The 42214-nt window shown below is 66.7% G+C and carries 40 protein-coding genes and 3 pseudogenes; 21 read left to right on the top strand and 22 right to left on the bottom strand.

Annotated elements, in window-relative coordinates:
* Positions 1-5 precede the first annotated feature (5 nt).
* Complete coding sequence (locus tag BST28_RS24215) at positions 6-389, bottom strand: hypothetical protein (RefSeq protein WP_083082482.1); 384 nt, start codon at positions 387-389, stop codon at positions 6-8.
* Positions 390-591: 202 nt separating this feature from the next.
* Here BST28_RS24215 and arsB point away from each other — a divergent pair.
* A pseudogene (arsB, locus tag BST28_RS19600) lies at positions 592-2099 on the top strand (ACR3 family arsenite efflux transporter).
* Between the two features lie 248 nt (positions 2100-2347).
* Here arsB and BST28_RS19590 read toward each other — a convergent pair.
* The 3 genes from BST28_RS19590 to BST28_RS19580 form a co-directional block, all read right to left on the bottom strand.
* Positions 2348-2593, bottom strand: coding sequence for a YnfA family protein (locus BST28_RS19590; RefSeq protein ID WP_420093449.1), 246 nt, complete (start codon positions 2591-2593; stop codon positions 2348-2350).
* A 436-nt stretch (positions 2594-3029) separates the two neighbouring features.
* Complete coding sequence (locus BST28_RS19585) at positions 3030-3800, bottom strand: DUF2182 domain-containing protein (protein ID WP_083082474.1); 771 nt, start codon at positions 3798-3800, stop codon at positions 3030-3032.
* A gap of 3 nt (positions 3801-3803) precedes the next feature.
* On the bottom strand, positions 3804-4235 hold the full coding sequence (locus BST28_RS19580) for a heavy metal-responsive transcriptional regulator (RefSeq protein WP_007170246.1): 432 nt from the start codon (positions 4233-4235) through the stop codon (positions 3804-3806).
* A gap of 121 nt (positions 4236-4356) precedes the next feature.
* Here BST28_RS19580 and BST28_RS19575 point away from each other — a divergent pair, with 121 nt between their 5' ends.
* From BST28_RS19575 to BST28_RS19560, 4 genes are all read left to right on the top strand, one after another.
* Positions 4357-4653 (top strand): DUF1490 family protein, encoded by a 297-nt coding sequence (locus BST28_RS19575; RefSeq protein ID WP_033718771.1) that lies wholly within the window; start codon positions 4357-4359, stop codon positions 4651-4653.
* A gap of 55 nt (positions 4654-4708) precedes the next feature.
* Positions 4709-7078: a copper-translocating P-type ATPase gene (locus BST28_RS19570; protein WP_089150873.1), complete on the top strand. Its 2370-nt coding sequence runs from the start codon at positions 4709-4711 to the stop codon at positions 7076-7078.
* 11 nt (positions 7079-7089) lie between these two features.
* Entirely contained in the window at positions 7090-7428 is a 339-nt protein-coding gene (locus BST28_RS25305; protein ID WP_033718757.1) for a transposase, read from the top strand.
* 143 nt (positions 7429-7571) lie between these two features.
* Positions 7572-7835, top strand: coding sequence for a hypothetical protein (locus tag BST28_RS19560; protein WP_007172605.1), 264 nt, complete (start codon positions 7572-7574; stop codon positions 7833-7835).
* On the opposite strand, the pseudogene BST28_RS23465 reads toward BST28_RS19560, so the two are convergent.
* Positions 7832-7993 (bottom strand): annotated as a pseudogene (locus tag BST28_RS23465) (YnfA family protein); the annotation flags it as partial. The gene BST28_RS19560 and the pseudogene BST28_RS23465 sit on opposite strands and share 4 nt — an antisense overlap.
* Before the next feature lie 86 nt (positions 7994-8079).
* Positions 8080-10362: a winged helix-turn-helix domain-containing protein gene (locus BST28_RS19555; RefSeq protein WP_083082472.1), complete on the bottom strand. Its 2283-nt coding sequence runs from the start codon at positions 10360-10362 to the stop codon at positions 8080-8082.
* Positions 10363-10742: 380 nt separating this feature from the next.
* Between BST28_RS19555 and BST28_RS19550 the strand changes: the two genes are divergently transcribed.
* The 7 genes from BST28_RS19550 (at position 10743) to BST28_RS19520 (ending at position 17041) form a co-directional block, all read left to right on the top strand.
* Positions 10743-12191, top strand: a complete 1449-nt coding sequence (locus tag BST28_RS19550) for an MFS transporter (RefSeq protein WP_083082469.1) — start codon at positions 10743-10745, stop codon at positions 12189-12191.
* Positions 12192-12417: 226 nt separating this feature from the next.
* Complete coding sequence (locus BST28_RS19545; RefSeq protein ID WP_019735377.1) at positions 12418-13344, top strand: NADP-dependent oxidoreductase; 927 nt, start codon at positions 12418-12420, stop codon at positions 13342-13344.
* 68 nt (positions 13345-13412) lie between these two features.
* Positions 13413-13808 carry a cupin domain-containing protein gene (locus tag BST28_RS19540; RefSeq protein WP_083082466.1) on the top strand — a complete coding sequence of 132 codons (396 nt, stop codon included), beginning with the start codon at positions 13413-13415 and terminating at the stop codon, positions 13806-13808.
* Positions 13809-13891: 83 nt separating this feature from the next.
* Complete coding sequence (locus BST28_RS19535; protein ID WP_019738471.1) at positions 13892-14278, top strand: hypothetical protein; 387 nt, start codon at positions 13892-13894, stop codon at positions 14276-14278.
* A 70-nt stretch (positions 14279-14348) separates the two neighbouring features.
* On the top strand, positions 14349-14591 hold the full coding sequence (locus BST28_RS25385) for a DUF8691 family protein (RefSeq protein ID WP_080575743.1): 243 nt from the start codon (positions 14349-14351) through the stop codon (positions 14589-14591).
* A 50-nt stretch (positions 14592-14641) separates the two neighbouring features.
* The gene (locus BST28_RS19525) at positions 14642-15211 is read left to right on the top strand and encodes a sigma-70 family RNA polymerase sigma factor (RefSeq protein ID WP_272937542.1); all 570 of its coding nucleotides are present in this window, start codon (positions 14642-14644) and stop codon (positions 15209-15211) included.
* Positions 15212-15541: 330 nt separating this feature from the next.
* The gene (locus BST28_RS19520) at positions 15542-17041 is read left to right on the top strand and encodes a bifunctional phosphatase PAP2/diacylglycerol kinase family protein (protein ID WP_083082504.1); all 1500 of its coding nucleotides are present in this window, start codon (positions 15542-15544) and stop codon (positions 17039-17041) included.
* Between the two features lie 12 nt (positions 17042-17053).
* Here BST28_RS19520 and BST28_RS19515 read toward each other — a convergent pair.
* A pseudogene (locus tag BST28_RS19515) lies at positions 17054-18419 on the bottom strand (acyl-CoA dehydrogenase family protein).
* A 105-nt stretch (positions 18420-18524) separates the two neighbouring features.
* The gene (locus tag BST28_RS19510; RefSeq protein WP_083082463.1) at positions 18525-19505 is read right to left on the bottom strand and encodes a PE-PPE domain-containing protein; all 981 of its coding nucleotides are present in this window, start codon (positions 19503-19505) and stop codon (positions 18525-18527) included.
* 223 nt (positions 19506-19728) lie between these two features.
* On the opposite strand from BST28_RS19510, the gene BST28_RS19505 reads away from it, so the two are divergent.
* From BST28_RS19505 to BST28_RS19495, 3 genes are all read left to right on the top strand, one after another.
* Complete coding sequence (locus tag BST28_RS19505) at positions 19729-20709, top strand: PE-PPE domain-containing protein (RefSeq protein WP_165758117.1); 981 nt, start codon at positions 19729-19731, stop codon at positions 20707-20709.
* A 50-nt stretch (positions 20710-20759) separates the two neighbouring features.
* Positions 20760-22271 carry a serine hydrolase domain-containing protein gene (locus tag BST28_RS19500; protein WP_207570147.1) on the top strand — a complete coding sequence of 504 codons (1512 nt, stop codon included), beginning with the start codon at positions 20760-20762 and terminating at the stop codon, positions 22269-22271.
* A gap of 62 nt (positions 22272-22333) precedes the next feature.
* The gene (locus BST28_RS19495) at positions 22334-23362 is read left to right on the top strand and encodes a CobW family GTP-binding protein (protein ID WP_083082461.1); all 1029 of its coding nucleotides are present in this window, start codon (positions 22334-22336) and stop codon (positions 23360-23362) included.
* Between the two features lie 34 nt (positions 23363-23396).
* Here the strand turns inward: BST28_RS19495 and BST28_RS19490 are convergent, their stop codons facing one another.
* Positions 23397-24341 carry an alpha/beta fold hydrolase gene (locus tag BST28_RS19490; protein ID WP_083082496.1) on the bottom strand — a complete coding sequence of 315 codons (945 nt, stop codon included), beginning with the start codon at positions 24339-24341 and terminating at the stop codon, positions 23397-23399.
* Between the two features lie 112 nt (positions 24342-24453).
* Positions 24454-24684 carry a hypothetical protein gene (locus tag BST28_RS19485; protein WP_083082458.1) on the bottom strand — a complete coding sequence of 77 codons (231 nt, stop codon included), beginning with the start codon at positions 24682-24684 and terminating at the stop codon, positions 24454-24456.
* A gap of 146 nt (positions 24685-24830) precedes the next feature.
* On the opposite strand from BST28_RS19485, the gene BST28_RS19480 reads away from it, so the two are divergent.
* The gene (locus tag BST28_RS19480; RefSeq protein WP_234808340.1) at positions 24831-25808 is read left to right on the top strand and encodes a PE-PPE domain-containing protein; all 978 of its coding nucleotides are present in this window, start codon (positions 24831-24833) and stop codon (positions 25806-25808) included.
* 88 nt (positions 25809-25896) lie between these two features.
* Here BST28_RS19480 and BST28_RS19475 read toward each other — a convergent pair whose 3' ends face one another.
* Entirely contained in the window at positions 25897-27285 is a 1389-nt protein-coding gene (locus tag BST28_RS19475) for an oxygenase MpaB family protein (protein WP_083082455.1), read from the bottom strand.
* Between the two features lie 392 nt (positions 27286-27677).
* Between BST28_RS19475 and BST28_RS19470 the strand changes: the two genes are divergently transcribed.
* Complete coding sequence (locus tag BST28_RS19470; RefSeq protein ID WP_065287040.1) at positions 27678-28106, top strand: Rid family hydrolase; 429 nt, start codon at positions 27678-27680, stop codon at positions 28104-28106.
* A gap of 13 nt (positions 28107-28119) precedes the next feature.
* On the opposite strand, the gene BST28_RS25160 is transcribed toward BST28_RS19470, so the two are convergent.
* Positions 28120-29358, bottom strand: coding sequence for a PPE family protein (locus tag BST28_RS25160; RefSeq protein WP_083082452.1), 1239 nt, complete (start codon positions 29356-29358; stop codon positions 28120-28122).
* Positions 29359-29788: 430 nt separating this feature from the next.
* Between BST28_RS25160 and BST28_RS19460 the strand changes: the two genes are divergently transcribed.
* The 3 genes from BST28_RS19460 to BST28_RS19450 all read left to right on the top strand — a co-directional run bounded on the left by BST28_RS19460 (position 29789) and on the right by BST28_RS19450 (position 32439).
* Positions 29789-30628, top strand: coding sequence for a Cof-type HAD-IIB family hydrolase (locus BST28_RS19460; protein ID WP_083082449.1), 840 nt, complete (start codon positions 29789-29791; stop codon positions 30626-30628).
* Positions 30625-31125 (top strand): DUF421 domain-containing protein, encoded by a 501-nt coding sequence (locus BST28_RS19455; RefSeq protein ID WP_083082446.1) that lies wholly within the window; start codon positions 30625-30627, stop codon positions 31123-31125. The genes BST28_RS19460 and BST28_RS19455 overlap by 4 nt, the downstream gene beginning before the upstream one ends.
* Positions 31126-31497: 372 nt before the next feature.
* The gene (locus BST28_RS19450; protein ID WP_234808339.1) at positions 31498-32439 is read left to right on the top strand and encodes a LysR family transcriptional regulator; all 942 of its coding nucleotides are present in this window, start codon (positions 31498-31500) and stop codon (positions 32437-32439) included.
* Between the two features lie 61 nt (positions 32440-32500).
* Here the strand turns inward: BST28_RS19450 and BST28_RS19445 are convergent, their stop codons facing one another.
* From BST28_RS19445 to rpsF, 7 genes are all read right to left on the bottom strand, one after another.
* Positions 32501-32908, bottom strand: coding sequence for a GNAT family N-acetyltransferase (locus BST28_RS19445; protein WP_234808338.1), 408 nt, complete (start codon positions 32906-32908; stop codon positions 32501-32503).
* A gap of 60 nt (positions 32909-32968) precedes the next feature.
* A complete protein-coding gene (locus BST28_RS19440) occupies positions 32969-34207 on the bottom strand; it encodes a thiolase family protein (protein ID WP_083082444.1) in 1239 nt (412 codons plus the stop codon).
* 352 nt (positions 34208-34559) lie between these two features.
* Positions 34560-35936, bottom strand: coding sequence for a replicative DNA helicase (dnaB, locus tag BST28_RS19435; RefSeq protein WP_019736052.1), 1377 nt, complete (start codon positions 35934-35936; stop codon positions 34560-34562).
* A 494-nt stretch (positions 35937-36430) separates the two neighbouring features.
* Positions 36431-36889 (bottom strand): 50S ribosomal protein L9, encoded by a 459-nt coding sequence (gene rplI / locus BST28_RS19430; protein WP_019736051.1) that lies wholly within the window; start codon positions 36887-36889, stop codon positions 36431-36433.
* A gap of 32 nt (positions 36890-36921) precedes the next feature.
* Positions 36922-37176 carry a 30S ribosomal protein S18 gene (gene rpsR, locus BST28_RS19425; protein ID WP_019736050.1) on the bottom strand — a complete coding sequence of 85 codons (255 nt, stop codon included), beginning with the start codon at positions 37174-37176 and terminating at the stop codon, positions 36922-36924.
* Positions 37177-37209: 33 nt separating this feature from the next.
* Positions 37210-37728 carry a single-stranded DNA-binding protein gene (gene ssb / locus BST28_RS19420; protein ID WP_019736049.1) on the bottom strand — a complete coding sequence of 173 codons (519 nt, stop codon included), beginning with the start codon at positions 37726-37728 and terminating at the stop codon, positions 37210-37212.
* A gap of 77 nt (positions 37729-37805) precedes the next feature.
* The gene (gene rpsF / locus BST28_RS19415; RefSeq protein ID WP_083082442.1) at positions 37806-38096 is read right to left on the bottom strand and encodes a 30S ribosomal protein S6; all 291 of its coding nucleotides are present in this window, start codon (positions 38094-38096) and stop codon (positions 37806-37808) included.
* A 148-nt stretch (positions 38097-38244) separates the two neighbouring features.
* Between rpsF and BST28_RS19410 the strand changes: the two genes are divergently transcribed.
* Positions 38245-38946, top strand: a complete 702-nt coding sequence (locus BST28_RS19410) for a sensor domain-containing protein (RefSeq protein WP_083082440.1) — start codon at positions 38245-38247, stop codon at positions 38944-38946.
* 14 nt (positions 38947-38960) lie between these two features.
* Here the strand turns inward: BST28_RS19410 and BST28_RS19405 are convergent, their stop codons facing one another.
* The 3 genes from BST28_RS19405 to BST28_RS19395 all read right to left on the bottom strand — a co-directional run bounded on the left by BST28_RS19405 (position 38961) and on the right by BST28_RS19395 (position 42176).
* Positions 38961-39758, bottom strand: a complete 798-nt coding sequence (locus BST28_RS19405) for a sensor domain-containing protein (RefSeq protein WP_133054337.1) — start codon at positions 39756-39758, stop codon at positions 38961-38963.
* A gap of 33 nt (positions 39759-39791) precedes the next feature.
* On the bottom strand, positions 39792-40418 hold the full coding sequence (locus BST28_RS19400; RefSeq protein ID WP_272937543.1) for a sensor domain-containing protein: 627 nt from the start codon (positions 40416-40418) through the stop codon (positions 39792-39794).
* 141 nt (positions 40419-40559) lie between these two features.
* Positions 40560-42176 (bottom strand): glycosyltransferase family 87 protein, encoded by a 1617-nt coding sequence (locus tag BST28_RS19395; protein WP_083082484.1) that lies wholly within the window; start codon positions 42174-42176, stop codon positions 40560-40562.
* Positions 42177-42214: the final 38 nt, after the last annotated feature.

Raw genomic sequence — 42214 nt, 5'->3', positions numbered from 1 at the left:
AGCGTTCAACACGACTCGTTGATCGCGACGCGTGAACCACGCCAGATCCGAAGTCCACCACTCCCTGGGACGCTATCGTCCCAGTTGCGTGGATGTTTGCGCACCCCGATACGAGACCCCTTCCCGTCGACCAGAACAATCCCAAACCCGTTGCCCTTGATCGCCTTCAAAGTCGAGTCCTCGGTCTGGCGACGCCACCTCGAGAACAGCAACGTCTCCAGCAGCGTGCATGACACGGTGATTCCTCGGGGATCGTTCCCCTGATCGACGTACCGGTCCGGAACCTCCGCCAACCTCGCACACAGATCGCCATGCGTTTCGCCCAACACGAGAGCATGCTGCTCGACGAACTTCTCCACCAGCAGTTGTGGATTGTCGTGTAGGTCCATGGGGTGAATTTTTACCCCGGTATCCCACATCGGCCGGCGCGCCACGCCGTGCAAACTTGGAAAATGTTTGGCCAACCATACCTAAGAGGATACATGTATACGATGATTAATGTGCAGGTAAACACGCTGATTGACCAATAGAACGTGTTAAACCTCTGATAAGCCGTGCGGTACGCCGCTCGCGACACGGGAGAGAAACCTCATGAGTGACACCGCCATATCGACTGCTGCACCCGCAGTGGCCGCCAAGCTGTCCACACTGGACCGGTTCTTGCCGGTGTGGATCGGGGTCGCGATGGCCGCCGGCCTGCTACTCGGGCGGCTGGTGCCCGGCCTGGGCGAGGGGCTGAGCGCCGTTGAGGTCGACGGGGTCTCGCTGCCGATCGCGGCCGGGTTGCTGGTGATGATGTATCCGGTGCTGGCCAAGGTCCGCTACGACCAGCTCGGCGAGGTGACCGCCGACCGTAAACTGCTGGTGTCCTCGCTGGTGTTGAACTGGTTGATCGGGCCGGCATTGATGTTCGCCCTGGCCTGGCTGCTGCTGCCCGATCTGCCCGAATACCGCACCGGGTTGATCATCGTCGGGCTGGCCCGCTGCATCGCCATGGTCATCATTTGGAACGACCTGGCCTGCGGGGACCGCGAAGCCGCCGCAGTGCTCGTTGCGTTGAACTCGATCTTTCAGGTCTTCATGTTCGCTGCGCTGGGCTGGTTCTATCTGTCGGTACTGCCGGGCTGGCTGGGCCTGGCCCAAGCCGGGATCGAGGTGTCCCCGTGGCAGATCGCCAGATCCGTGCTGATCTTCCTCGGCATCCCGCTGCTGGCCGGATACCTGTCCCGCCGCCTGGGCGAGCGGGCCAAGGGCCACCCCTGGTATGAGTCGCAGTTCCTGCCGCGTATCGGCCCCTGGGCGCTCTATGGGCTGCTGTTCACCATCGTCATCCTGTTTGCCCTTCAAGGCGATCAGATCACCTCCCGGCCTTTCGATGTCGCCCGCATCGCGGTGCCGCTACTGGCCTACTTCGCGATCATGTGGGCCAGCGGCTACCTACTCGGCGCCGTGCTGAAAGTGGGCTACGAACGCACCACCACGTTGGCGTTCACCGCCGCCGGCAACAACTTCGAACTGGCGATCGCCGTGGCGATCGCCACCTACGGCGCCACCTCCGGGCAAGCCCTGGCCGGGGTTGTCGGCCCACTCATCGAAGTACCCGTGCTGGTCGGATTGGTCTACGTGTCCTTGGCACTGCGCACCCGCCTCTTCGGATCCCAGCCAGCCCCAAGCGGGGACCGCTGATGGCCGATAAACCCAGCGTCCTGTTCGTCTGCGTGCATAACGCCGGACGCTCCCAGATGGCCGCCGGGCTGCTCACCCACCTGGCCGGTGACCGCATCGAGGTCCGCTCCGCGGGCACCGAACCCGCCGACCAGATCAACCCCGTCGCCGTGGCCGCGATGGCCGAACTGGGCATCGACATCACGGCCAACACCCCCACGGTGCTCACCGCCGACACGGTGCAGACCAGCGACGTCGTGATCACCATGGGCTGCGGAGACACCTGCCCATATTTCCCGGGCGTCACCTACCGGGACTGGAAACTGCCCGACCCTGCCGCCCAACCCGTTGAGGTCGTCCGCTCCATCCGCGACGACATCGCCAACCGCGTCCAGGCCCTGATCGCCGAACTGCTACCCGGCACCACCACATAACCCAAACCCACAGTCACCCAAACCTGTTACGCCACTGAGATCCCCGGGTTATCCAACGCGGCAACGGCCCATGAAATGCTGGTCGACTGTCTGGCCGTACTCGGGATCGATACGGCGATCACTGAGCGTGTCGGCCCGTTTCCGTCACCGTCGATACTAATCGGCGGGACCGAGGTGATGCGTCCCGCTCCGCCCCCGATGGGTGATATCTGTCGGTTGAGCATGCCCGGCCGCCACGTGATGCTCAGCTAGCGAGGGGCATACATGATCACGGCGACGCCGGCGACGAATACGCCGCCGTAGGCGGCCAGGATCCGGCCGAAATGGGCCTCGGACTGCAGGGTGGCGACGAACCCGTAAATTCCTAGCGCGATGACGCCGAGTCCCGCCCAGAGCCAACCACGTTGCTCGCGGACGCCTTGCCAGACAAGCCAGGCGCCGCCGATTTCGGCGACCGCAGCCAGGACGAATAGCAGGATTGAACGCGCCACCATGATTGCTGATCTTAGGAGAGCTGGCCGGGGCATCGGGTCGTCCCCGGCTTCCGGACGCGGCAGCCCCACAACCCGATCGTCGACCGGTGCGCGTACCCGTCACAGACACCTGCCCCGCACACCATACTCAGAGAGCCAACCGACGGGAACCGACGCGAACACGGCAATGCGTTGGCGTTCAAATCGAATGCCGCACTGCCGGTTCGGTCAGTTCTTCGAGAACTGGGCACTCGGCACTGGACCCGCTCACGCAGGCAGCACTGGCATCCTCGATCCACCCCGCAATACTGTGCTCAAGCGCACGGATCTGCGGCACCGCAGGTCAACGGCCCCGAGCGCCTCAGATCAAACGACAACGGACAGCCAGATCAAATGCCGTCGCTAAAGTGCAGGGGCGGGTTGCGTTGTTGTGTCGTCGTCATGACGTAACTCCTCGCTAAACAAGGTTGATGACCAACGCGGGGTGCGCCAGCAGCACAACGCCAAGGATGACGAGCACCGCCCCCGTGACGCGCGTGAGCCAATCGCCGAAGGAGGCGACTCGCTCCAGCCAGATCACCACCGAGAGCGCCAGCATCCACGCCAATTGCATGGTGCCGAAGGCGATCATGACTACGAACAGCATCCAGCAGCTGCCCAGACAAAAGACGCCGTAGCGCCCACCGGCACGAAGCGCCCGGGCCGGGCTGTCGTGGTACTTGCCGCACGGCGGGGAAACCGACAATGGCCAGTAGCAGTGCCGCAGGCACGCTGCTTTCAGCGGCGTGAGCTGATAGATCCCGGCGGCCAGCGCTATGGCGCCGGCCAGGCGGCCGACCCACGGTGATCCGTGTGCCAGTGGCCCGTTGAGGTGGCTCCACGCCCAGAAGGCGGGGATCCCGGTGGCGCTCCACAGGGCCAGGTATCCGGCGACGAAGACGATCGCTGGAGCGGCGCTGCCGGTGGCGGCGCGGGCGTAGGCGCGAACGACGGGCAGGACCGCAGGAAGCATCATCGCGGCCATCATGGCCACCCACGCGATGAGGAAACCGGCGAACGACATCATTGGCGCGGTCTCCATGGGCATTCCTGGCTCGGTGTCCATAGACATGGCGTCGCCGGTCATGCTGACCACTGACCACCACCAGCCCACCCCCGCCACACCCAGCAGGGCGGCCGGCAACCACGCATCAGTCCATGACCACTCACGCATTTCGGTGCTGTTCATGGTCTAGTGGCCGGGACCGACGGTGGCGTCGGCATCCAGGTCGCTTTCCAGAATCCAGCACACCGTGGACTGGTCATGTTCGGTGGGCGCGGCGTGCGCCGCGTGGTCGAGAAGGGTCTGCAGGTGGCCTTCGAGGGCGACCAGTTCGGCGATCTGCGCGCGGACTTGGTCCAGACGGGTGTGCAGGACCTGTTGCACGTGCCCGCACGGCACCTCACCGCGGTCGTGGATCGCCAGGATTTGGCGCACCTTCTGCAAGGTCAGCCCGGCGGCTTGGCCCCGATGGATGAACCGCAGCCGATCCACGACCTCGGGCCCGTAGTCGCGGTACCCCGACGCCGTGCGTGCCGGTGGCGGGAGCAGCCCCGCGTTCTCGTAGAAGCGAATGGTTTTCGCGCTGGTATTGCTGAGTTTCGCTAGTTCGCCGATCTGCATGGAACCCATCCTTGACCTTCCACTGTACTGGAAGGTCAAGGATGGGTTCGTGTCGCTCCGCAGCGACCGTGGCCGACTGGTCACCGTTTGGCGGTGCAACGACGGGAAGGGAGTGCTTGGTATGGCGTGGCATGGGTTCTTGATGAAGGCGGCGCCCACGGTGGTAACCGGGGTGGTGGGGGTTGCGGCGTATGAGGCAGTGCGCACGGCCGTGGCGAAGGTTCCGTTGCGCACGGCAACCGTTGCTGTGACCGCGTGGGGCATCCGGGCCGCCCGCGAAGCGCAGCGCACGGCCGAAACGAACACGGAACAGATCCGATTGACGGTCGCCGACGTGGTTGCCGAGGCACGAGAGCGCGCCGGAGAGGACACCGAACCGGCGATCGTGACGAGCCCGGGCGACGGCCATGACGACTGAGGTCCTGCCGGCCGCCGACGCCACGGCGACGGTCGTATCGGACGCGTCCGGGCGGATGCGGCTGCGCATCACCGGATTTCATGTCGATGCGGTCCGGGCCGTCGCGATCGAGGAGACTCTGGCCACGGTGCCCGGTGTGCAGGCGGTGACGGCCTATCCGCGCACGGCATCGGTGGTGATCCAGTATTCGCCGCAGCGCTGCGACACCGCGGCGGTGCTGTCGGCGATCGGCGTAGCCGAGCACATCCCTGCAGAGTTGGTGCCCACCCGTGCCCCGCATTCCGGCGATGCGCGCACCCCCGGGGTGGTGCGCAAGGCCATCGGTGGACTCCGCCGATTACTGGGCGCCCGGCCCGATAGCGACGCGCCGCGCGACACCGAGGGTAGTGGCGGCTGCGGGCAGGGACAGGGCGGTGCGTGCGGCACGGCGTCCTCGGGTGAACTGAACAGGCGTGAGCAGCGGAACTGGTTGCGGCGGTTGTGGCTGGCCATGCCGTTGGCGCTGCTGGCGTCGGTGTCGACGATGGTGTTCGGCGCCTATCCGTGGGCGGGGTGGTTGGCGTTCGCGGCGACGGTACCGGTGCAATTCGTCGCCGGGTGGCCGTTCCTGCGCGGCGCGGTGCAGCAGGCGCGGGCGGGAAGCGCCAACATGGACACGCTGATCACACTGGGCACATTGACCGCATTCGGCTACTCCACGTATGAGTTGTTCGCCGGTGGCGCACTGTTCTTCGAGACGGCGGCGCTGATCATTGCGTTCGTGGTGCTGGGTCGCTATTTCGAGGCCAGATCCACGAGCAAGGCGTCGGAGGCGATCGGCAAGCTTTTGGAGATGGGCGCCAAGGAAGCCTGCCTGCTCGTCGGCGGGCAAGAAATTCTCGTGCCGGTTGATCAGGTACAAGTCGGAGACCTGGTACGGGTACGGCCTGGGGAGAAGATCCCGGTCGACGGCGAGATCACCGACGGGCGCGCCGTCGTCGATGAGTCAATGCTGACCGGCGAGTCCGTCCCGGTCGAAAAATCGGTGGGCGACCGTGTTGCCGGTGCGACGGTCAACATCGACGGGCTGCTGACCGTGCGCGCCACCGCCGTCGGCGCCGATACCGCACTGGCGCAGATTGTGCGCCTGGTCGAGCAGGCACAGGGCGGCAAGGCGCCGGTACAGCGACTGGCTGACCGCGTCTCGGCGGTGTTCGTCCCGGCCGTCGTCGGGGTTGCCGCGGTGACATTTGCCGGGTGGACGCTGATCGCCGCCAACCCAGTCGCCGGTATGACCGCCGCGGTGGCGGTGCTGATCATCGCGTGCCCCTGTGCGCTGGGCCTGGCCACTCCCACGGCGATCACGGTCGGCACCGGCCGCGGCGCGGAACTGGGGATCCTGGTCAAAGGCGGCGAGGTGATGGAAGCGTCGAAGAAGATCGACACCGTGGTCTTCGACAAAACCGGCACGCTGACCCGCGCCCAGATGCGGGTCACCGATGTGATTGCCGGCAAGCGGCGCCAGCCCAATCTGGTGCTGCAGATCGCCGCCGCGGTCGAGTCGGGCTCCGAGCACCCCATCGGCGCGGCGATCGTCGCGGCCGCGCGCGAGCTGGGGTTGCAGATTCCGGCCGCCACGGCGTTCGCCAGCCTCGCCGGCCACGGGGTGCAGGCCCAGATCGACGGCCGCACCGTGCTGGTCGGACGTCGCACACTTGTCGACGACCACGAGCTGCTGCTGCCTGAGCACCTTGCGGCGGCGGCCGCCGAACTCGAAGAGCAAGGCCGCACCGCGGTGTTCGTCGGCCGCGACGACCACGTTGTGGGCGTGCTCGCCGTCGCTGACACGGTCAAGGACGACGCCGCCGACGTGGTCGCTCAACTGCACGCCATGGGCTTGCAGGTCGCCATGATCACCGGCGACAACGCGCGCACCGCCGCCGCGATCGCCACACAGGTCGGCATCGATCACGTCCTGGCTGAGGTGCTGCCGCAGGACAAGGTCACCGAAATCGAGCGGCTACAAGACCAGGGGCGGGTGGTCGCGATGGTGGGCGACGGCGTCAACGACGCCCCCGCGCTGGTGCAGGCCGATCTGGGCATTGCGATCGGCACCGGCACCGACGTGGCCATCGAGGCCTCCGACATCACGCTGATGTCCGGCCGGCTCGACGGTGTTGTGGAGGCGATCGCGCTCTCGCGGCAGACGCTGCGCACCATCCACCAGAACCTTGGCTGGGCCTTCGGCTACAACACCGCCGCGATCCCCCTAGCCGCACTCGGTCTGCTCAACCCGATCATCGCGGGAGCGGCGATGGGGCTCTCCTCGGTCAGCGTGGTCACCAACTCGCTGCGGCTACGCCGCTTCGGCCGCCACACCCGACAAGGATCGCCCCAGACCGCCCACATGGTGGACATCCCAGATAGCGCGACGTGGGATTCGTGAAGCCAGTAGGTATGCCACAACATCGGCGCTCATTCACCCCGCAGTATCGAGTCACGGCCGCGCACATGGTGATCGACGGGCAGCGGCGAGTCGCTGAGGTAGCCCGCCAGCTAAACGTGGACACGAGCCTGCTGCATACATGGGTGCGCGATGAGCGGTGGCTGATGTCCCAGGCCCGCAGCGGTGACGGCCAGCGGCCAGATGTCGCTGGCGAACAGCCGCTTTCGGTCCAGGAGCGAGCGGATTTGGTCCGGCTAGGGCAGACCGCAGCCGAGCAGGCGCAAGAAATGGCCGGCATAGACGCGTCTCGGCACACTTTGCGACCGCAGCAGCGGCGAGCCGCGGCTTGAACTCGCCGCAAGGGAGTGCGCCTGCCACGGCGTACCCGAAATCGCCGAGCTACCGGGCGCGTCGAACTCCGGCTGCAACTGTCACCGGGTCGCGAAAATTGACCCACCTGAGATGCTAATGACGGGTGTTGGGAGACCGTGGGATGCGGATTGAGATTCTGAGCAGCCCGGGCTGTCCGAACGCGGCAACGGCCCATGAAATGCTGGTCGACTGTTTGGCCGTGGTCGGGATCAACACGGCGATCGTTGAGCGGGTCGGACCCTTTCCGTCACCGTCGATACTGATTGACGGCACCGATGTGATGCGTCCCGATCGGCCGCCGACGGGTGACGTCTGTCGGTTGGATCTGCCCAGCCGTGACGTCATACTGACCGCGCTGCGACGGGCGATTGCGGCCGAAAGCTAGTGGCCGCGAGGAGCGTACATGTTCACGGCAACGCCGGCCAGGAAAACCAGGGGCGCCAAGCACGTCCCAGCGGCCGGGTCGGAACCCCTCGAGGGCCATACCCCACGCCAGCGAGCCGCCGACGAACACGCCTCCCCGTAGGCGGCCAGGATCCGGCCTATTTACCTCAGATCAGATGACAAACCACCCGCAACAGGATCGCCATTTGATCTGAGGCACCGCAGGTCAGACGCCCGCACCTGCCTCAGATAGAACGACAACGGACAAGCAGGCCGAGCTCGCGCGCTCGACTGACCGCGGCGCCGCGGCGCTCGACGCCGAGCTTGCGATACACAGCGCGCTGGTGAGTCTTGACCGTGTTGAGCGAGATGTAGAGCCGCGCACCGATCTCACGCCGCGACAGCCGGGTGGCGAGCAGTCGAAGGACCTCGAGTTCTTTGGGGGTCAGCTCCTCACCGGCCGCGCAGGCCGCGTTACGGGAGCTCACCGCGAGTCCCGCCCTCCGCTCGGCCGACGTGAGCGAGGATGGCACTGTGCCGGCATCGGGGTAACCGCGCACCAGCGTACGGACGTCTTGGAGGATGGCCTTCGCGGACTGGTGGTCGCCGAGATCCTCGAAGACCTCCGCTTTGACCAGCAGCGCCTTCACCACCTCGAGGGCCGCTCCGCCCTGGCGGGCCGATCGGAGGGCCATATCGGCGGCGGTCATCGCGGCCGTCCCGTCACCGCGCATGGCCAGCAGCCGGGCCACGGCAAGTGAGACCATCGCGTCGACCAGGTGCTCCCCGTCCGCCAGGTCCCGAGTGCTGCCGGAAGCGCGGCGGATCTGTCGTTCGGCATCAGCGGGCTGACCATCTTCGGCCCAGATCAGCGCCGAATAGCCCAATGAGTAGCTGCGGGCACGGCGATCGCCCGCCTTCTCGGCTACCTGCGCTGCCAGCCGGAAAGCCTCCTGCGCTTCGTGTGTGCTTCCCGAAAAGTACAGCGCTGCCCCATAGATACTGTGAGCGCCGGATCGGGCCAGCGGGGCGTCGCCGAGATCGAGGTCGATCGCCCGGCGAGCCCCTTCGAGCGCGGCCGTGACGTCAGCCGCCTTGAACGCGTGGACCGCCCGTAGCACCGCGACTTGAGCGCTGAGGGCTCCGTCGTCGGCCGAGGCGGCGGATGCCACCGCGTCGATCCATGCGGCGCCCTCGTCGAGGTGACCCGCGCTCAACGCGAGCCAGGCCCGGGCCACGCTCAGCCGCGGATCCTGTAGGACCGTCCCGTCGGGAAGCAGATCGAGCCAGCCGGCCACGGTCGAGAGCCCGCCCCCGTTGAACTCATTGACCCAGTCGGCGGCGATCAAATCCGCGCCGCGCGCGATCTCGCCGGCAGCGACCAGGTGCCGCACCGCTTCATCGACCAGCCCCTCGGCCTCGAACCAGTTCGCGGCGCGTCGGTGCAAGTCGGCGACGAGATCGGGTTCGAGGCGATGCAACTCCGCCCGCAGCAAATCCCCGAACAGCTGGTGATAGCGATACCAGCAACGCGACATGTCCAACGGCACCACAAACAGGTTCTCGCGCTCGATCTTCTCCAGGACCGCGGCCGAACCCGACGTCTGCAAAATCGCATCGCACAGTGCACCGCTGAGGCGTCCCAAGACCGAGGTACGGAGCAGAAAGCTGCGCAGCTGCGCAGGCTGACCCTCGAGCACCTCGGCCATCAGATAGTCGACGATATGCCGGTTATCGCCGGCGAAGTTCTTGATGAACGCGGCGGAATCAGCGCGCCCGACAAGGGAGAGTGCGGCAAGGTAGAGTCCGGCAACCCAGCCTTCCGTGCGCTGGTACAGCAGGTGGATATCGGCGTCGGGCAGGTCCAGCCCGAGCATCGCGTTGAGCAGATGGTCCGCCTCGACAGACCCGAACCGCAGATCGTCGGCCCGCACCTCGGCCAGATCCCCGCCGGCCCTCAGTCGAGCCAACGGCAGCATCGGGTCGGATCGGGAGGCCACCACCAGTTGAAGGTTCGCCGGCATCCGGCTGATGACGAAGGACAACTGCTCGTGAACCGCCCGGTTCGACACCAGGTGGTAATCGTCGAGGATGAGCACGATCGGGTCAGGGACCGACTCCACATCGTTCAGCAGGGTGGGCAGAACGACCTGAACGGGGTCGGCGCCCATCGCCAGGAGTTCGACCGCGCGTGTCCCGACGTCGGAGCTGATCTTCTGCAACGCGGCAACGACATACATCCAGAACCAGACCGGGTCGTTGTCGGAGGGGTCAAGCGACAGCCAGCCGAACCGCTGGTTCCTGCCCGCCTCCGCGGCCCACTGGGCGAGCAATGTCGTTTTGCCCCAGCCTGCCGGGGCACTCAACAAGGTGAGCTTGCGGCGGTGTCCCGCCGACAGTGCGCCCAGCAGCGCGGCCCGGCGGACCAGCCGCGACCCGGCGGTCGGGACACGCACTTTGGTGTCGAGCAGGACTGCTCGGGCGGCTTCTCCGGGGTCGCCGTCGCTGTGTCCGGTTGGGTCGGTCACTTCCGAACTCCTCGAATCCGTTGAACCCAAGGGCAAGACCGCAACCGGCATTGCGGCACTGTCCGCGGGCGGCATCTCGACAGCCCAGTTGTTCTCTACCGGTACCCGCACGCTGGTTCTGCGACATCCCCCGGTGGCGGACACCGGCGACACCCGGGGTGTCGTCCTCAGTTCTCGTCGTCGCCGGCTGGCAGTCAGTGTAGGCGTACCCCTTGCCCCACTTGCAGCAAATCCCGACGGAGATCCTCGGCAACTCACCCGGGTGAATCAGGTGCCGGGGTGATGACGGCGCACGTCGCGTAGGTGGAGGCTGCCCTGAACGGCCGGCGGTCGAACCACCGACTTGTCGGCGACGGAAGGCCTGAAAAGAGACGGCACTGATGCGCACGTTGCGTGACTCGGCACCCACCAGCCGTGCGATGACGGTCGCAGTGCTGGTGTCCATGGTCGCGTTCCTCGACTCCACCGTGATCAACCTGGCCTTACCGGCCATCGAGCGCGACATCGGTGGCGGCCTGGCCCTGCAGCAATGGATCGTCGACGGCTATCTGCTGACGATGGCGGCGGCGATCCTGCCCGGCGGGTCGATCTCGGATGTGTTCGGACGTGTTCCGGTAATACGGTTCGGGCTCTTGGCTTTCGGGGCGGGCTCGGTTATGGCTGCCGCCGCCGGTTCGCCGGCGATGCTGATCGCCGCGCGCCTGATTCAGGGCCTGGGAGCCGCCTTCCTCGTTCCCGGGTCGCTGGCGCTGATCGACACGGTGTTTGACAAAGCGCGCCAGTCTGAGGCAATCGGCGTATGGACCGGATGGACGGGAACCGCCTTTGCGCTGGGGCCCCTGCTGGGCGGAATGGCCGTTGATTTCCTGGGCTGGCGTTGGATTTTCGTATTTTCGGCGGTCCCCGTGGCAATCGGTTATGCGCTGACGTTCTGGCTCTGCCCGACGCCGGGGCGGGTTCCGGGCGCCCGTGTCGACATCGTCGGGATGGGCCTGTCGGCGCTGGGACTGGCGGCGACGGTGTATGCGCTCATCGAATCGCAGCACTACGGATGGGCCGACCCGATGGTCGTCACACCATCGGTGATCGGGATTGCGGCGCTGGCCGGCTTTGTGAATGGGCAACGGCACAGCGCCTCTCCGATGCTTCCCTTGCCGCTGTTCGCTTTTCGCAATTTCGCTGCCGCCAACCTCTGCACCGCGTGCGTCTATGGAGCGCTGGTGCTGGGATCACTCGCCATCGCCCTGTACACCCAGGAGATCGGCGGGTACTCAGCCACCGCGACCGGCGTCGCCACTCTGCCGATCCCGGCACTGTCGTTCGTGTTCGCCCGTCATGTCGGCCTGGTTGCCGAGCGGGTGGGTCCGCGGGTGTTTCTGGTTGGCGGCCCGAGTTTGGCGGGCATCGGCCTTTTGCTGATTCATCCGAAAGCTGCCGGATTTCACGTACTCACAGACCTGCTTCCGGGGATGATCGTGTTGGCGGCCGGGCTTGTCGCGACCATTACGCCGCTGACCTCGGTAGCGCTGGCCTCGGTGCCGGCCGAATACGGCGGCCTGGCGTCGGCGATCAACAACGCCGTCTCACGACTGGCCGCGCTGATGTCGATCGCATCGATGAGCCTGATCGGTGCGGGTACGGTGAGCGCCGCCGGTTTCGCCCACGTGTTGACGGCGAGCGCCGCACTGTTCGGTCTCAGCGCGTTGTGTGCTGCGCTGTGGATAACCAATCCGCCTGCCGGGTACCGCCCGGTGCCCTGCGACGTCGCGGCGCTGTGCCGCGACCGCCCCGGTGTGCAACCGGCCCTGACCGGCGGCCCCACCCACTGATGCCCTCAGGTTCACCCGGGTGAACCAGATCGCGGGGTGATGACGACTCACCCCACACCGGTAAATGCTTGCTCAGCAGATGGCGAACGCAGGTAGCCGCATCAGGCGTCCAGGCGACCGGCTTGACCGTAGCAGCGGCGGTGGCACCAGTGATGTGCCGATGCCGAGCCATCGCCGTCGGCGACAGCCAGCCGTTCGGGGTCAACCACTTCAGGGAGGATCCGCCATGCAAGCCATCACTGTGAAGGACCGCGACGCCGGCGTTGCCGGCCTGACGCTGACCGACATGCCCTATCCCGAGGCCGCCGACAGCGAAGTGATCGTGCGGGTACACGCCGCGGGTTTCACACCCGGGGAGCTCGAGTGGCCGCACACCTGGACCGACCGCGCCGGTCGTGACCGGACACCGAGCATTCCAGGCCATGAACTGTCGGGTGTCGTGGTCGAGTTGGGCTACGGGACCACCGGCTTGGGCCTAGGTCAACGGGTATTCGGTCTCACCGACTGGGCCCGCAACGGATCACTCGCGGAGTACACCGCTGTCGAAGCCCGCAACCTCGCACCGCTGCCGGTCGACATCGACCACACCGTGGCAGCGGCCCTACCGATCTCCGGACTGGCCGCCTGGCAGGGCCTGTTCGACCACGGCCGTCTGACGGCGGGGCAGACGGTCTTAGTGCATGGCGCCGCGGGGGGCGTCGGGTCGGTGGCGGTGCAACTGGCTCGCGAGGTAGGCGCATACGTCATCGGCACCGGCCGTGGCGCGGATCGAGAGCGGGCGCTCGCGCTCGGCGCCCACGACTTTCTCGACTTGGAGGACGACGGTCTCGACGGCGCCGGCGAAGTCGACGTGGTGTTCGACGTGATCGGCGGAGAGATCCTCGCCCGCTCGGCCGCTCTGGTGCGCGCCGGCGGAACGCTCGTCACCATCGCCGAACCGCCGGAAACCAGGCCGAGGGACGGGCGGGCCATCTTCTTCCTTGTCGAAGCCGATCGCGCCAGGCTCTCAGACCTCGCCGCGCGAGTACGCGATGGACGCCTCACACCCGTGGTGGGTGCCGTGCTGCCACTCACCGAGACCGCCGCCGCATTCGCACCCGAGAAGCGCATCCACGGCAAGACGATCCTGCGCGTCGTCGAAGAAGGGAGCTGATCGTGACCGTGAGGCGAGGCGGAAACACCAGGGGCCGAATAATCGGGCTTACCGTCTTGATCGCCGGAATGGTGGCATCACCGGCGGCTCAGGCCGAGCCGGCTCCGCAGAACTCAGATGAAAAACCCTTGGTGCGTACGGTTTTCGATCGCCCCACCAACGTCGCAGGCAAATCACTTGAAGCGGTGACAGTCAGTTATCGGCCCGGGGCGAAGAGCGCAGGCCACCACCACGCGGGATCGGCGTTCATCATGGCTTATGTGATCTCCGGCGCGGTCCGCAGTCAACTCGAGGGGGAACCCGCTCACGTTTATCAGGCCGGTGAGACGTGGAGTGAATCTCCCGGTGCGCACCACATCGTCAGCGAGAACGCCAGCGCCACCGAACCCGCGGAATTGCTCGCGGTCTTTCTGGTCGATACCGGCGACCACCCGCTCACCACGGACGACTCGACGCAAACATGAACGTCCAGGCCGGGGGTGGCACTCCATCGCGGGTGCACGTGCCTAGGCCCGGTCCGGCCCGAGCTGTCCGGCTGGCACTTCGGGTGTCACTCGCGGCGGCCTTCCTGTCTGCAGTCGCAGACAGATTCGGCCTGTGGGAGCTGTGCGGGCAAGGTAACTGGGGGAGCTTGGGCCCCTTCACCGACTACACGCATGAGCTTGTCCCCTTCGCCTCCGGATGGCTGTTGACCGTCATCGTGTGGGCCGTCACGTTCACCGAAGCGACCCTTGGCCTGCTGCTCCTGGCCGGCGCCTGGCCGCAATTCGTCGGTTGGGCAACGTGCCTGGTGCTCACCATATTCGGTACGGCGATGGCGCTGTCGGCCGGCGTCGAGGCCCCGCTCAGTTACAGCGTTTTCTCCGCAGCCAGCGCGGCCGCGGCCTACGCGGTACTTGGCGGGGCGCGTCTGAAGCTCACCCAGGTGAATTGACCCGCCGGGCGATGACCGCTCACCCCGCAGCGATGAATGCTGGCGAGCAGATGAGGATCGGGAGGGACCGATGGAGCCTACGAGGTACCGGATCTGCGTCCGGGGTCGCGTCTCCGAGCGACTCGGCTCGGCGTTCGAAGGGATGCAACTGGAGTCTGGTGCGACGGAAACGGGATTTTTTGGAGAAGTCCGCGACCAGTCACAGCTTTTCGGTCTTCTCGACCGGGTCCGGGATCTTGGTCTCGAACTCGTCAGTGTGCAACCGCAACCGGCGGCCGACTCACCGATCGCTATCCGGGAGCCGAGGAGTTGACCACGAATTCACTGGCCGGTCGGGAGTCGGGTGACACCACCACGGCTCCGGTGGTCGCCACGGAGTTTGAACGCGATGTGCTCCCCCTGTTTGATCTGCTTTACCGGCACGCTTTTCGGATGACCTCCAACCACGCCGATGCAGAGGATCTGCTGCAGGAAACGGCGATCAAAGCCTACGCAGGCCTGAACTCATTCCTGCCGGGATCCAACCTCAAGGCATGGCTTTTCCGGATCATGATCAACACCTACATCGGTGACTACCGGAAGAAGAAGCGGCAACCCGTGCACGTTTCGGCAGAGGTGACCACCGGGCGACGACTGGTCAGTGCCGCCGGCCGGCCGGCGGCGTTACGGTCAGCCGAAGATTTGGCACTCGACCTGCTACCGGACCCGCAGATAAAGGCGGCGATGGAGGACCTGCCCGAGCAGTTTCGGGTGGCCGTCTATTTTGCCGACATCGTGGGATATTCCTACAAAGAGATCGCCGCGATGCTGGACATCCGGCAAGGAACGGTGAGTTCACGGATCAACCGTGGCCGCCGCCAGCTGCGCGACCTGCTGGCCGACTCACCCGGGGCGCGGCGAAGTTCGGGTGCCCGCCGCGGCGGGATTGATTAGGCGCCGGTGGACAAAAACAGTGCCAGGGTCAGTAGCACGACGCACGCGATGCAGGTCCAGACTCCCAGGGCCGCTGACGCCATAGTTCGGTTCCAATCTGTGATGAGTTCTCCGTCGGCGGCCGAGCCGCGCAGTCTGCGCAGGTGGACGGCCGTGCCGCGATCGCACCCAAGTTAGCGGTACGGCTTCGTCGACGTCAACAAGGCCGCCGGGCCGCCCCCGCCGTGCCGACATCGCCGGCCGTGCGTTTCCCCGCCGGTAAACGGGTATAGGTCTACCGCACGGCACCTGCAGCGGGCCGGCGGACGGAGGAGCACTGCTGTGGTCAAGATGACGCCATTGCGGCGTCGGCGTTCCGGGCTTGCCCAGGTAACCGAGGGCCTCGGCAGGCTCGACGCCGAGGTGTTTCGGGCGGTCGCGCACTCGCCCAGCCGACTGCTCGACACCACCATGCCGGCCCTGAGCCGCGCCGCCGACCATTCGAAACTGTGGCTGGCACTGGCGGCGGGCATGGCCCTGACCGGCCGCCCCGCTGCCCGGCGTGCTGCCGCGCGCGGGGTGGTCAGCCTGGCGGTCACCAGCCTGGTGACAAACCAAGTGGTCAAGCGGATCCGGCCCCGAGCGCGCCCCGACATCATGCAGGTACCGCTGCTGCGCCGCGCTCGCCGGCTGCCGCTGTCGAACTCGTTGCCGTCCGGTCATTCCGCCAGCGCGGCGGCCTTCGCCACCGGGGCGGGGCTGGAGAGCCCGCTGCTGGGCCTGCCCATCGCCGGGCTGGCCGGCCTGGTCGGCCTGTCCCGGATCGCCACCGGCGCCCACTACCCCGGCGATGTGCTCGCCGGGCTGAGCATCGGTACCACGATCGCGGTGTTGGGGGCCCGACTCGTGCCGCCGATCGCGTCCCCGCCGCCGCCGCACGCCGCGGCCGTGCGGGTCGCCTGCCCCGCGCGTCCCGACGGCGCCGGTGTGACCTTGGTGGTCAACCCCCGGTCCGGCGGCGGGCGGGCCGCCGAGGTCGCCGCCCAGGTGCGCGAAGCGCTGTCGGCACTGACCGTCGTCGAACTCGGCCCCGACGACGACGTCGCCGAAGCGTTGCGCCGGGCCGCCGACTCCGCTGAGGTGCTCGCGGTCGCCGGCGGCGACGGGTCGGTGGCCGCGGCGGCCGACGTGGCGGTGGAACGCGATCTGCCGTTGGCGGTGTTTCCCGGCGGCACGCTGAATCACTTCGCCAAGGACCTCGGCTGTGACACCACCGAGAAAACCATCCGGGCCATTGCCGAAGGCAGCCTGTCGCGGGTGGACGTGGTGCGGTTCAACGATGAGACGACGGTGGTCAACACGGCTAGCATCGGCGCCTACCCGACCTTCGTCCGCCGGCGAGAGCGGCTGCAGCACAAGCTCGGAAAGCCGCTGGCCAGCGCCTACGCCATGCTGATGACGCTGCGCCGCGAACGGCCGGTGCGCATCACCTACGACGACAAGACACTGCAGACGTCGCTGTTCTTCCTCGGCAACTCCGCATATCTGCCGGCCGGCTTCGCTCCCGCCGTACGGCACCGGATGGACGACGGGCTGTTGGACGTGCGGATCCTGGAAGCCGGCCGGCCGTGGTCCACGCTGCGGATCACCGCGGCCCTGTTGACCGGTCGGCTGCAACGGAGTCGGCTCTACCACGAGCTGAGGGTGCCGAAATTCCGGTTCACCGCAGCCGACGGTCCCATCCCGATCGCCTGCGACGGGGAAGTCGAAAACCCGTGCACGGAGGCGGAGTTCACCGTGTGCTACCGCGCTTTACAAGTGTTTCGGCCGATGCCGTCGGACGCGGGGTGACGACCTGATCCGTCATCTCGGCGGACGCAGGACTTTCATGGCTGCCCGCAGCACCGGTGCGGGGATGCGGTCCTGCATCGCCAGTGCGCCGGCCGCGGCCCGGGTACGCAGGGGTGTGCCGCGACCGAACATCCGGTTCAACGGACCGCCGGACGGCTCGATCTCGACGTGCAGCGGCGGGGTGCCGACCGCCGCGCCCAGCGCCTGCGCGATCACCATCCGCTGAATCTCGCTCGTGCCTTCGAAGATGGTGTACAACTTGGCATCTCGGTACCACTTCTCTACCGGATGGTCGGTGATGTAGCCCCAGCCGCCCAGGGTCTGAATGGCACGCTCGGTGACCCGTACCGGCCAGCTTGGCCATCGACCCCTCGCCCCGGTTGAAGGCGATCCCGTTGGCGGCCATCCACGATGCCCGCCAGGTCAGCAGCCGCGCGGCGTCGATCGCGGTGGCCAGCTCGGCCAGCGGGAACGCGATGCCCTGGTTGTCGATGATCGGGCCGCCGAAGGCCTCCCGGCGGGTGGCGTAGTCGGTCGCGTATTCCAGGGCGGCGCGGGCGATCCCGATGGCCTGCGCGGCGACCATCGGCCGGGTCTGCTCGAAGGTGCTCAGTGTTGCCGAACCGGGTGACGCAGCGCCGGACAGGATTTCGCGGGCTTTGGCGAGTTTGTGGTCGAGCTTGTCCTGACCGCCGAGCAGATTGTCCGCCGGGATGCGGACGCCGTCGAACCGCAGTTCGGCGGTGTGGGAGGCCCGGCAGCCCAACTTGTCGAGTTTGCGCACCAATTCCAGCCCCGGGCTGCCGCCGGGCACGATGAACAGCGCCTGACCCCGGTGGCCCAGGTCCGGGTCGACGACCGCGTTGACCACGTGCACGTTGGCGATGCCGCCGTTGCCGATCCACATCTTGTGGCCGTCGATGATCCAGTCCTCGCCGTCACGGCGGGCGGTGGTGCGCAGGTTACGGACGTCGCTGCCGCCTTCGGGCTCGGAGATCGCCAGGGCCGCTAGTTTGAGATCGCCCGGCGTGCCGAAGCATTCCGGCGCCCATTGCAGCATCTGTTCGGCGGTGGCGGCCTGCCCGATCGCTGATAGCGCCAACGCCGGCATCACGATCGCCAGCCCGATGCCGGCGCAGCCCCAGAACAGCTCTTCCATGAACATCGGCAACGACAGGCCCGTGGAATCGCCGATCAGGTCGCGGTAGAACAACGGGCTGTAGAAGCCCAGCGTCGCGGCCTCCTCGAGCACCGGCCACGGGAAGTCCTGGCGCTGGTCGTAGTCGAGTGCGACCGGCCGGATCACCGATTCGGCGAATTGGTGGGCGCGGCGGGCCAGGTCGTGCTGCGCCGCCGTCGGCGTGAGGTCGAAGCCCATGGACCGGTCCCCTTAGCCGTCAAGGTCGGCGTCGAAGTCGCCGGCCCGAACTCCTGGGATTGCCGCTTCGTCGACGCGTCAAACGCCGCGGCCGGACCAGACCGCTCAGGCCGCCGGGAACCAGTAGTCGAGCGTATCTTCGACCCCGCCCCAGTCGACGCCCATCCAGTCGGTGAAGAAGCCCTCGATGTTGCCGAAAGCGTTGTAAATAAAGGCCACAATCGAATTGAACAGGGCGTCTAACCCGGCGCTGTCGAGCAATCCGTTACCGAAAGCGTTGAGCCAGGCGCCGAACTGGTCGATGTCACCGGAGATGTCGATGTTGGTGATCATGCCGTTGACGGTGCCGGTGTGGTCGGCGACCTGCTCGGGGGTGAGCCCGAGGTACATGACGTGCTCGTAGAACAGCCCGAGGATCGAGTTGGAGCCGGCGTCGGCGACGGGATCACCCGGGAAGGTGTAGATGGTTGTCGGGAAAGCGTCGTTGGGGGTCTGGTTGCCGTTGAGGATGGGCATGTCGAACAGCCGGTCCCAGAGGGTGTCGCTGGTGTTGTTCGGCCAGCTGCCGTTCGCATCGGATGGGTCACCGATGAACACAAAGTGCAGCGCCTGCGGGTCGACGCCGTCGTGGGCCAGCTGCGCCATCGCGATGGAGGCGGCCGTGGCGCCCTGCGAGTAGCCGAACACAAACAGCGGATGGTCGGCGTCGAAGCCGCCCGGGTTGGCCTCGAGCTGGGCCTGGACCGCCCCTACGATCTCGGCCGCGCCGACGAAACTGCTGTGGCCCTGCAAGATGAGTTGCGGGGTGCTCAGCACCTGCAGCGGGGAGTCGCAGTCGCCGACGCCGATCACGCACACCGTCGGGTCGTCTCCGGCGTCGAATCCCAGCGGCTGCAGGAACAGATCGGCCGCGGTCTGGGCGAAGGTCGCCGACGGCGTCGGCAGCATGGTGCCGCCGACGAAGATCGCGGTGTCCGACAGCAGCGTGACATGTGCGAGCGTCGTGTGGATTGCCGGGGTGCCGGCGGCGCCGGCGGCGATGACGCTCGCGACCGCGAGAGGAGCGAAAGCTTTGGTTACGTTCATTCCGACACACCTAGGGCTTATGTAAGAGCTGGTCGACCGAACTAGAAGAGCCGATAATGCCATTCTTGCGTCAGGAGAGTCAATGGAGAAGCCCCCGGCATGTGCGCGCTGGCCAGCGCTATTCGGCGGCCGGTCATTGACTTCCGCCGGGCGCGCCTGCCATGATCGCCCTCAGGTAATTTTTAGTTTCCGGTAGCCGGCAGGCCGGTGGTGGGGGGCGCCCGTGATACTGACCAAGGCCTTCGCCCCGATCGCGATTGCCGGCACCGTGGCGGGCGGCGTATACGCCGCTCCGGCGGCACACGCCACGCAGATCGACGTGAGCCTGCTTTCCGGCACGGCGTTCTTCGTCGGCCCGACGATCTTGTCGACGCCGTCGCCGGCCTTCGCCCAGACCGCGGCAGACCTCTTCCTGCAGCCCTTGGGGTTCGACGGCGGCGACGACGCGGCCTCGTGCGTGGTCGGCGCCGGCGTCTGCGACGCGCCGCTGCGGATCCTGTCCACCCCGGCCCTCATCCAGCAGGGCCACAGCAGTTTCGTCGGCGCGGCCGAGATCGTGCGGGCGGTGCACGCCGAACTCAACGCCAACCCGGACGCCTACGACGCCGAGCACCCGCTGTTCGTGTTCGGGTGGTCGCAGGGCGCCACGGCCGGTTCGATCGCCATGGCCCAGCTGGCCCACGACGGCGTCGACTCGGACCTGCTGCATTTCGTGTTCATCGGCAATCCGGTCGGGGCGGACACCGCGTCGCCGGATATGGGTGGCGGCTCATCTCCCGACTTCTTCGACACCGCCCTGCTCAACGGCGTCCAGACCCCCAACGACGCGTTCGCGGTGACCGACTACACGATCCCCGGCGACCCGGTCACCGACCCAACGTCCACCTCCGAGTTGGGGTTGTTCTACGAGCACATGATGTACCTGGGGCTCACACCCGATCAGGTGGCCAACCACGTGGCAACCTCCGACGGGATGATCACCGACATCGACATCTCCGGTGACTTCGACCAGTTCGGTGCCTGGCTCAACGCGTGGCCGCACGGGCTGGTCGACAGCGGCTGGTGGGAAGGCCTGTTCTACTCGGCGGTGGCCTTCGTCTACAGCGCCTTCGGCAACATCGAGGGCTTCTTCGGCGACTGGCTGGGCATCCCCTGGAGCGGGGTCGAGGACACCCTCGACTTCTGGTTCCCGCCGGAGGTCTAGCGCGTCGGTCGTGGTAGTCCGTACAGCTCGTTACCGTCGATGCTGTGACCATGTCGCGATCGCGCATGACCCGGGCCTGCGCCGTGGGAGTCGTCGCGTTCGCGCTGGCGGCGGCCCCGTCGTGTAACCACCCGGAGCCCCCGCCACCGCACACCGGCACCCCGGCCGCCACGGTGCCCGGCACACCACGCGAGGATGCGCCCTACCTGCCTCGCGAGGAGCTGGTCGCACCGGTCTCTGCGCTGATGAACGACGCGATCGCGGTCCCCCGGCTGCCGGGCGCGGTGGTCCGGATCGGGCACGCCGGCACGATCGCCTTCAGCGGCGCCTTCGGCGTGCGCAAACTCGACGGCGAACCCGGGCTCGACGGCTCACCCTCGCCGGCCGAACCGATGACCGAGGACACGATATTCGACATCGCGTCGTTGACGAAGTGCCTCGCGACGGCAGTCGCCGTCTTGCAGCTGTACGAACAGGGCCGGGTCGAGATCGACGAACCGGTGCAGACCTACCTGCCGGAGTTCAACGGGGCCGACGACCCCCGACGCGCCCAGGTGACCTTGCGCATGCTGCTCACCCACACCTCGGGCATCGGGGGCGATCTGAGCCACCAGGGCCCGTGGGGCCTGACCGAGGCCGACAAGGCCGGCGGTGTTCATCGCGCACTGACCGCACCGCTGGAATTCGGCCCCGGCGAGGTTTTCCACTACTCGGACATCGGCTTCATCATCCTGGGCACGCTGGTCGAGTCGATGAGCGGCCAACCGTTGGACACCTACGTGCAGGACAACATCTTTACTCCGCTGGGCATGACCGACACCCGCTACCTGCCCGCCGCCAAAGCCTGTGGACCCCACCAGATCCGCGGTACAGCCATCGCCTGGGACGCGAGCGCATCCCCGGACGACGACTGCCCGGCGGGTAGCTGGAGCACCGACCTGTTGGCCCGCATCGCGCCGACCGCACATGACGAGGACACCCCCGGGATCAACCCCGACTACGACCAACTGCTGCGCGGCGCCGTGCAGGACCCGACGGCGCGGCGCATGGGCGGGGTAGCCGGCAGCGCCGGAGTGTTCTCCACCGCCGGCGATATCGGCAGGTACGCCCAGGCGTTACTCGATCGGCTCGCGGGCCGCCCGAGCCCGTTCCCGCTGCGGCGATCGACCCTGCAGTTGATGACCACTCCCCAGCAACCCGGGCACGACGGCGCACAGGTCGCGGCCGCGAACGCCGCTGCACAACAAGCGAATGCGGCTACGCCCAATAGGATCGATCCGCTGCTGGCCGCGAACTATCCGGCGATCAGCGGCCAGGATCTCCGGGGCTTCGGCTGGGACAGCGATACGCCGCACTCCCGGCCGCGCGGGATGATCTTTCCGATCGGGAGCTTCGGGCACACCGGGTTCACCGGCGTGACGCTGTGGATCGACCCGGGCTCGGACACGTACGTGATCGTTCTCGCGAACGTGATCCATCAGCGTGGCGGTCCGCCCATCGCAGGGCTCAGCGGCGATGTGGCCACCGTGACCGGCCGGGCGCTGCATCTGTACGGCAACTGAAGAGCCGGCTTGCATCCACCCCACGGTCACGCACTGGCGCGGGTACCGCCGATAATGGCCGGGTGGCCGATCGCAACACGCCCGCTATCCCCGTCATCGCGCTGACGGGGTATCTCGGGGCCGGCAAGACCACACTGCTCAACCATGTGCTGCGCGCACCGGGTGCGCGAATCGGCGTCGTTATCAACGACTTCGGTGAACTCAACGTAGACGCAGGCCTGGTCACGGGCCAGGTCGATGAGCCGGTGTCCATCGCCGGAGGATGTATCTGCTGTCTTCCCGACGAGGGCGGGCTCGATGACGCGCTGGAGAAGCTGGCCGACCCGAAGCTGGCGCTCGACGCGATCATCATCGAGGCCAGTGGGGTGGCCGAACCCACGGCGATATCCCGCATGATTCGGTTCAGCGGAGTGGAGCGGATTCGCCACGGCGGCGTCGTCGACGTCATCGACGCGGCGGAACACTTCGACACCGTCGACACCGGGAACGCTCCCCCGCTGCGCTACGGCGCGGCGTCTCTGATCGTGGTCAACAAGTTGGATCGGATCGCCGAGCACGCTCGCCCAGAAACTCTTGCCCGGGTGGAAGCCCGTGTACGCGAGCTGAATCCCGACGCCTACGTGGTGGGCGCGGTGGCCGGACGCGTGGACCCCCGGTTGCTCTACGACGTCAGCGACGGCGGGGAGTCCGGGCAGATGTCGTTTCGGGAGCTGCTTCTCGAGGAGGCTGTTGGCGGTCACGACGAGCATCACGACCATGTGCACTCCACGGCGGTCACCGTCGTGGGTGACGGTGCAGTTGACCCCGGGCCGCTCATCGACCTACTGGAGCGGCCGCCGCAGGGCGTCTACCGGATCAAAGGCACCGTCGGGATCGGCAAGCGTCACTACCTGGTCAACGTCGTCGGCACGTCGGTGCATGTGGTGACCGAGCCTGCGGGCTCAGATGCCAGCCATCTCGTCGCGATCGGCACGCACCTCGACACCGAGGGCGTTCGCGCGCAGCTCGAGGACGCGCTGCGCCCGGCCCCGGAGAAGGTGGCGGCCGCCGGGATGCGGCGGTTGCAGCGGCTGCGGCGGACCAGCATCTAGGTCTTGGTTGCTCCGCCGCTGCTGCGCCGGCTTTTCAACCCTGTGCGGGTCCGATGAACTCGACGCCCGCGCGAATCGCGGGGCGGTGTCGCAAGATTCGGAAGTGCGCCAGCTGGCCGAGTCCCTGTGTCGTCATCAAGTCGGCGCCCGGCCAAGACGCGACGACACGTTCACTGGTCTCATAGGGTGTCTCGGGGTCGTCGGGGTCGTGGATGAGCAGCAGCGGCGGGTAGCCGGTCTTCTGGGCGATCCGAACCATGTTGGTGTCCTCCAGCGACATGCCGATTCGGCGTTCCAGGCGTCGATGCAGGCCGGCGCGGATCCGTCGTCCGAAGTTGTGGCGCACGGCGAACAGATCAAGGTAGATCGGGAACTCGCCCATCGGCGCAAGGAACACCAAACGTCCGACCGTCGCTCCCCACGACGCCGCGAAGGCGGTCGCGTTGGCCCCGAGGGAGTGGGCGACAACCGCGCGGGCCGGCCCGTGCGTCCGGATCATGGCTGCCACCGCTTCGGCGCATTCGATGGCGGTGGTGCGACCGGGGGCGAGCGCGCCCGGATCGGACTCGTTGTGGCTGGGCAGGTCGAACGCGATCACCCGATGCCCGGATCCGACGAGAGGTTTGATGAACATGCCCAGGTGCGGGCGACGCCCGCCCCAGCCGTGCACCAGATAGACCGGGGGTCCCTCGCCCCAGGCCTCGCCCACGATCCGGTGCCCGTTCCAGTGCGCTTCCAGCGGCTGACCGGGCGGAACGCCGGGCGGCATCCGCAGACTCGACTCCATGACCGGTGGGGTGCACCACAATTCAGTCGCCCACCGCGAACCGATTGCCGGCGCGACTCGCTCCAGTAGCCAGAAGGCCCGGCGCACCCGCGGGGTGACCGGCGGTTGGACACCGGAGCCCTCCACATCGAGAACGATGGGGTTGGCAGCATCGCCGTCACCGCCGTCGGAGCCGGCGCGATCTGGGTGCAGTTTTCGTCGACCGGTTGGGCGGTTCGTTGAGTCCGGCACACATCGAGGGTAGCGAGGCGATGCCAGGCAGGCCCGTCTTTGCCGGGCCTGTCTCGCCCCGGACGGCCAGGATTCAGACGTTGGCGGTCAGTGTCGAGCAGGATGGGTCAGCTGCCCGTGGACCGCTTTCGGGCGTCAGCTCGAATACCGGGTGCTTGGCAGCTTCGCCGACGAACGCGGCTTCAGGATCGGCGGGCCCGAGGTCGAAGTAGGGCCGGGTGACCTTGACATCCTGTACGTATCGACGCAGCACCGGGCCGGCGACCATCGCCGGAACCAGAAATCTGATGACGGTATTGACCACTCGTCGTGCTGGACCTAATCGGTAAACGCGGGCCACACCCGCCATCGTGTCACCCGGCCGTCGACACCCCCCGCGCTGGATACCACTCGCCACCGTTGTCTCGCAAAACTCGGTCCGTCCTCGGTCCAGAATGAAAGGATGCGACGGTGAACGGATACGGGATGTTTACCCACGTCACCGCCATTGCCATGCTCGTCGGCGCCGCTACAGCGCCGATCACCCAAGCCGCTGACACCCAGGTGACCCTGTTGTCTGCAGACGGTCCGCTCTCGGGCAGTCAGACGGCGATCATCATCGGGGGAACCGTTGAGCCCACCCCATCGGTGGATTTCGCGCGGGCCGCCGAGACGCTGTATCTCAATGCGCTGGGTTTCAACGACGGCGCGACCGGCTCCACGGTCTGTTACATGGACGGCACCGACCCGTGCAGCGCTGCATTGCAGGTGCTGACCACCCCCCAACTGCTTCAACAGGGTCACAGCACTCTTACCGGCGCGTCGAATCTGGTTCTGGCCGTGGAGAATGCACTCGCCGCGAACCCCGGGGCCTACAGCGCCGAGCATCCGTTGACGGTGTTCGAGTACTCGCAGGGCGCTGCGGTCGGCTCAGTCGCGATGACCCGGCTCGCCGAAGCCGGCGTCCCCAGCGAGCTGCTGCACTTCGTGTTCATCGGCAGCCCCGACACCGCGGACGGAATATGGCCCAACGTGCTGGCCGACCTGAACGCGGTATTCGGTCCGGATATCACGAACTTCATCGTCAAGCTTTTCGACCTGGAAGACGTCCTGGGCCTGGTGACGCCGAATGATCTGTACCCGGCGACGATCTACACGATCGACAATGACTTCGCCGCGGACTGGCAAGGCAACTTCGACACCTGGGGCCTGTGGGGCGAGCTGGTGCCCGGCCTCATTCGGCATGGCGAGTATCTGGGGTTGGCGCCCGAGCAGATCGCCGACGCAACCACCTCGACCGACGGTCTTTTGACCTACGTCGACATCTCCGATGACATCGACAACATCGGTGCCGCCGTCAACGCCATTGCGCACGGCGGGATCCTCAGCAGTGGGTTGTTCGAGGCCCTGTTCGATTCCTTGGTGTTCGCGCTGACCGGTTCGTACTGAGGGACAACAGATTCGAAGCCGCGCGGAGCGATCGAGAACACCGCCTCACTGCGGGTAGCATCCCGGCATACTTCCGTGCGACACCGCGTCAGCCGGTGAAACCCTCGCCCGATGTCGAACGGTCATGATGGGTGTAGTTCAGCGCGATCTGCAGGTTGCCGGCGATCTTGTTCAGCATCGCGATCCGCTCGCGCGCAACCGCGCCCGTCCTCTTGCGGTGCTCGCGGATCGGGTTGGACCACGGCAGCTGGTCGGCCACTGTGGCGATGCGAACGTTGAGCTTGGTGAACCTCTCGAAAGCCTGCACGCGACGTCGGAAGTCGTAGGCCAGCGGCTCGAATATCGTGCCCGCCAGCATGGCGTCGATCTGCTCGTACCCGAACACGACGCCGGCCGGCGCGAAAGCGATCATCGCCGTGATCTGGTTGGCGTACTTGGATATCAGCTTCTTGATCGGGCCCGGCAGCGTCCCGGTAAGGGTCTGCAGGTGTTCAGGACCGGCGATCGCGTCGACGAGCTCGGCGCGCCAGGGAGAGGGGTTGCCGCCTCGGGCGAGGACGTAGTTCAGCGATTTGATCAGCTCTAGGCCGTTGGCGGAGTGCAGCCGCTCGGGCGCACCCCACAATCGGGCCGAGAACGAGGAGTACTCGGCGAGATCCTCCAGTTGGTTCGGCGTCAGCTTGCGCCCGAAGGCATGGTCGACGAGACGGCTGAGCAGCAGGCCGCTGCCGAATCCCAGCAGCGACGTCACGGGAATGGGTTCTCCGAATTTGAGATAGACGTCGTCACCCCATTTGCGCCGTAGGCCACGACTGGCCAGGGCGTGCATCAACCGCACCCGCACCACATTCTGGAATGCCTCCGATTGCCGGTCGAAGATCTCCGGCAAGGCGAACACGGCGAAGACGCGGGCTGTTTCGATGAAGCGGCGCGGGCCGTCGTCGACGAAACGGCCAGTGGCCCCGGTGGCCGCGGAGATGTCGCCGGTCATCGCGGTCTCATATACCGCCCAGCCGCGGATGATCGTGGTGGCCGCCATCGTGGCCGACATCGCCAGTATCCGGCCTCGTTCGGCGGCGGCGAGGTCGAACTGATCGGGCAGCTGATCCACATGCTCGAAGAGGTCGACGAACTCTTGGGGCGGGTCTTCAAGTGTGTCGATGCCCTGGGCCAGAGCCTGCTCGAACAGCGCACGGCCCTGCTCGTATCCAAGGCGTTCGAACGCCTCGACGACGCCGATCATCTGTTCGTCGCGCTGCCAGAAATAGTCGTCGCGCATCCGGGTGATGTCGTTGGGTTCGACCTCTTTATCGATATCGATCCACGGCCCGAAGATGATCTCGCGCATCTTGCGCCACTGGGCGGCGAAATGGTCACGACCTGGCGGGATAGGCCGTAACGGCCGGTCCGGATGATCGCGTCGATTGAAATCGACGTCTTCCAGGAGGATCTTTGGACGCTCACCGGTCACAGTCATGCGGCAACCCAACCTCGGTATAGCGGATACTGATTACGACGTTAGCGCACGACGGCGCGATGTGGACCACCGTTTTCTTAGACCGATCCCTTCGCCTTTGCCTCGCCGATTTCGACTTCCGGCGGACACGTTTCGGTCCCCCCGTGCGTCACCAGGGCGATCGGCGGTGACAGAACGCAAGAGGTGACTCGCGTCGAGGACCGGTATTGGTCGCGGTAATGGCGGCCCATTCCACTGGCCGACGACGTGAGGTTTCATCGCGCCATCGCTCGTAGGCTCGAAGGCACTGTCGGCTCCGGTCGGATCGTGAACGCCGCCGGCGAACGTGGTTCTCAGACCACCAGATCCCCGTGATCTTCGCTTCGACAGACAACGAGGAGAGGCCAACCCGCATGACCAAGCTCGAGTTCTTCGACACCCCCGGATACGGGCAGATCGCCCGTACCCGCAACCGCTACAGCCAAGCACTACGCATCGGTGATCGAGTGGAGATCTCCGGGCAGGGCGGCTGGGACGCTGATTTCACCTTGACCACGACGTCTCTGAGGGACGAGATCGCCAAGGCGTGTGACAACGTCGAAAAGACCCTGGCCGCGGCCGGCGCCAGCTGGCGCGACGTTGTCAACATCCACTCGTACCACGTCCCCACGGCGGTGGATTCCATTGGTGATGAACACATGTCGGAGATGGTCGCTCAGTTCCGCCAGCGGCTCGGTGATATCGCTCCGTTGTGGACCGCGGTGGGTGTCGAGGCACTCGCGCTGCCCGAACAACATATTGAGATCGAGGTCGTCGCCATCGTCCGATCCGACAGCGAATAGGCACTGGGCTCCGCTATCCAGCAGCTGGCGGGCGGCCCATCACGACCGGACGACCGCCGGATGTGGTGCCGCCCAAGGCACGTTCGATCAGGCTCAGTAGCGCCATCTCGGTCAGCGGGCTTTCTGGCGTAGCCACTGAGCTTTGCGCACCGGGACCGGGACCGGCGGATCTGGCGGTAGCGCCCGCGGCTCGCCCGGCCACGCTCGCCAGCGCTATCTCGCTCAACAGGCTTCCCGGACCGGCTGCCAAACCGGCCGAGCCGGCGCCGAGACCCGTCGCCGACAAGGCTGCGGCCACCGTCTTTACCGCCGGTGCCGTTGTGGCCCAGGTCTGCGGCACCGACAGCCCGTTGAACGAGGGCGCCTGGCCCAGCTGCGCCGACACCGCCCGCCCGCCACCCGAACCGCCGCCTGCGGGGCCCATCGCCCTCGTTTCGAAGTCGTCGATTCGGCTCAAAATCCGGTCCCCGACGTCGACGATGCGCAGCCGCGTGTCCTGACCGGTGGTGCTGGCCAGCGAGGCGGACGCCCAGGCCGCCGATGTGATGCCCGTTCCCACACTGCTCAACGGCGTGCCCAGCGGGGTAACCCCCAGGACGCCCAACACATCCAGGAGTCCGGGAACTCCGCCCGCGCCCGAGGCGGCCGACGGCACTGATTCCAGTGGTGTCGACAACAGCTTCAGCGCTGTGGGCACTGCGGAGGTCAGCTGCGACAGCCCCGTCCCGGTGTTTGCCGCCGCCGAGGGGGTGAACGGTGTGAGCGTTGCGGCGGCCGCTGACGCCCCCGCGTAGCCGTACATGGCAGCGGCATCCTGCGCCCACATCTGGAGGTACTGGCTCTCGGTAGCGGCGATCGCGGGGGTGTTCTGCCCGAACAGGTTCGTTGCGACCAGCGTCGTCAACAAGCTGCGGTTGGCCGCGATCAGCGGTGGGGGCACCGTCGCCGCGAACGCCGTCTCATAGGCCGCCGCGGCCATTCTGGCTTGGGTTGCCGTCTGCTCGGCCTGAGCGGCAGTGGCGCTCAGCCACGCGACATACGGGGCGGTCGCGGCCGCCATCGACGCCGACGATGCGCCCAGCCACGGCCCCTCGGTCAACCCCGCCACCACAGACCGATAGGAGCCGGCCGCGGAATGCAACTCCTCAGCCAGGGCGTCCCAGGCCACTGCAGCGGCGAGCATCGACTCCGAGCCGGGGCCCGAATACATCAGTGCCGAAGTGATTTCCGGCGCCATCATGGCGAAATCCACTGCTACCTCTCTCCTTAACCGGCGGCGGTGCCGTTACCGGCCGGGTTTGTCCGCATTTCCGGTGGAGCCATAACGGATGACACGATCTTCCCTCCTGAACCAGATTTGCCGGCGCCGCGTATACGAGCCGAAAGATGCGCGCCCGCACCGAACCGTTCAACGCGTCAGCCCTGGCGGCGCACTGCCTTCGCTCATTCACCGTTTTTCTCGGTGGAATAACCGGTTCGAATAGGGCGACGTCAACTCCACTGACTGACGTGTTGCGCTGCGGGCGTCATCTCTCCTGTTGCCCCCGGGATTCGTCGACCGCTCATGGTCGGGCGCCCATTTCACCCGGGTGAACCGGCTCCGAAGGTGATGACTTCTCACCCGGGCCGCCGACAGGCTTTTATCGATGCGTTGCGGGCATTCTTCTGCGCTGAAAGGTGACATGACTCTTTACTCCCATCCGATCCGATTGCTGCTCGCCGATGTCGACGGCACCCTGGTGACCGGTGACAAGGTCCTCACCGAACGCTCCGTCGCCACCGTCGCCGCGCTGCGCGATGCCGGAATACTCTTCGCCGTAACCAGTGGCCGCCCGCCGCGAGGGATGTCAACGCTTATCGAAACACTCGATCTCACAACACCGATCGCCGCGTTCAACGGTGCACTGTTCATCCGCCCCGACATGTCGGTGATCGAACAACGTCTCATCCCGGACGACGTGGCGGCGGCCGTGATCGAACTGCTGGACGTCCAGGGAATGGGTGTGTGGGCCTACCGTGACATGGACTGGTTGGTGCCGGATATACGGGGCGCTCACGTCGCCCACGAGGCCTCGACGGTCGGTTTCGAACCGACGCTGGTGGGCGAGATCGAGTCGATCACACAGCGGGTGGCCAAAGTGGTTGGGGTCAGCGACGACTACGACGCGGTGCAGACGGCGGCGGCCCTGGTGCGCAAGCGCTTCGGCGACAGCGTGTCGGCTGCCAGATCCCAGCCCTACTACCTCGACATCACCCATCCGCGTGCCAACAAGGGCGCTGTCGTCCGTTACCTGGCCACAACCTACGACATCGCTCCCGAACAGATCGCCACGATCGGCGACATGCCGAACGACGTCCGCATGTTCGAGCAGTCAGGACTCAGCATCGCGATGGGTAACGCGAGCGACGAGGTCAAACGTGCGGCACGTTGTGTCACCACGACAAACGAAGATGACGGCTTTGCGAACGCCGTGGAGCAATTCATCCTTGGCCGTAACCCCTGCGTCGCTGAAATCACATGAACCACTACATTTCTGATGCCCTGATCGGCGATGGCCATGCCATGGTCGATGCGATTGTGAAGGCGTCGGCGCTGTTCCTGACGGCGACCGTGCTGTTCCGGTTCACCGAGCGGCGCACCTTGGCGGAGTTCGCGCCGTTCGACTGGATCGCTGCCGTGGCCGCCGGCGCGATCGTGGGACGCTCTGCGACCGCCACCGACACCTCATGGCTCGCCGCAACGGCTGCGCTGATGAGCTTGCTGTTGACCCATGCTGCTGTGGCCAGGCTGCGGTTGGTTCCCGGGCTCCAGAAGTTCATCGATCCACCGGTGCAGGTGCTGATCCGGGACGGCCGCATCGAGCGGCGCAATCTGCGCCGCTGCGGCCTGAGCACAACCGACTTACAAGCGGTGCTGCGCCAGCACGGACACTGCGGCATCGACGACGTTCACCTGGCCGTCTTCGAGTCGAAAGGGGCGATCTCCATCGTGCCGTCGTCCCGCGGCCAGACGCACTGAGGCGGGTCGCGCTGCGGAGGTATCGACGCATATCACCCGGGTGAAGTACCGGAGCGGATGATGCCAACCCACCCGACCGTCACCGAGGCTGGGGTTATGGCCCAGATGACGACGCCGGTCTTCGGCGGCTCCGCACACCGTGCTTGGTGATCAGCGCGGAGAGTTGCGGTGACTGAGCAAGGCGTGCCGAAGGCCGACTCACACGGCGCCCAAGCGCGTGGCCGGGCCGGGCTCACCGCCGTACCGACAAGGTTGAGCACCGGCGTACCACCGCGCGCCGCCCGCAGGAGTCCATCGCAATCAGTGATCGGGGCCGGCAAACCTGAACGCACGGCGCGCAACCCGGCCTTCGCCTTGCAGGCGGTTGAGCTTGTGGATCGGACCGGTTCGCTGGGGCGCAGCCATGCGGTTCTGACACTCGCCAGGCTGGAAGCCTTCATCGCCGTGGTCGAAGAGGGCACGGTGTCGGCCGCCGGGCGCCGGCTCTACCTCAGCCAGCCGGCCGTGTCACAGACGGTCAACGCCCTGGAGCGCCAACTCGGTGTGCAATTGCTGTTGCGCAGTAACACCGGTGTCCGAACCACCGCGGCCGGAATGGCTCTGCTGTCGGAGGCGCGCGCCATCCTGACGCGCCACGATCAGCTGGTGCGCACGGTGATGGCCGCCGCGGTCGACTCCTCCGGTGTCATCCGGTTGGGCATCCCCGATGAACTGCCCGCGGGTCTACTTCGTGCTGTCGCCCGATTCGCCACCGACCACCCAGGCATGCGCGTGATACCGCGCCACCTACCGATGACGGCACAACTGGACAACTTGCGCCGCGGGAATCTGGACGTGTCGTTGATGCGCGAGCACCCCGCCGGGAACGAGTTCGACACCATGTTGGTGGCCCGGGAGAACCTCGGCATCATTCTGGCCGGTGAGCTCGCCGCTAAACTCTCCGGGCCGGACGGTATCCGCCTCAACTCGCTGGCCGGGCTGCGATGGATCGGCTTGCCTCGCTCGGGTAGCCCCGCCTGGTACGACGAACTGGCTGCGACACTGCGTAGCCACGGTATCGACACCGGCAATCACACAGACGGCGAAACGTTCGTGATCCCCTCCGTCACCCTTACCGCACTCAGTGCCGGCCACGCGTTTGCGTTCGCGTCGCAGGAGTGGTCCCAGCCTCTGCCAGAGACTGTGGTGTGGCGTCGGCTAGCCGACTACCCCGTGGTGCGCCGCACCTGGGCGGTGTGGCCGGCCGAAAGCCGTAACCGCGATGTCGCCCAGTTGATTGCCGCCTTCGATTGGTGCCCGACGGATCCGGCCTAGCCACCGCCGGCGGATGCGCCGATCCCGTCCGAGCATCGCGTGGTGCAGGCGGTGGTGTCGGCTAAGGCTCGACGCTGTCGGAAGCCGACGGCGTCGCGGGCCGCGACAACGGGCGGAGCAATACCCGGTATTGGTCGGTGACCAGGTCCTGATATTCGGGATGATGCAGAATGTAGTTCGCCGTGATCTTGCATCGCGGGATGACCGTGTGCCCGGCACCGCGGACCAATGAGAGCACCCCGTCGATCATCGCCGAGGAGACACCCCGGTCACGCCACTGGGTATCGACTTGGGTGGCCATCAACACGATGTGGTCGCGGTACCAGCGGTAGGGTTGCCGACCGATCACCTGACCGTCCACGGCCGCCTCGAAGTGCGCGAGTCGGGCGTTATCGCTGATGATCATCCGTAGTCCGTCGTGGGCACTGCGTTCGACAGTGCCCATCGGCGCCGGCGATTCACTCATCATCACGTATCCCTTCCTCGTGGCATCACGGTTTGCCGATCCGGTGCCTCGATGACATGACGGTTATTGCGCCTCAGGGTTTTCCAGCACTACCGCAACCGCCTGCCCGGAGCCGATGCACACTCCGATCACGCCGTAGCGTGCGCCGCGCTCCCGAAGCTCGAGGGACACCGTCAACAGATACCGCGCCCCGGTCGCACCGAACGGGTGCCCGATCGCCACCGCACCACCGTTGGGTGTGAGCTTGTCGTCGGGCACGAAAAAGCCGTCGAGTTGATTGGGTAACTCGCGCAACACCCCCAGGGCCTGCGCACTGAACGCCTCGTGGATCTCCCAGATATCGATCTGTTCGGGGGTCAGGCCCGCGCGGCGGATCGCCGCCGGCATCGCCCACGCCGGGGCGATACCCATGATGAGTGGATCGATCCCATACACGGCGCTGGAGACCACCCTGGCCAACGGCCGTACACCCAATTCGGCCGCACGCTCCTTCGAGCCGATCAGTACCGCGCTGGCACCGTCACTCAAGGGCGTGGAGTTCCCCGCCGTCATCTGGGTCGTCCCCGGTTGGACGGGAAGTGTCGCCAGCACCTCGGCAGTGGTGTCATCCCGGATGAACTCGTCATGTTCGACCACATGCGCCGCTGTCTTCCTGGTCGCCGCGACGGGCACCGGCATGATCTCGGCGGCCAGTCTCCCGCGGTCCCGAGCGGCCCGGGCATTGCGCTGTGAGCGCAGCGCAAACTCGTCAATCTCCGGTCGGCTCAACGAATAGCGATTCGCGACGTTCTGCGCGGTCTCGATCATGCCGATGTAGGCGTTGCGGGCCAGCAACGCCGGATTCGGCGGGCCACCGGCACCGCTCCACATGGTGTCGAGCATGAACACCGGACCTCGTGGGCTGAACGGCGCGTCGCCTTTCATCAGCGCCCAACCCGACCGCGACATCGATTCGACCCCACACGCGATGCCCAGGCCCAGGTCTCCCGCCTTGACCGCGTGGGCGATGCTCACCGCAGCACTCAACGACGAGCCGCAGAACCGATTCACGGTCGCGCCCGCGACGGTGTCCGGGAATCCCGCGGCAAGCACGGCCCATCGTGCGATATCACCCATACCCTCGTGGGCGGTGTTCACGCACCCGGCGAGGACGTCTTCGACCGCGTCCGGGGGAACGCCCACCCGTTCGCATGCGCCCTTGAGCGTCATTCCCAACAGGTCGTCGGGACGGATCGCCGACAGCGCGCCGCCGTACCGGGCAAACGGAGTCCGCACTCCGCCGAGGACGTACGCCTCACTCATCAGGACACCTTCCACCGAAGCAACGCAGACTGGCTTCCGCCCAGGCTGCCGCGGCACCGGGTGAATCGTCATCACCCCAAACGCAACTCGCCCGGGTGATTTTCCTGAAAGTCGTGCCCAGCGCGCCGAGGTGCACTCAGCGGGGTATCACCGCACGCATCGTTTCGTCGCGCAGGCCGAAACGGCGCGTCAGAAAAGAAGATATTGTTGCGCCATCAGAACATCGGTGGCCGGCGCGTGCTCCATCAATCGCCGTCCACCCGCACCGCATTGGTGTCCGGGTCTTCTATACCCGCATGGCGGTTTTCTCCGGCAGATCCACCTCGCCCACGTACCTTCTCGGCCGCGCCCTCTAGTGCGCCATGTTCGTAAACCGCGACAAGTGCAGCTGGTGTGCCACCGTGACCGTCTTCGTCGGCCCGTTACGGTGCTTGGCCAGGATCAGGTCGGCTTCGCCGCCACGGGGGTCGTCGCGCTCGAAGGCATCGGGACGGTGAAGCAGGATCACCATGTCCGCATCTTGCTCCAGGCTGCCCGATTCACGCAGGTCGGCCAGCATCGGCTTCTTGTCGGTGCGCTGCTCGGGACCACGATTGAGCTGGCTGAGTGCAATGACCGGGAGCTCGAGCTCCTTGGCCAGCAGCTTGAGGTGCCGGGAGAATTCCGAGACCTCGATCTGGCGTGACTCGACCTTCTTGCCCGAGGTCATCAGCTGCAGATAGTCGACCACCACCAGCCGCAGGTCGGCCTTCTGCTTCAGCCGGCGGGCCTTGGCGCGGATCTCCATCATGGTCAGGTTCGGCGAGTCGTCGATGTAGAGCGGCGCCTCGCTGATCTCGCTCATCCGCCGGGCCAGCCGGGTCCAGTCGTCGTCGGTCATCCGGCCCGAGCGCATGTCGCCGAGCTTGATCTTCGCCTCCGCCGAGAGCAGTCGCATGACGATCTCGGACTTGCCCATCTCCAGCGAGAAGATGACGCTGGGCATCCGGTGCTTGATCGAGCACGACCGCATGAAATCCAGCGCCAGTGTGGATTTGCCCATGCCCGGGCGGGCCGCGATGATCACCATCTGCCCCGGGTGCAGCCCGTTGGTGACCTCATCGAGGTCGGTGAAACCGGTCGGCACCCCGCGCGCCACCCCGCCGTGCGAGGCGATCGCGTCGATCTCATCCATGGTGGGCTGCAGCAGGTCTTCGAGCGGGACGAAGTCCTCGGAGAGCCGACGGTCGGCGACGTCGTAGATCTCGGCCTGGGCCCGGTCGACGATCTCGGCCACATCGGCGCCCTCCGCGCCGGCGTAGCCGTACTGCACCACCCGGGTGCCGGCCTCCACCAGCCGCCGCAGCAGCGCCTTCTCAGCGACGATGCCCGCGTAGTAGCCGGCATTGGCTGCGGTCGGCACCGTGGAGATCAGGGTGTGCAGATACGGGGCGCCGCCCACCCGGCGCAGCAGGCCGCGGCGGTCGAGTTCGGCGGCCACCGTCACCGGGTCGGCCGGCTCGCCGCGCCCGTAGAGATCCAGAATCGCGTCGTAGATGTTCTGGTGCACCGGGCGGTAGAAGTCACCGGGGCGCACCCGCTCCAACACGTCGGCGATGGCGTCCTTGCTCAGCAGCATGCCGCCGAGCACCGACTGTTCTGCGGCAAGATCCTGGGGCGGCTGGCGTCCGACATCCTCGCGGGGCGGCTCCTCCAGTTCGGAGTGCCCGCGATCGTCGACCACTGCCATACGCCCCACCTCCTCAGCACGCCCGAACGTCTGTTCGACGTTGATACCCCGGCATGCTAGCCGTGGGCTGCGACATCTTGGACCGCCCCCGTCGCCGTCGTGCCGGGTTGACGCTAGGCGTTGCTGGCGGCCGTACCAAACGGGCTTGTTCACAAAGGTGTGGAACAAGTGTGCACACCGGTGCGCCAGTTGTTTGGGATGGTGGGGAACACCTGTGGATTGTTCTTCTACGGTGGCGTATAATCGCAGGTCAATCCCCCACACCCCGGCGTTTTCACTGTGGAAGACAATCTCTTCGGCGTGTCGTCCCAGGTTGCCGTCTTGGGCGTGTTGTCTTGCCGGCAGGTGGACGGTCTTCCACATCCGAGTGAATACCACCAAAGTCACACCCCACCCGAAAGTTAGCCAGAGTTAACCGAAGTTAACCGGATTTGGGCACAGCAAAGCCCCGGCGGAGCCGATCAGGGCCCCGCCGGGGCTGTGCGGGTAGGCGCTTAGTTCGCCGCGGCGACGTCGAGGGTGACGTCGACGTGGACCTCGGGGTGCAGATGCACCGAAACCGGGTGGCTGCCAACGGCCTTGATGTGCGCCTTGGGCAACCGGAGGATTCGCTTGTCGAGGTTGGGCCCGCCGGCCTTCTTGATCGCAGCAACCACATCGGCAGCGGTCACCGAACCGAACAACTTGCCCGAGTCGCCGGAGGTCTTCACCGGCAGCGAGATCGTGCCCAGCGCCTGCAGAGCTTCCTTGAGCTCCTTGGCGTGGTCGAGGTCGCGCACCTGCTTGGACTCGCGGGCGCGGCGGATGTCGTCGGCCTGCTTCTGCGCGCCACGCGAGGCGACGATCGCCAGCCCCCGCGGGAGCAGGTAGTTACGGCCGTATCCGTCCTTGACCTCAACGGTGTCTCCGGCCGCCCCGAGGTGGTCCACCTCAGCGGTCAAAATCAGCTTCATCGTTTCGTACTTTCTCGGATCTCTGTGGTCGGCTAGCGCGCCGACGAGGTGAAGGGCAGCAACGCGACCTCGCGAGCGTTCTTCACCGCGAGCGCGATGTCGCGCTGGTGCTGAACGCAGTTGCCGGTCACACGGCGGGCGCGGATCTTGCCCCGCTCACTGATGTAGGTGCGCAGCAGTGAGGTGTCCTTGTAGTCGATCACCTGCTTCTTGTTGGAGCAGAACGCACACTTGCGCGTCTTGATCGGCTTCTCGGGTGCCGGACGCCGCTTGTTGGATTTCGCCATCTATCTATCTCTTTCGTGCTGTGGTTCGTTGGTCTAAAAGGGCGGTTCGTCGTCGGCGCCGCCGAAGGAGCCGGACGCCGGAGCACTGCCCCACGGGTCCTCCGCGGGAGCGCCGCCGGACATCCCCGCCGGAGCCGACGCCGCAGCGCCGCCGCCCCCGCCGAAGCCGCCTCCGCCGCCGCCGCGGCTGACCTTGTTGATCTTGGCTGTGGCGTACCGCAACGAGGGGCCGATCTCGTCGACCTCTACCTCGTAGACGGTGCGCTTTTCGCCCTCGCGGGTTTCGAAGGACCGCTGCCGCAGCCGCCCGGTGACGATCACCCGCGATCCGCGGGTAAGGCTCTCAGCGACGTTCTCCGCGGCCTCACGCCAGATGTTGCACCGCAGGAACAGCGCGTCGCCGTCCTTCCACTCACCGCTCTGCCGGTCGTAGACCCGCGGGGTGGACGCCACCGTGAAGTTGGCGACCGCCGCCCCCGAAGGGGTGAACCGCAGGTCCGGGTCCGCGGTCAGGTTTCCGACGACGGTGATCGTGGTGTCACCAATAGCCACGGGGCCCTCCTAGGATCGGTGTCAGCGTTTGATGCTGCATTCGCAGCATGAGCCTACGCAACGGCCGCGACAGCCTGCTACGACTTGTCGGTCCGCATCACCTTGGTGCGCAGCACCGCCTCGTTCAGGCTGAGCTGACGGTCAAGCTCGGACACCGTCGCCGGGGCGGCCTTGACGTCGATGACCGCGTAGATGCCCTCGGCATGCTTGGCGATCTCGTAGGCCAGCCGGCGCTTGCCCCAGATGTCGACCTTGTCGACCGTTCCGCCGCCCTTGCGGATCACGTTCAAGAACGTCTCCAGGGACGGGGCGACGGTGCGCTCGTCGAGAGTGGGGTCAAGGATGACCATGATTTCGTATGGACGCATGGGAACCTCATCACCTCCTATGGTCGTAGTGCGGCCGTGGATGTGACCACGGCAGGAGGGTCGCCTGCGTCGGCAACCCGGCTAGGCTACCGGAGGCACACCGTCGGTGCGAAATCGGTCAGACGCCCGCCCCATTACGCTCACCGACATGGTCGAACACCGTCGTGGCCGCGCCGCTCCGCCACATCACCGCACATCCGTTGTCCTGGGCGCGGTTGCCGTGGCGGCACTGGGCGGGTTTCCGGCGCCGGCAGTCGCGGATGACAACTGGGTACAGCCGGGCCAGGTCATGACACTGATCCCGTCCGACGACGAGGTCAGCACGTACTACGGGATGCCGATGCGCCCCTTCGGCCCGGTCAGCACGGCGCCAGGCGAGCCGGTGCATCTCAAGCAGCGCGACGACTGTCGGGACTTCTTCTCGGTAGGCACCTCCGACCTGGTCGGATCCGACTACGCCTCCTACCGGTCACAGGCCTGGGACAACACGTCGCAGGCGGCGCGCGCGATCGTGACCGTCGTGACCTTTCCGTCGGTGACCGCGGCAGGTGAGGCGTTCATGAACACCTACAACCAGGCTGCGGTCAACCGGTGCCGCAACGCGAAGGTGGTCGCGCCCGAGTTCGAGCCGGGCGCCACGATGGACCTGGTCCACATCGAACTGAACCCCGGGATCGTGTGCTCCTGGCTGTTCACCCAACGCAACTACGGCGCCAACTCCGGGTTCACCGTGGCGGCGCTCATCGCTCGTGGCGCGAACTTCATGGTGGTGGTGATGTCCAGCCAGTGGGGCAACGCCGCGGTGACCATGGACCGGCTGAGCCAGCACGTGCTGGACCGGGTGCACTGAGGCACCCCCGAAAATCAGGGGATCGGGATCCAGACCATCAGCCGCTCAGCGAGGCGGGCCGCGGCCTCGGCCGCGCCGGCACCACGCCGGCACACCGACGTGTAGAGCAGCACATTGCTTTTGACGTCGGCCTCATAAGCGCAATTCCAGTCGACCGGCTTGCCGTCGATATGTTGCGCGCGGCTCCACTGTGCGCGGGTGCCCTCGACGGCGGTCACGCGGAACTGCCAAGTGAGGTCGGCGGCGGTGTCACGCGGGTTGTGCACCACGACCCCGTCGCACTTGCGCAGCTCGGCGGGGAACGCCGCCGCGAACGCGCCGCGCGCCTTCTCCGGGTCGGGATAGGAGCCAGCGCCCTGACCGACGACCGTGTCGGCGTTTTCTTCACGATCCCTCTGCTGGGCACCTTTGTAGGCCGTCCACTCGAAGCCGAAGGCGGGCATGGCCGGGCCGAGCAGCACCGAGCACTCGGCGTGCTCAGTCAGATCCACCGGGGGCGCCGGCTGGTCGTAGCGCTTCTCGAAGCCCAACGGTGAACCGACAATGGGGCCGGAGACGTCAGGCGGCAACAGCAGCGTGCGCAACCGGTCGGGCAGCACCAGCGGCGGCGGAACCGGGGTCATCGAAGACCGGGCGGCGGGCTCACCGGTAGGAGCCACCGCCTCGGCAGTCTCGGCCTTGCTGGTATCACCGGGCGCCGGCAGCCGGACGGCCTGGGCGGATTCGCCGGCCGAGTCACCGCTGTGCGAACACCCCAGCAGCACCATCGCCGCGAGGCTCACCGCGCCCACACCTGCAAATACCCGCTTCATCAGGTCACTCCCGAACGATTCGTCGTACACCTGTCAGCTACCGATCCGATCCGCGGTCAGATCCGCAATTTGCGCTACGGTTGCCACCGGATTACCGAACTGGCATGCCCCGGCGCGATACATCACATTGCGCTGCAACCGAATCCGCGTCGAGCAGCGCCAGCCGGTCATATGTTGGTCACGGAGTTCGGAGATCGTCACGGCCAACGCGGAGCCGGTCACCGCGAGGGAATCCACGCGCCACGTCGTGCGCTCATCATTCTCGGCGGGCAGGATCGCCGTCCGGCAGCGCCCCGCCAGGTCGGCGTTGATGCTTTGCTGAAACACCCGCGATGCGGTTCGCCGGTCCGGATACGCTGCCAGACCTTGCCACACAAAGAAATTCAGGTCGTCGCTGTCCTGGTGCGCAACCTGCCGGTAGCCGGTGAACTCCCCGGTCCACAGGTCCTGATCGGAGACCGTCAGAACCTTGCAGTCGTTGCGGTCCCGCAGCCTCACCACAGCGCCGGGCCTTTTCCAACTGTCGGTTCCGTGCATCGGCAGCCCCACGATGCTGCTGACGTCCTCGTCGGACAGCAGCACCGCGCCGATCCGCCCGGGCGGCAGCCCGTCCGGGGCCGGCGCGGTTGTCGTCTTGGTGGCCGAAGACACGTTGGCCATCATCGCCTCGACGGGGGCTCCTGCCGTGGTCGCACCGCAGCCGGCGGTCGCCAGCGAGGCCAGCGTGCAGCACGCGGCGACGCGAACTGCACGGTTCATCCGATGCCTCATATCTTTCGGTAGCAGCGCCGGGTCAGACCGTCATGATGGTAGCGGTTGCTCGACGGTGCGGCGCCGTTCCGCGTTCGGCCGCAATCGCGCCGGCAGCCACCGCGGCGGCGCGTCCGGGGCCCGGTCGAACACCCCGCCGGCGGGATCGTCGACATCGCGCTCGCGCACCAGATCCCGCTCCGGGCGGTAGATCTGCCGGACCACCAGCGCGCACAGCCCCACTACCGCCAGATCGCGCACCAGCACCGTGGCGGTGAACCACTGCTCGGGCAGACTGCGATCCGGGACGCTGTAGAGGTAGTACATCCGCGGCACCCACACCAGCGCATCGACGGTCATCCAGGCCAGCAGCACCCGGCGATGCGGCAGGGCCAACACGGCCAGCGGCACCAGCCACAGCGAGAACTGCGGGCTCCACACCTTGTTGGTCAGCAGGAAGGCGGCCACCACCAGGAAGGCCAACTGGGCCAGGCGCGGCCGCCGCGGCGCGGTCAGCGCGATGTAGCCGATCCCGGCGCAGCACAATGCGAACAACGCGGTGACCACGAGGTTGAGCACCGTCGGGGGCTGCCACAACCCCAGGTCGCCGTCGAACCCGCGCCAGCCGGTCAACGACTTCACCACGTTGTACAGCGAATCCATGTCGTCGCCGCGGCGGGAGTTCAGCCGGAAGAACTCGCTCCAGCCCCGCGGCGCCAACACCAGGACCGGCAGGTTCACCGCCGTCCAGCTCAGCACCGTCGCCACCGCGGTGCGCTTGACCTCACCCAACCGCCCGGTCCGCAGCCCCAGCAACAGCAGCGGGAACAGCAGCAGCACCGGGTACAGCTTGGCGGCGATGCCCAACCCGAACAGCACCCCGGCGGCCACCGGCCGGCGCCGGGCCCACGCCAGCAGCCCGCAGCCGGCGAACGCGGTGGCCAGTGCGTCGAAGTTGGTGAAGATCTGGAAGATGACCAGCGGTGAGCCCGCCACCAGCGCCGCATCCCAGACCCGCCGTCCGGCCAGCCCGGCAGTCGACCACACCGTCGCCAACCAGGCCAGGGCCAAGCCCAGCGCGACGACGTCGAAGAAGACCACCACCTCGGCGACCCCGCTCAACGCCGGGATCTTCACCACCTTGCTGATCGCCGTGTAGGTCTTGGCCAGGGCCATCGCCGAGTACTGGTAGAGCCCGGTCACCACCGGATACTCCATGTACCGCTTCGCGGGCAGCCCGTCGTAGCGGATCTGCTCCTTGCCGGAGGAGTCCTTCTCCACCCAGCTGGACTTGTAGGGGAACTTGCCCTGGTCCAGTAGCTCCGCGGTGTAGAGCGGCACGACATCGGAGTAGCACAACTGAAAGTAGGCGCGCTCGTTGTCCCAGTTGGCCACCCGTTGATCGGGGGCGCCGCTGCCGACGCTCTGCAGGCACGGCGACTTGGTCGTCCAGCCCAATGCCAGAAACAGCACCCCGATCAGGAACATCACCCGTAGCGGCGTCATGAACCTGCTGCGCCCGATCAGCGCGTGCCGGCCCACCGGGCCGCCGACGGTGTTCGACAGTGCGCGCACGAATGCGTCGGTGCGGCTGGGCAGGTCGCGGTCGTCGGCACTGCGCAGATCAGCGGCCAACGGTTTCGGTGAGCACACGTCGCGTTGCGTCACGGCAGAGCCTCCGGCGCCGGCGGCGGCGGTGGCGGTGG

Source organism: Mycolicibacter kumamotonensis, assembly GCF_002086285.1.
GTDB lineage: Bacteria > Actinomycetota > Actinomycetes > Mycobacteriales > Mycobacteriaceae > Mycobacterium > Mycobacterium kumamotonense.
Note: the sequence above shows the minus strand (reverse complement) of the source record. Positions and strands in the feature narration are given on the sequence as shown.

Bases quoted from the DNA above. Each gene is read 5' to 3' on its own strand.
- rplI (WP_019736051.1), bottom strand. From the start codon at position 36,889: ATGAAGCTGATTTTGACCGCTGAGGTGGACCACCTCGGGGCGGCCGGA.
- BST28_RS19470 (WP_065287040.1), top strand. From the start codon at position 27,678: ATGACCAAGCTCGAGTTCTTCGACACCCCCGGATACGGGCAGATCGCC.
- BST28_RS19560 (WP_007172605.1), top strand. From the start codon at position 7,572: ATGCGGATTGAGATTCTGAGCAGCCCGGGCTGTCCGAACGCGGCAACG.
- BST28_RS19590 (WP_420093449.1), bottom strand. From the start codon at position 2,593: ATGGTGGCGCGTTCAATCCTGCTATTCGTCCTGGCTGCGGTCGCCGAA.
- rpsF (WP_083082442.1), bottom strand. From the start codon at position 38,096: ATGCGTCCATACGAAATCATGGTCATCCTTGACCCCACTCTCGACGAG.
- BST28_RS19545 (WP_019735377.1), top strand. From the start codon at position 12,418: ATGCAAGCCATCACTGTGAAGGACCGCGACGCCGGCGTTGCCGGCCTG.
- BST28_RS19400 (WP_272937543.1), bottom strand. From the start codon at position 40,418: ATGGCCAACGTGTCTTCGGCCACCAAGACGACAACCGCGCCGGCCCCG.
- BST28_RS19455 (WP_083082446.1), top strand. From the start codon at position 30,625: ATGAACCACTACATTTCTGATGCCCTGATCGGCGATGGCCATGCCATG.
- BST28_RS19440 (WP_083082444.1), bottom strand. From the start codon at position 34,207: ATGAGTGAGGCGTACGTCCTCGGCGGAGTGCGGACTCCGTTTGCCCGG.
- BST28_RS19445 (WP_234808338.1), bottom strand. From the start codon at position 32,908: ATGATGAGTGAATCGCCGGCGCCGATGGGCACTGTCGAACGCAGTGCC.
- BST28_RS19575 (WP_033718771.1), top strand. From the start codon at position 4,357: ATGGCGTGGCATGGGTTCTTGATGAAGGCGGCGCCCACGGTGGTAACC.
- rpsR (WP_019736050.1), bottom strand. From the start codon at position 37,176: ATGGCGAAATCCAACAAGCGGCGTCCGGCACCCGAGAAGCCGATCAAG.
- BST28_RS19550 (WP_083082469.1), top strand. From the start codon at position 10,743: ATGCGCACGTTGCGTGACTCGGCACCCACCAGCCGTGCGATGACGGTC.
- BST28_RS19580 (WP_007170246.1), bottom strand. From the start codon at position 4,235: ATGCAGATCGGCGAACTAGCGAAACTCAGCAATACCAGCGCGAAAACC.
- BST28_RS19475 (WP_083082455.1), bottom strand. From the start codon at position 27,285: ATGACTGTGACCGGTGAGCGTCCAAAGATCCTCCTGGAAGACGTCGAT.
- dnaB (WP_019736052.1), bottom strand. From the start codon at position 35,936: ATGGCAGTGGTCGACGATCGCGGGCACTCCGAACTGGAGGAGCCGCCC.
- BST28_RS19570 (WP_089150873.1), top strand. From the start codon at position 4,709: ATGCGGCTGCGCATCACCGGATTTCATGTCGATGCGGTCCGGGCCGTC.
- BST28_RS25385 (WP_080575743.1), top strand. From the start codon at position 14,349: ATGGAGCCTACGAGGTACCGGATCTGCGTCCGGGGTCGCGTCTCCGAG.
- BST28_RS19585 (WP_083082474.1), bottom strand. From the start codon at position 3,800: ATGAACAGCACCGAAATGCGTGAGTGGTCATGGACTGATGCGTGGTTG.
- BST28_RS19540 (WP_083082466.1), top strand. From the start codon at position 13,413: ATGGTGGCATCACCGGCGGCTCAGGCCGAGCCGGCTCCGCAGAACTCA.
- BST28_RS19520 (WP_083082504.1), top strand. From the start codon at position 15,542: ATGACGCCATTGCGGCGTCGGCGTTCCGGGCTTGCCCAGGTAACCGAG.
- BST28_RS19460 (WP_083082449.1), top strand. From the start codon at position 29,789: ATGACTCTTTACTCCCATCCGATCCGATTGCTGCTCGCCGATGTCGAC.
- BST28_RS19410 (WP_083082440.1), top strand. From the start codon at position 38,245: ATGGTCGAACACCGTCGTGGCCGCGCCGCTCCGCCACATCACCGCACA.
- BST28_RS24215 (WP_083082482.1), bottom strand. From the start codon at position 389: ATGGACCTACACGACAATCCACAACTGCTGGTGGAGAAGTTCGTCGAG.
- BST28_RS19405 (WP_133054337.1), bottom strand. From the start codon at position 39,758: ATGAAGCGGGTATTTGCAGGTGTGGGCGCGGTGAGCCTCGCGGCGATG.
- BST28_RS19510 (WP_083082463.1), bottom strand. From the start codon at position 19,505: ATGAACGTAACCAAAGCTTTCGCTCCTCTCGCGGTCGCGAGCGTCATC.
- BST28_RS19500 (WP_207570147.1), top strand. From the start codon at position 20,760: ATGTCGCGATCGCGCATGACCCGGGCCTGCGCCGTGGGAGTCGTCGCG.
- BST28_RS25305 (WP_033718757.1), top strand. From the start codon at position 7,090: ATGCCACAACATCGGCGCTCATTCACCCCGCAGTATCGAGTCACGGCC.